Here is a 56,511-nt window from a genome sequence, read left to right as displayed (position 1 = left end):
CCACCACGAGCAGTTGGAGGGGCGGCATGGCGAATGCGAAGGCGCTGTCGCTCGCTCCGTCCGAGGCCTTGACCAGGACCCAGCCCAGGAAGGCGCCCAGGGCCAGGCCGCCTGTCGTGCCGAAGGCGGCTACCAGGACCGACTCCCAGCGGACCATGGCGCGGAGTTGGGAGCGGGTCTGGCCTACGGCACTTGCGCCTCATGGTCTACACGGCCGAGCCGGACACCGAGGACGCCGAACGGCTCGCGCTGCTCGGCGTGGTCGGCACCCGGTCACTGGCGGGTTAGGGCCCCCAGCGGATCGTCGAGCACCGGCTGCCAGGCCAGTTCGGCGGCGCCCACCAGGCTGTTGTGGTCGAGCGTGCACGCCAGGATCGGCACGCCGCCGCTCTGCCCCCACAGGCTGCGGTCGGCGACCACCGCGCGCAGCCGGTCCGGGTCGGCGTCCAGGAGGGTCCGGTGCAGACCGCCGAGGATGATGCGGTCCGGGTTCAGGATGTTCACCAGGCCCGCAAGGCCGAGGCCGAGCCGGTCGATCAGTTCCTCGGTGGCCCTGCGGACCGTCGGGTCGTCGTAGTGGTGCCGGATCAGGTCGTTGGCCTGCTGCAGCAGGGACACCTCGGGTCCCGGGTCGCGGCCCGCGGCGGTGAGCAGGGCCAGCGGATCGGCCTCGACGTCCAGGCAGCCGCGGCTGCCGCAGTGGCAGGGGCGGCCCTCGGGGTTGACGGTGAGGTGGCCGACCTCAAGGGCGAGACCCGAACTGCCGGTGTGCAGCCGCCCGTCGAGCACCAGCGCGCCGCCCACGCCCCGGTGTCCGGTGGCCACGCACAGCAGGTCACGGGCGCCGCGGCCCGCGCCGTGCCGGTGCTCGGCGAGCGCGGCGAGGTTGACGTCGTTGCCCGCGAACGCCGGTCCGGTGAGCCCGGCCGCCCGCACGCACTCGGCGAAGATCCGGCGCACCGGCGCGCCCACGGCCCAGGCGAGGTGCAGGGGGTTCAGCGCAAGGCCGTCGGGTTCGGCGACCGCGGACGGCACGGCGAGTCCGGCGCCCACGCAGCGCCGTCCGGTCGTGCGCAGGAGATCGGCGCCCGCCTCCACCACGGACCCGAGGACCTTCGCCGGGTCGGCGTCCACGGTCTCGCAGCCCGGCGCGGTGGCGACGATCCGCCCGCCGAGGCCGACCAGCGCGGCGCGGAATCCGTCGGCGTGCACCTGGGCGGCGAGGACGACAGGGCCGTCCTCGGCGACCTCAAGACGGTGCGAGGGGCGGCCCTGGGAGCCGGCCGCCGCGCCGGGCCGGGCGTCGACCCGGATCAGTCCGAGGGCCTCCAGTTCGGCGGCGACCGCGCCGGCCGTGGCCCGGGTCACGCCGAGTTCCGCGGTGAGCACGGCCCGGGTGGGGGCGCGTCCGGTGTGCACGAGCTCCAGCGCGGGCCCGAGCGCGCCGCGTCCCCGGTCCAACCGCGTCCTTGAGGTGGTCCCTTCCCCCGCCGGCCGGGGGTCAGCCTTGCCGCTCATGAGGGCGAGTCTCCCATGATCCGCAGGTCCGGTTGGCTACAGGCCGCTCACTCTGAGCGTGATGTTCAACCGCCCGGTCAGCCCCAACTCGGCCGGTGCCGTGCCCGGGTACACCTTGGGCACCCCGTGATACGCGAGCCGGGAGGGTCCCCCGAACACGAACAGGTCCCCGCTGCGCAGCTCCACGTCCGTGTAGGGACGGGCCCGGGTCTCGGTGTTGCCGAAGCGGAAGACGCAGGTGTCACCGAGGCTCAGGGAGACGACGGGAGCGTCCGATTTCTCGTCGCTGTCGCGGTGCAGGCCCATCCGGGCGTCGGCTTCGTAGAAGTTGATCAGAGCGATGTCGTACGGCGCTGCCTGCGCGCCCGGGGCGATGTCGTACGGCACCGCCCCCTCCCCCAGCGCGTCCCGCACCGCCTCCCGGCCCAGCTCGCCCAGCCAGTGCGGGAAGGGCTTCACCGGGGCGCCGTCGCCGTCGACGACGGTGCCGGCGTAGCCGTACGGATACCAGTGCCGGCCGAGACAGACCTGCCGCGCGGTCATCGTGCCGCCGCCCGGGGTGCGGACCGTCCGCAGTCCGGCCGGCGGGCGGGCCCAGTCCCGGCAGGCCGCCAGCAGCTCGAGCTGCCGGTTCGTGTCCAGCCAGTCCGGTAGGTGCACGGCGCCCGGCGCGACCGTGGTGCGGGCCCTGGGGAACAGTTCGTCCATCTGTCCATCGTGCCCTGAGCTGCGGCTCCGAGCGTGCGTGCCAGGCGTCGCACGGCAGGCGGGAATGTGACGACAGGGCCTAGCCTGGTCGCACGATGAACGACCGTATGACGACTCCCTGGGGCGAGCTCGCCCTGGCCCGCTTCCCCGAGGACCCGCGCAACCGGCTGCGTGCCTGGGACGCCTCCGACGAATATCTCCTCCGGCATCTCGCGGACCAGGAGGTCCCGCTGTCCGGCTCGGTCGTGGTGGTCGGGGACCGCTGGGGCGCGCTGGTGACGGCGCTGGCTGCGCACCGGCCGACGCAGATCACCGACTCCCACCTCACGCGGGAGGCGACCCGGGCGAACCTGGCCCAGGCCGGTGTCGAGCCCGGTGCCGTGCGGCTGCTCACCACGCAGGACCCGCCGCCCGAGCGGATCGATGTGCTGCTGGTGCGGATCCCGAAGAGCCTGGCCCTGCTGGAGGACCAGCTGCTGCGGCTGGCGCCCGCCGTGCACGCGGACACGGTCGTCGTGGGTACCGGGATGGTCAAGGAGATCCACACCTCGACGCTGAAGCTGTTCGAGCGGATCCTCGGCCCGACCCGGACCTCCCTCGCCGAGAAGAAGGCGCGGCTGATCTTCTGCACCCCGGATCCGACGCTCAAGCGCGGCGCCAATCCCTGGCCCCACAGCTATGAGCTGCCCGACGGCATCGGCGCGGTCTCCGGCCGTACGGTCGTCAATCACGCGGGCGTCTTCTGCGCGGACCGGCTCGACATCGGCACCCGGTTCTTCCTGGCCCATCTGCCGAGCAGCAGCGGCGGCCGGCGGGTGGTGGACCTCGGCTGCGGCAACGGCGTGGTCGGTACGGCAGTGGCGCTGGCCGATCCCGAGGCCGAGGTGCTGTTCGTCGACGAGTCCTTCCAGGCGGTGGCGTCGGCGGAGGCGACGTACAAGGCGAACGGGGTGCCGGGGCACGCCGAGTTCCGGGTGGGCGACGGTCTTGCCGGGGTGCCGGCCGACAGTGTCGACCTGGTGCTGAACAACCCGCCGTTCCACTCCCACCAGGCGACCACCGACGCCACGGCGTGGCGGATGTTCACGGGGGCGAAGCGCGCGCTGCGGCCGGGTGGCGAGCTGTGGGTGATCGGCAACCGTCATCTCGGGTACCACGTGAAGCTGAAGCGGCTGTTCGGGAACTGCCAACTGGTGTCCGGGGACCCGAAGTTCGTGGTGCTGAGGGCGGTCAAGCGCTAGTCAGGGTGCCGATGATTCCGGCGACCGCCCGTCCCATCGCCTCTCTTCCGACGCTGAGGTACTTGCGCGAGTCGACCGCCTCGGGGTGCGCCGCGAGGTAGGTGCGGATGGCTCCGGTCATCGCGATGTTGAGGGCCGTGCCGATGTTGACCTTGGCGATGCCTCCGGAGACGGCCGCGGTGAGTTCGGCGTCCGGGAGGCCGGAGGAGCCGTGCAGGACGAGGGGGACGTCCAGGGTGGCGGCGAGTCGTTCGAGGCGGTCGTGGTCGAGGGCGGCGGTGCGCGTGGTCATCGCGTGCGCGCTGCCGATGGCGACGGCCAGGGCGTCCACTCCGCAGTCGGCGACGAAGGCGCGGGCCTGGACGGGGTCGGTGCGGGCACCGGGGGCGTGGGCGTCGAGGGCAGGCTGTCCGTCCTTGCCGCCGATCTGACCCAACTCGGCCTCGATCCACAGCCCTTGGGCATGCGCCCAGTCGGCTGCGGCCCGGGTGGCGGCGAGGTTCTGGACGTAGGGCAGCCGGGCCGCGTCGTACATCACGGAGCTGAATCCGGCGCCGGGTGCCTGGCGCAGCAGCTCGTCGCTCTGGACGTGGTCGAGGTGCAACGCGACGGGTACGGCGGCGCGTTCGGCGGCGGCGACGGCGGCCCGGGCGAGCGGGAGCAGTCGGCCGTAGCGGAACGTGACGGCGTTCTCGCTGACTTGGAGGACGACGGGGGCCTCGGCGGATTCGGCGCCGGCGATGACGGCCTCGATGTGTTCGAGCGTGATGACGTTGAAGGCGGCGACGGCGGAGTGCTGCGCGGCGGCTCGGGTGACGAGTTCGCCGGTGGTGACGAGGGGCACGGCTGGTCCTTCCGTGGACGTCGGGGATTTCGGCGGCGTCAGGGAGCGAGGATCACCGAGCGGGTGAGGTGGCGGGGACGGTCCGGGTCGAGGCCCCGGGCCTGGGCGACGGCGACCGCGAGGCGCTGGGCGCGAATGAGGTCGGCGAGCGGGTCGAGGGTGCCGGTCACCCAGGTGCCTCCGGTGGCGCGGACCTGTTCCGCCAGGCCCTCGGGCGGCTCGCCGAGCATCCAGGTCGCGGTGGATTCGGTGGTGATGCTGATGGGGCCGTGCCGGTACTCCATCGCCGGGTAGGACTCGGTCCACGCCTGCGCCGCCTCGCGCATCTTGAGCGCGGCCTCATGGGCGAGCCCGACGGTCCAGCCGCGTCCGAGGAAAGTGAACTGGGTGCTGTCGACGAGGCCTTCGGGCAGCGGGGCGTCGAGCGCGGCGCGGGCGTCGGCGACGACCGCGCCGGTGTGCAGGCCCAGGTGGGCGCGGAGCACGGTGAGCGCGGTGGTCGCGAACCGGGTCTGCACGACGGAGCGTTCGTCGGCGTAGTCGAGGACGACGACGTCGTCGGCGGCCGCCATGACGGGGGTCTCCGGGTCGGCCGTGATCACGGTGGTGCGGGTACGGCCCCTCAACTCTCCGAGCAGTTCCAGCACTTCGGTGGTCGTGCCGGAGCGGGTGAGGGCGACGACCCGGTCGTAGGCGCGCCCGTGCGGGAACTCCGAGGCGGCGAAGGCGTCCGTCTCGCCCTGGCCCGCGCCCTCGCGCAGTGCGGCGGCCGACTGCGCCATGAAGTACGAGGTACCGCAGCCGACGATCGCGACCCGCTCCCCCACCACCGGCAGGGCCCCGCCGTGTGCGGCGGCCTGTGTCGCTGCCCGGGCCCAGCACTCGGGCTGGCCGGCCAGCTCCTCTTCGACGTGGGTCATGCCCACCCCTCCCCTGGCTTGATTTTTCTTGCAAGATATAGCGAACTTTCGAGCAGAATCAAGCATTCGAGGGAAGTGGGGGTGCGCTAGGGTCGCCGGGAGATCGAGGAACGGAGGTGCGGATGTCGCGCGACGCCCGCTGGAAGTCACTGCTGGAACTGCTCGTCGAGCGCGGCCGTCTCGACGTGGAGGAAGCGGCCGCCGAACTGGCGGTCTCCGCCGCCACCATCCGGCGCGACTTCGACCAGCTGGCCGAGCAGCAGATGCTGGTCCGCACCCGGGGCGGCGCGGTCGTCCACGGCGTCTCCTACGAGCTGCCCCTGCGCTACAAGACCGCCCGGCACGCCTCGGAGAAGGAGCGCATCGCCAAGGCGGTGGCCGCGCTGGTCGCCCCCGGCGAGGCGGTGGGCCTGACCGGCGGCACGACGACGACCGAGGTGGCCCGCGCCCTGGCCGTGCGCGGTGATCTGGCCTCCGGTTCGCCCGCGCTGACCGTCGTCACCAATGCGCTCAACATCGCCAACGAGCTTGCCGTACGCCCCCAGTTCAAGATTGTGGTGACCGGTGGGGTCGCGCGTCCGCAGTCGTACGAACTCATCGGGCCGCTCGCGGACGGGGTGCTCGGGCAGATCACCCTCGATGTGGCGGTGCTCGGTGTCGTCGCCTTCGATGTGGCGCACGGGGCGGCGGCCAATGACGAGGCTGAGGCCGCGATCAACCGGCTGCTGTGCGAGCGCGCGGGGCGGGTGATCGTCGCCGCCGACTCCAGCAAGCTGGGGCGCCGGGCGTTCGCCCGGATCTGCGCGGCCGACGCGGTGGACACGCTGGTCACCGACACGGCGGCCGGGACCGACACGGTCCGGCGGTTCACCGAGGCGGGCATCGAGGTCGTCACGGTCTGACGCCGTTGCGCGCCCATGAAGCCCTCCTCTCCGCCTAGGCTGGTGCCGTGGCGGTGTCGGGGGCCAGGGAGGCTGCGATGAGCGGAACAGCACCGAGCGACCAGGACGCCCCCGGGGCTTCGCGTTATCTGCCGATCGCCGAGCACGGTCTGATCGGCGATCTGCGCAGCGTGGCCCTGGTGGGGACCGACGGCACGATCGACTGGTACTGCTGCCCGGCGTTCGACGCGCCGAGCGTGTTCGCCGCGATCCTCGACTCCGAGCGCGGCGGGTCCTTCGAACTGGCGGCGGCCGTACCGGCCCGGACCAAGCAGTTCTACTTCCCGGACACCAATGTCCTGATCACCCGCTTCTTCACCGAGGACGGCGTCGGTGAGGTGCAGGACTTCATGCCCGTCGACGGCGACTCGGTGGAGACCGAGCGGCATCGGCTGATCCGGCGCGTGCTGTGCGTGCGCGGCTCCATCCCGTTCCGCACACGCGTGGCGCCGCGGTTCGACTACGGCACCCAGCCGCACTCCGTCCGGATGGCCGGCGATGTGGCGGTCTTCGAGTCGGCCAAGCTGTCGCTCGGGCTGACCGCGACGGTGCCTCTGGAGCCCGACGGCCTTGATGTGCGGGCCGACTTCAAGCTCGCCGAGGGCGAGTCGGCGGTGTTCGCGCTGGACCAGGTCGGCGGTGAGGTGACACCGCGCCGGTGTGCCAGGACCGAGGCGGAGGAGCAGTTCAGCACCACGGTCGCGTACTGGCGGCACTGGCTGTCCGCGTCCAAGTACCGGGGCCGCTGGCGGGAGATGGTGCACCGCTCGGCGCTCACGCTGAAGCTGCTGACGTACGCGCCCACCGGAGCGATCGTCGCCGCGCCGACGACGAGCCTGCCGGAGCAGATCGGCGGCGAACGCAACTGGGACTACCGCTACGTGTGGGTGCGCGACGCGGCCTTCTGCGTGTACGCGCTGCTGCGGCTCGGCTTCACCGGCGAGGCCGAGGCGTTCATGAACTTCGTGACCCGGCATGTGAGTCCGGGCGACGGCAAGCCCTCGGGACCGCTGCAGATCATGTACGGCATCGACGGCCGTACCGATCTCGCGGAGCGTGAGTTCGACCATCTGGAGGGCCACCAGGGCTCCGCGCCGGTCCGCATCGGCAACGCCGCCGCCGAGCAGCTCCAACTCGACATCTACGGCGCCCTGATCGACTCGATCTACCTCTACGACAAGTGGGCCAAGCCCATCTCCAGCGACCAATGGGACGACGTGTGCGCGCTGGTGGACTGGGTGTGCGACCACTGGGACCAGCCGGACGAGGGGATCTGGGAGACCCGGGGCGGCCGTAAGAACTTCCTGTACTCGCGCCTGATGTGCTGGGTGGCGATCGAGCGGGCCATCCGCATGGCCCACCGGCGTGGCCTGCCCGCCGACATCGTCCGCTGGCGCGACTGCCGGGACACCATCTACCGGCGCATCATGAGCAAGGGCTGGTCGGAGTCGCGTCAGGCCTTCGTCCAGCACGAGGACGACGACGTGCTGGACGCGGCCGTACTGATGATGCCGCTGACGAAGTTCATCGCGCCGACGGACCCGAAGTGGCTGTCGACGCTGGACGCGCTGACCCAGGATCTGGTGTCCGACTCGCTGGTCTACCGCTACGACCCGATGGCCAGCCCCGACGGACTGCGCGGCGACGAGGGCACGTTCTCGATCTGCTCCTTCTGGTACGTCGAGGCCATGGTGCACGCCGGCCGCGTCGACGAGGCCCGACTGGCCTTCGAGAAGATGCTCACCTACGCCAACCATCTGGGCCTGTACGCCGAGGAGATCAGCCACACCGGGGAGCAACAGGGCAACTTCCCCCAGGCGTTCACCCACCTCGCGCTGATCAGCGCGGCCTTCAATCTCGACCGGGCGCTGGGCTGACCTCACTGGCCGTGCGCGGGTGCCTCCTCGTGCGAGGTGGTCTCCTCGGGCGCCGCTGCCCCGGCCCGGACCGTGAACGCCGCGGTGCGGACCTCCCCGTCGTGCTTGAAGTCGAGGAACAGGCGGTACGTGCCGCTGCTCGGCGCGGTGGCGGTGAAGGAGACGCCGGGGCCGGGCTCGGTCCTGCCGTCGCCGGGTTCGCCGTTCGGGTGGACGTGCAGGTAGGCGAGGTCGCCGGAGCGCAGGGCGACCAGGTGGCCGTAGGCGCCGAGGTAGGGCTGGAGGTCGGTGACGGGCTTGCCGTCGCGTGAGACGTTCAGCTTCAGCTCGCTCGCCGCGCCGGGGCGCAGGGTGCCGTCCAGTCGGACCTCGTAGCCGTCGACCTCGGCGGTGGTGTCCGCAGCCGGGAGGTTCTGGGGCTCGTAGGAACCGGAGGCGGCGAGGTCGGCGCCGAGCGTCAGGTTCTCGGCGCCCTTCTGCGCCGGGGTGAAGTCGGCGAAGACCCGGTAGCCGCCCGCGCGGGGCAGGTCTACGGGCGTGCTCCAGGTGCCGTCGGCGGCCCGGGCCGGGTGCAGATGGCGGTAGGTGACGAGGTCGCGCGATGCCACGATGAGGTGGAGCTCCTTGTCGTGTTCGCGCTGGTAGCCGGTCACCGCGCGGCCGCCGTCGTCCCGTATGACGAACCGCAGGTCGGTGTTCTCGCGGGCCGCGACGGTCGGGGTCTTCAGGTCGAGGGTGTAGCCGCCCTCGGAGATCTGCAGCCCGCCGGCCATCGCCTCGTGCCCGCCGCCTCCCTCCGGGCTCGGTGAGGCCTCACTGTGGCTCTCGTGGCGTGCGGGGGCGGCATCCTCCCCGATCGGTCCGACGCCCTTGCCCACGCCATAGGCGGTGCCGAAGGTGGCGGCCAGGCCGGCGGCGAACGCGGTGATCTTGAGTCCGGCATGCATGACGATCTCCTCGGTCTCAGGGTCTCTGTGCCGCTCACCATACCCCTGGGGGGTATGAAGTCAACCCCGGACCCCGCTTGCTTCGATACCCCCCATGGGTATAGATGGAGTCACCCGGGTCGGATACCCCCGCCGGGTATAGATGGACCCTATTCAGGAGGCACCCCATGTCCACGCAGACGATCACCACGTACGCCGTCTCCGGCATGTCCTGCGGCCACTGCAAGGCCACGCTCACCAAGGTCATCGGCGAGCTGGACGGCGTGACCGGGGTCGAGGTCGACCTCGACAAGGGGCAGGTCACCGTCAGCAGCAGCGCCGAACCGAACGACACGCTCGTCGCCGAGGTCGTCGACGAGGCGGGTTACGAGCTCACCGGCCGCGCCTGACCCAGCCCGCCCACCCGAGGAGCAGAGATGACCACCACGAACGACACCGAACTCACCATCGGCGGCATGACCTGCGCCTCGTGTGCGGCGCGCATCGAGAAGAAGCTCAACCGCATGGACTGCGTCACCGCCACCGTCCACTACACCACCGAGAAGACGAAGGTCAGTTACGGCGGTGGCGTCTCCGTCGACGATCTGATCGCGACCGTCGAGGCGACCGGGTACACGGCCCGACCACCCGTGCCCGAACCGGAGACGGCTCCTGAGTCCGATGAACTCCGGCCGCTGCGGGAGCACAGCCCGCCGCGCCCGGCCGCTCGCCCAGAGCGGCCGGGCGCACGGCCGTTTCAGGCGGTCCGACGCCACAGCACCACGCCATCGGCGGCCAGACGCTCGGGCAGGTCGGCCGGGGCGGGCAGGTGCTCGATGTGATGAACTCCGGCCGGCAGGCCCCCGTTCGGCAGCTCGCGGGTGACCTCGCCGCCACCAGACCGGTCACCCGGCTCTGCTCCCGCCCGGTGAGCGCGTACGCGGCATGCCGCTCGTCACGGCGGGCGCCGGCCCGGATCGCGACCCCGTCCCCGCCGAGGTTGACACGGCTGAAGGCAGCGGTGCGCCTGCCCAGGGACCACGACCCGCGCTGACCCGTGGCCCCACCGCCGTCAGCAGCACCAGGGCGCGGCCGCCCGGGGCCCGTACGGCCTCCCGGGCGGCCGCGCCGACCGCGCATGAACTGCACGACGGCACGCCGAGGCCGCCTCCCGTCCCTACGGCTTGGCACGGGTCACTCCCCGCGGTACGGCAGCGTCGTCCCCGGCAGCGCGTACTCGTCCCGTCTGCCGCACATCCCGAACCCGCCGAGCCGGGTCGGCGCCGCCTCGTGCGCGGTCGCCTCACCGAGATACGCGGGTTCCCCTTCGGCCAGCGCGTCGAGCTGGGCACCGGTGCGCTCGGCGGTGGCCAGGGCCCCCGCCCGCCACAGCTCGCGCCAGGTCGGCACCTTGTCGCGGACCAGTCGGGCGGCGGCGCGCTGGAACTCCAGGTACGGGCCGTTGTCGCCGGCGACGAGGGCCTCGCGCAGGACGAGGTAGCCCTCGACGGCGAGGTCCCTGCGGCGCCGGGCGGCCTCGGCCGTGTCAACTCCGGTACCGGGCGGGAGGGTTGCGGCTGCCGCGTACCGCTCGGGGTCGGCGAGCACCTCGGGCGGGAAGGTGAACACCGCGTCCCCGGTCTCGGGCAGGCCGCTGTTCTGCATCAGCACGGTGATGCGCAGGTTCCCGTCCTGGACCATACGGTGCACAGTGCCCGGCGTGAACCAGGCGACCGAGCCGGGCTCCAGTGGGATGTCCCGGTCGCCGTCGGGGCTCAGGGTCTGTACGGCGCCCCGGCCGCCGATGACGACGTACGCCTCGGTGCACACCAGGTGCAGATGCGGGCTGCCGCCGCAGACGCCGTCGGCCGACTCCCAGTCGTAGGCGCTGAGGTGGGACAGGCCGACGGCACCGGGCAGCGGGTGCGGCAGTTCCGGCTTCACCACGGCAGGCCCTCCAGATGCGCGGCCACCCGCTCGGTGTCCCAGGCCCCGTCGGCGATCACCACCCGGTAGCGGTAGCCGAAGGACTCGCCCGGCGGCAGCTCGAACTCCTCGAAGAACGCCCAGGAGAAGGCGACGGTCGGGAAGGGCTCGGAGCGCACGAACCAGTGGGACTCGTGGATGGCGTCCAGGTTCTCCGGCGCGTGCGCGAAGACGATCGTCGAGTGCGCGTCGACGTCGTCGTGCTCCGTGCTGAAGGCGAGCCAGGGGCCCTGGGAGCCCATCAGCTTTTCGGAGTCGGTGCCGGGTGCGAAGAGCGTGCCGCCGGTGAAGTCACGCGGACCGCGCCACTGGAGTCCGGTGTAGCCGGCCATCTCGCGGCCCGCCGTGGTCGGGGAGCCGAAGGCAAGGGGCTCGGCGCGGGTGTTGGTGAGCTCGATCGACCAGTCGAGGGCCCAGGCGCCCGCCTCCTCGTCGACGGAGTGGACGGTGAGCCCGCGGGTCTCGCGCGCCCACTCCTCGCCGCCGTTCCCCACCCAGGTCAGCTCCTCGGTGAAGGCGAGCCGGTCGTCGGTGACCGTGAACTCGGGGAAGCCGTCGTGGCGCATCGAGCCGACCCGCTCGGGCAGGCGCAGATAGCCCTCCCCATGGACGTAGCTGTTGCCGCCCCAGAAGTTCTGCCCGGACAGATGGCTCGCGGTCATCTGCAGGCCCTTGTGCCAGCGGTGGTCGCTGGGCCGGTATCCGGTCACCGTCCGGCCGGCGAGGGTGCGCAGCGGGTGCGCGTACGGCTTGCGGGACTCGAAGGCGTCGGGGTCGGGGCGGTAGACGTAGCGGAGGATCTCCGTGCCGTTCGCCGCCGCGACCGCGATGTGCTCGCCGTACGCGTGGCTGACTCGGATGCTCATGCGCGCTCCTTGGGGGCCCAGTCGGGGTGATCTCCGTGCATCGCCGCGTAGAAAGGATCACCCGGCGCGATCTCGCCGGAGCGGACCGGCAGGCCGGTGAACGCCGACTTGTACAGGGCGGCGGCGAATTCGAGTGTGGCCCGGGCGTCGGGGCCGCTGCCCGGGGGCCGTACGCCCGCGTCGTACGCGTCGAGCAGGCCGCCGAGCTGGGCGGTGTGGGAGCTGGGAACGTCGGGGGCGGGGTTGCGCCAGGCGTCGGCGCGGTCGGCGGTGACATGCGGGGCCGGGGTGTAGACCCAGTCCTCGTTGCGGTGCCCGTACAGATGGGTGAGCTCGACCGTCGCGTCCGCGCAGTCGACGCGGATGCGGCTCACCTCGTGCGGGGACAGCACGCTGTTGACGACGGTGGCGAGGGTGCCGTTCGCGAAGCGGACCAGGGCGGTGGAGACGTCCTCGCTCTCGGTGTCGTGGACCAGCCGCGCCGCCATGGCCCGCACTTCGTCCCACTCGCCGAGCAGATGCAGCAGCAGGTCGTACTGGTGGATGCCGTGACCCATGGTCGGGCCGCCGCCCTCGCCGGCCCAGCGGCCGCGCCAGGGCACCGCGTAGTACGCCGTGTCCCGGTGCCAGGTGGTCTGGCAGTGCGCGACCAGCGGAGTCCCCAGCTCACCCTTGGCGATCAGTTCGCGGGCGTGCACGGCCCCGGATCCGTAGCGGTGCTGGAAGATCACGGACGCGTACGTCCCGGACGCCTCCTCGGCCGCCGCGATCTCGTCGTACTCGGCGAGGGACAGCGTGAGCGGTTTCTCGCACAGGACCCAGGCGCCCGCCTTGAGCGCGGCCACCGTCTGCTCCCGGTGCAGGGAGGGCGGGGTGCCGATGAGCACCAGCTCGGGGCGTTCGGCGTCCAGCATCGCGTCGACCGACGTATAGCCGGTGACCGCGCCGCCCGCGAGCTCCCGGAAGGCGTCGAGTCTGCCCGGGTCCACGTCGACGGCGGCGACCAGTTCCGTGCGGTCGGCGTGGGCGGTGAGCGCGGGCAGATGGCTGCCGCTGACGATGGCACCGGTGCCGACGACGGCGACGCGGCGGCGGACGGGGTCCCCGGAATACACGGACATGCGGCGCTCCTCGAACGGCCGACGGACATGCCAACAGAAAGCGCTTGCTCTCGAAGCCAGACCCTAGGCGCCCGGGCATTGTCCGGACAACCCCTCGCAGGGACATCGGCGAGGCTTTTTCCCAGGCCGCCGTGCCCGTCGATCCCCCGTCCACCGGCACGTGGTGCACCCCTGTCCCGCGGTCACCCCGACCCCCAGAACCACGGCCGTGACCAGGCAGATGTCACAACTCCCGGAAGAATCAGCACTGTTGTGGTGCGTGCGAGGCACGGGGTGTACCCGGGCAAGCCATCCGGAAGGGGAAAGTACGGAATGGATCCTGTGATCGTCGGAGCGGTGGTGACCGTGGCCGTCAGCGTCGTCAACGGCCTGGTGAAGGTCGCCCAGCGGCGTCTGCACGCCGAGGTGGGGATAGCGCGCATCACCGAGACCGGACAGACCGACCGGATCCGCTGCACCGCGCGACCAGCACCGGCCCACCGGGACGGGGGTGGGCGCCATGGAGGACGCGCTCAGTACTGAGGTCGGCCTCGCCCACGACGTCGAGACCACCTCGGCGCCCTTACCGGGCATCGAACTCGCCGAGGCGCTCCACCACGAGCAGTACCCGGCGCTGGTTCGCTTCCTGCTGCTGCACGGCGCGTCCTGGGCGGAGGCGCAGGACGCCGCTCAGGACGCGTTCACCCAGATGTGCGCGCCCGCTCTGTCCTTGACCCACCCGCGCGCGTGGCTGCGCACCGTCGCCTGGCGGTCCTGGGTGAGCCAGCAGGTCAAACCCGAGGACGCGTATGCGGAGATGCCCGAGCCCCGGGCCTCGCTGCGCTGGCAGACGCCCGCCCACGCGGCCGAGCTCGGGGAGGAGGAGCGCCGGGTGATCTCCCTGCTGCTGCAGCTTCCCGCCAAGCAGCGCGCGGCCATGGCCTGGCACCTCGACTCGACTACCTCACGGCGGTCGAGTCGGCCCTCGCCGAGCCCGCCGAGCGGCTGCTGCACGATCTGCGCCGCATCCGGCAACTGCTCGACGAGGAGCTGGAACCGGCGATCGCCGGCCTCGAAACCTCCTCTCCCGCCGGTCTGTTCGGCGTCGACACCGTCGCGCAGGACCTCGTCGACGATCTGACCCAGGGCTGCGACCAGGCCGACGCCCTGGCCAGGGCGGTCGCCGAAGTCGAGCGGGCGAGCAGCGACTTCGTGGGAGCGGACCTCAGCGGCGCCAAGCTCGAGGGCGCGCTCCTGGAGGGGATCCTGTGGGACGACACCACCGTCTGGCCGGGGAACTGGGAGACCCTCGTCCGTCGTGCCTCGCTGCCCTCCGGTGCGGAACAGGGCGTGTTCATCGTCGCCGCCGAACCGTCGGACACCGCCGTCCACGCCGAAGCATGACCTCTACTGTCCCAAGGGCGCGGGCGGTGTGGCGTCCTTGACGGCGGCCGGGAGCGAGGGGTGCGCGGTCGCCGCCCGTTCGCGGGTGAGGGCGCCGGTCGTCCGGTGGGCCAGAAGGGGGTCGGCCGGGAGGACGTGGGAGGCGAACCAGCGGGCCGCGGACGGGTCGGGGGACGGTTCGACGAACTCGGCGCCCGCGTAGTCGTCGAGCGGTGGGTCGTAGACGTATCCGCAGACCATGCCGTGGTCCACCAGGCGGTCCAGGAGGGTGTCGCGGTCCTGGACCAGGAGCGGGACCCGGAACAGCGGGAGGGGTCCGTCGTGGACGGCCCGTTCGCGCAGGGCGGCGGACGCCCAGGCGGTGCCCGTCAGCAGCGCGACTCCGGCCCGGCGGCGGGTGAGGTCGTCGTCGAGGCGGGACATGCGCAGGTTCAGCTGTCCGCGGACCAGGGCGCCGTGGCGGGCCCGGAAGCCGTGCAGGTCGACGCGGATCCAGGGCTCGTAGGCGGTGAGGCTCGGCGCCGAGCGGGCGGAGGCCGTCAGGCGCGGGGCGTGCAGGGCCATCCGGAACTCGTCGCGCTCCAGGAGTCCGAGGCGTTGCATCGTGCGCCACACGGGCCGTACCAGGCGCAGGGTGCGGACGCTGGAGCGGGCCAGGGGGCGCAGGGTCACATTCAGGTCGTCGCGCAGGCGGCGCGGGGTGAGGAGATCGTCGCGCAGCAGTTCCAGCTCGCGCCGGGTGCGTGCGTCCTCGACGGCGAGGAACCCCCCTGCCGTCGCGGCCACGTGTTTGGAGAGGCTGAACGCGGCCGCGGTCCCGAAGGTGCCGACCGGCTGCCCGTCCACATGGGTGCCGATGGCGTGGGCCGCGTCCTCGATGAGCGGGATGCCCAACTGCTCGCAGCGGCGGCGCAGTTCCAGGACGCGGTCGGGGATGCCGTAGAGGTTGGTGGTCAGCACGGCGTCGATGGTGCGCCAGGTGGACTCCGGTACGGCGGCCGGGTCGATGTTGCCGTCCCACACGGAGACGGGGGCCTGCACCGGGCGGCAGCCGGCGGCCAGGACCACGAAGAGGATCACGTCGTCGTTCACCGGCGACATCAGCACCCGGGCGCCGGGCCGGCACCAGCGCCGCAGCGCCAGATAAAGGGCCAGCCGCGCCGAGGGCGTGTAGACGCATTCGCGTCCGAGTCGCCGCGTCATCGTCGCGGCGAGCCGCGATCCGTACGGCATCGTCACTTCTTCCGTCGAGGGGTGGACGGACGCGGCAGGTGTCCGCGCGCCGGTCGGCGCCGTGAGCCGTGTGGCTCGGTGGGCCGTCGCCGTAAAGGGGGCCGGCTCAGTGGCTGCGCGCGGAGCGCAGCGCGCCGACCGTCTTCAGCAGCCGGTCGGCGGGTTCCCGCAGGCCGGGGTGGGCGAGGACGGTGTTCCGCAGTCCGCGCACGGGTCTGCGCCACATCCGGTGCGCCGCCGCCACCGGGTGGGGCCGGGTCGCGAACCCCTCACCCACCCGCAGCTCGCGCGTCTTGAGCCAGTCCTTGTACTCCTTGTCGCCCCGCCCCAGGTCGATCAGCCGCACCCCGTGCCGGGCCGCCGCGTCCGCGGTGCGCAGATGCATCATCAGCCCGGGTGAGTAGTAGTGGAACTCCGGGTCATAGGCGGTGAACCAGGCCGCGAGGACCGTCCGTGACCTCGGCCCGAAGTGCGCGGCCACGGGACGGTCACCGGCGTAGAGAGCGGACAGCACGCCGGTGAAGTGCTCCTCGCGCAGCCGGAACAGATGGTCCACGAGGTCCACGATCCACGGCCGGGCGAACCGGTCCATGCGGCCGGTCCTGCGGTACTGGGCGGACTTCCACTCCATGAGCCGGCGTAACACCTTCGGGTCCCGCTCGTCGAAGACGAACCGCACCTCTCCGATGTCGCGCCCCAGTCGGCGTTCCTTCTTCAGCGTCGTCTTGGCCTGACCCGGGTAGGTGGACCGCAGCCACTGCGCGTAGTCGCCGTCGCCGGGTTCCAGGTCGATCACCGGGGAGGCGAACATGCCGGTGACGTACCGGCTGAACGGCTTCTGTTCCTCGACGAGATGGTCGAACTCGAAGCTGGCGAGACCGCAGCCGCGCAGCAGTTCCTCGGTGTCCCAGATGACCCCGGGCCGGTGCACCAGGGCCTGGCGGTCGGAGAGGCCGAGTCCGATGGCCCGGCCGACGCCCAGGATGTTGCGTTCGTAGGGCAGGAAGCCGACGGGCTCGCCGTGTTCGTGCAGGACGCCGATCTCCACCCCGCCCCGGTGCGCACCGACCCCGACGGCGAACTCCGGTGCCAGGAACGGGTTGGCGTACTCGGGCGCCTCGTCCATCGCCCGGTGCCAGGCCGCACGCAGCGGGTCGCTCAGTTCGTCGGGTCTGTGGACGGTTATCTGCGTGTCTGTGGTGCTCGTGGATCGCATGGGCGACCGCTCCCCCCAAGTTCCCCCCTGCGACGCGCGGTGCGCGTCACGCCCTTCAGTGCCGCCCCGCGCGACCGAGATCGGAACGGTTCGGCAAGGATCAAACGTGGCGAAACCGCACGCAGACTGTCAAGACCGTCGCTCGTAAAGGAACGACATGTTTCGGATGTTCCGCTTCCGGACGGCGCCTTACCGATCAACTCACCTCTCCCGTACCGTCGTTGCCGATTGACGCGGCCATGGCTACGAAGGGGTCTTCATGGGCAGAGGTCTGCTGTCGCTCGTGCTCGCCACCGTCACCGGAGCCGCCCTGCTCGCGGCACCGGCGTCCGCGGCGCCACCGCCTCCGCCTCCGCCACCGCCACCGCCACCGCCACCGCCACCGCCGACCGATGTGTACCGGCCGGTGAGGGGCCCGGCCGCACCAGCGGAGTACCGCTACCTCCAGAAGACCCTGCCGGGCGAGTCGATACCCCGGCGCGCCCACGATCTCGCCCCGGCCGAGGCCCGCCCACTGCCCACCGTGGGCGGCCGCTGGAAGAGCGTCGGACCGGCCAACATCGGCGGCCGGATCGTCTCCCTCGCCCTCGACCCCGAGCGCGCGGACACCCTGTAACGGTGATCGGACGACGTACGGCCGCGATGGCGGCGCTGGTGTCCATGGCCGCTCTGTCCGGCTGCGCCGACGGCCCGGACGCGGCGGCCCCGAAGGTCACCGAGCCTTCCCCTTCACCCTCGACCGACAAGCCCACAGCGGCCCCGTCCAAGCAGGCCTCCAAGCCCCGGACCCCCGTCCCCACCATCGGCCGCTCCGACCCGAACCTCGTCGTCATGACCGTCACCGGGGGCTTCGCCGGCGTCCACCAGACGGTGATCCTCCGCACCGACGGCACCGTCTGCACCAGCGAGAAGGGCGAGCCGAACGTCCGCCGCACCACGAAGGCCCAGTTCACCGAATTGCGCACCCTGCTCGGCGACCCCGCCCTGGCCGAAGTCCCGAACTTCACCAGAGACATGGACGCGAAGGACAAGTTCCAGTACACCCTGCGCATCGACGGCCGTACGGTCGTCACCGACCGCTCCACCGAGGAGCCCGCCCTCGACCGTCTCATCGACGCCCTCGACGACTGGCTGCCCCGCTGAGCCGTAAAGGTGCAACCAGGCACTCCCTCCCGTCGTCTCACACGCCGAGACAAGCACGAGGAGGAACGCATGGCCATGGCCGGCCTGTTCTGGATCACCGAGGACTCGGTGTACATAGGCGCCGAGCCGGTGGGGACAGCGGCCGGAGTACGGCTGTCCAAGGACGGTGTCGAGGCATCGGGGACCGAGCACGGGCGGTCCTGGAGCTGGGACGAGGTGCGGCGGATCGAGGTCGCCGACGTGCCCGTACGGCCCGCCTCCCGCCGCCTGGTCTCCCAGGCCTTGGACGCGGTGGTCGTCGCGCTGACCGGCGAAGGGGAGCTGCCGCCGGCGTTCACGGTACGGATCGGGACCGCCGAGGAGACCGTCGAGGTGAGCGTCCTGACGCCCATCGCCGGAGGGATCTACGGCCCGGTGGAGTACGAGCTCTCCCGCACTCTGCTGAACCGGCTCGTCGACGGCCGCACCCCCCTCGACGACCTCCTCCTGTGGCGCCGCGACCGCGTCGGCGAGGCCAACCCCGGCCGCGAGGAGCGCGAGGCGCTGATGCTCACGTGGGTCGACGATCCGTCATGACGCGTCGACGAGCCCCGCGATGTGCGCGATGACCGTGTCGAGCACCCCGGCCCAGGCCTCCTCGTCGCCCAACACCAGGTAGTTCAGGGTGAGTCCGTCGGTCATCGCGGCCAGATAGCGCGCCAACACCGGTACGGGCACCCGCAGTCGGAGATCCATCGTCCGGCCCAGCTGCTCGATGAGCTCGGCGAGCGTGTCGCGGTACAGCTCGTGCTGACGCCGGGCCAGATGCTCGAACCCCGGTTGGCGCAAGGCGTATTGGGTCAGTTCGTAGGTGAGCATGTGCTCGTCGGGGTGGGCGCGGACATGGTCCCAGTACGCCTGGAGCCCCGCCCGGACGGTCTCCTGGAGCGTGGCCCTGGGGACCAGGGCCTGCTTCACCAGGGTCACGTAGTGGTCGGTGATCGTCGTGATGACGGACTCGACCAGGGCCTGCTTGGAGTCGAAGCAGTAGTGGAAGACGCTGAGGGACACGCCGGCCTCGGCGGCGATGGACCGGGTCGTCGTCCTGGCGACGCCGTCCCGGGCCATCGCCCTGATCGCCGCTTCCGTCAGCTGCAGGCGCCGTTCTGCCGACGGCATGCGTGCCATGTGCGTGTCCCTCGTGCTCGTACCGGGCTTCAGTTGCTGTGGACGCTCACCTCGCGCAGGGAGTACCCCCAATCGGTACCGCCTTCCAGGCCCAGGACGCGGACGTAGCGGGCGGGTGTCCCGGTGAACCGGGCGGTGTCCAGGCCGCCGTCGCCGGAGGTGGTGGACCAGGCGGTCCTCCAGCTCTGACCGTCGGTGGAGAGTTCGACGCGGTACGCCTTGCCGTAGGCGCGCTCCCAGTCGAGGGTGACCCTGCCCACCCGGTGAGTGGCGCCCAGGTCGATCCGCAGCCACTGGTCGTCGCTCCAGTCGCTGGCCCAGCGAGTGCCCCGGTCACCGTCGACGGCCCGGCCGGGCGCATAGCTGGTGAACGGGTTCCACTCCGCCGAACTGGCCGTCGCGGGCGCGTCATTGGCGAGGTTCACGGCGGACTGGTGCCGCTCGGAGGCTCCCCAGGTGTCCAGATAGGACTCGGCGCCCCGGAAGAGGTCGTCCACCACTTCCTGGCCGCCGACGCGGCGGATGTCCTCGATCCAGTCGGGGACGAGACCGTAGTGGGCGGCGCCGTCGGTGTTGAGGTCCCACGTGCGCTGTCCGGTGGTCTGCTTGTCGATGAGGGAGCCGCCGTCGACGCTCTTGAAGGGGTACGTCACCTTGTTCGGGGCGTCCGCTCCGCGCGGTCCCGGCCAGCCGCCGACGCCGTTCATGTCGGTGCCGTAGCCGTAGCCCACGCCGTACTTGTCGCGCAGGGCCTCGGTGCGCCCGGCCTCCTCGATGAAGCCCTCCGAGCCGCGCATGTACTGGCCGATGAAGCCGCCGAGGCCGTAGACCCGCTCGGTCCAGTCCCTGTCCATCCAGCTGTGCGAGGAGAGCACGCCGGGGTAGGACTCGGCCTCGAAGATGTCGAGCACCCGGCTGGCGGCCTTGACGCTCATATGGTCGATCTCCAGCATCATCCCGCGATTCATCATGCCCCGTGCCGCGTACTCACCGAGTTCGGTCAGTCCGCGCACATTGCACTGCGCGCCACTGGCGTACGAGGGCACGGCCACGCCGGCCGGGAGCTTCGCCTCCGCCGCGGCCGCCGCGGCGTTGCCGATGGGGTTGTCGCGCTGCGGGCCGGTGCACTGCTCCGTCTTCCAGAAGGTGCCCGTCGACAGGAACTGGCCGACGTTGATGGCGGTGCCGAGCGAGCCCGAGTCGAAACGGACACCGCAGAGCGCGTTGTCGAACTTGTGGCACAGGAACATGCTGCGCACGCCCAGGTTGTACAGCTCGTCCAGGCCCTTGTCGATGTCCTCCTTGCTGCACTGCGCGATGTCGAGGATCTGCTTGCAGCCGAACGGTTCGGAGGTCTCGACGCCGAGGATGACCGCCAGCTTGCCCTGCTCGATGACCTTGCGGGCCTGGGTGCTGTCGGTGACGATCCGGAACCAGCCCTTTCCGGTGCCGCCGTACATCTTGTCGATGTGGGCCTGGAGGTCGTAACTCAGCTTGGCCTGAAGGCGGATCGACGTCATCTCGTCGCAGGAGCGGTCCTTGAAGAAGTAGACCGAGCAGATCACGCCGTTGGTGACGAGGTCGTTGACCAGGACCCGCTGGCCGCCGCGCCAGGCGCGCTCCACCCAGGCGTAGTAGTTCTGCTGGTGGGTCAGTGAGTCATTGGCGGGCCAGTCCTTGAAGGTGGGCCAGCCGACCGGGTCGTGCTTGCCGTCGCCGCCGTTGGTGATGAGGTCGAAGACGGCGAGGGAACCGTCGGGGTAGTGCTCGGGGCAGTCCTTGAGGGCGTCGGCGATACCGTCCTCGGAGAATGTCTTGCCGCAGATGAGCCGGCCGCCGAACGCCTCGTTGGAGAACAGGTGGTTGTGAGTGTCGGCGAAGCCGCGCACCTCGCCCTGGGCGTTGGTGCCGGTGAACGGCTCGCCGGTGACGTTGATCTGGGAGTCCGGTGCCGGCCGGGCCGTCGGCAGCCACCACTCGGTCCCGGCCGCCGAGCTCGGCACTGGACCGAGCAGCAGGGCCAGGACCAGGAGGAGCAGCGACGCGACGGTGACGTCCTTGCGCCTGCGGTACGGGAGTCGAGCCATGGACCCACCCTCCTGGAACGGCATGACGGCATTGTCATGGCCAGCCCAATGTGTGGGTCGAGGATGGCGACTGGCTCATTCCGAGTCAAGAGTCCGGGACAAGTGACCTGATGTGGCGTCGCAGCACCCGTCGCGCCGCAACTGACGGCTGACCCCATGCCAGTCGAAATACTGCCGGTACGCACGGTTCCAGCCCGCGTAGTCGGCGGTCTCGGCGCCGGGCGGCTTCATCAGGCAGCACTTCATCGTGATGACGTCGGCCGGGGTGAGGCCCGCGGCCTCCAGATTGGTCCTGATGTTGCGCAGCACCACGAGCGCCTGTGCCTCGGTGACCGTGACACCCTGGGCGCCCTCGGTGAGCGACGGGTCGGTCCAGCGCTCCGGACTCCCGTCCGGCGCCGCGGGGTTGAGCGCGGACGGACCAAGACCGCTGCTCTGGTAGAGGGCCACTTCCCCGCCCGTCGCCACGCCGCTGGCGATGGCCGGGTTGGACTGCCCGTCGGGCAGCATCACGCGCACGTCCTTCGGCCCCGGCCACCAGCCGCGGGCATCGGCGAGCGCGGTACCGCCGGTGAGGAGCGAGGCGGTCAGCGCCGTACCGATGACGGCCTTCGTACGACGGTTCATGCGGTCATCACCCTCTCGTGGATGTCGGTCATGCGGTCGACGACCTCAGCGGCCCGCTCCGGGTGGTCCGCGAACCAGGTGCCGAGGCGCTCCCGGACGGCCTCCCCGACACACTCCCGTACGTAGGGGTTGCCCAGCAGCCCGCGCGTGGCGCCGAGGAATTCGGGGTGGTCGAGCTTCACCGACACAACGGCCGTAAGACCCTCGCCGAGCCGATCGGCGCAGGAATCGGGGTCCGCCACCGGCAACCCCTTCTCCCGCGCGTACCCGGTGACCGCGGCCGCAACTCCGTCTCGGAAGCCGTCGACGTGCGTGCCGCCCTGGGGAGTGGCCCGGCTGTTGACGAAGCCGCGTATGCGCTCCTCGCGGGAGCCGCTCCACAGCAGGGCCACCTCCATCGTCCCCGCCATCTTCGGGTCCTCCCGCACGAAGCCGATGACGTCCGGATCGATGGCCGACCCCGTCTCCGCGTCGAGGGTGGCCACGAAGTCCCGCACTCCCTCCGGGAACCGGAACAGCACCATTCGGGCCTCGTCCGCCGGGCGTTCGTCGGTCAGCGAGATCCGCAGGCCCCGGTTGAGGAACGGGCAGCGGCGTACCCGCGCCTTCTCCACTCACGAAGACCCCTATGGTGTCCGGCAGACCTCCCCAGCCTAGGCGGAATCCAGGAAAACACCAGGTCAGAGCCGCTTCGACGAGGGCATGGGCGGGCGGGTGAGGACATGCCGGACGCGGGTGGTCCGGAGGCCGCGCACCACTCCCGGAACGTGTCCAGGGGCCCGCCGAAGCAGCGGACGACCCCTCTGCCGACGCCCCTGAGGCCATGAGTTCACTCGCCGCACTAAGTTGAGCCGATGAACGACCACGGCACGCTGCCCATGTGACGCGCATCACCGCAGCGCACCCCCCGCCCAGGACAGGGAACAGTGTGGAACTCTCACTGCGCGCCCGCATACGGGCCGGGAATCCGGACGCGTTCGGGCAACTCTTCGACGAGCACGCGTCGGCGGTGCACCGGCATGCCGTACGGGTGACGGGCAACTGGGCGACGGCCGACGACATCGTGTCACTGACCTTCCTGGAGGCCTGGCGGCTGCGCGAACGCGTGCTCCCGGACGGCGACAGCCTGCGCCCCTGGCTGCTCGGCATCGCCACGAACGTCCTGCGCAACACCTCGCGAGCCGCCCGACGCCATCAGACCGCACTCGCCCGACTGCCACCCGCCACCCCCGTACCGGACTTCGCGGACGAGGTGACCCAGCGCCTGGCCGACGCCGAGGAACTGGCCGCCGCGCACAAGGCGTTGAGCCGACTGCGCCGGGGCGAGCGGGAGGTGTTCACGCTCTGCGTCTGGGAGGGCCTGGACGCCGCCTCGGCGGCGGAGGCGCTGGGCGTGGCCGTCGGCACCGTACGCGCCAGACTCTCGCGCGCCCGAAAACGGCTGCGCAGTCTCACCGAGCTCGAACTCGACCAGGCGGCACGGCCGAGCGGGACGCAACGCCCCCCGGCGAACGGACAGATACCGGGCAGCCGCCATCAGGCGGCTCGGTCCCCGCAGGAGAAGAAGCGATGAACACCCACCCGCGACGCCGCGAACAGCCCGCCGGACATGACGACTTGGCCGAGCTGCTGCCCGCTCCGGGCAACCCGGTGCTCCCGCAGGACCGCCACGCCGTCCTCAAGGAGCACCTGATGCGCCAGCTCACCGAAGAACAGTCCCCGACGCCGAAACCGACCGCCCGTGAACTCCTGGAGCGCCCCCACTCCCCCCGTCGGCGGATCGCCCTGCTCGCGGCGCCCCTGGCGCTGGCCGCGGTGGTGACCTGGGGAGTGGTGGCCATGGACGACGAGACCCGGCCCGCCCCCGTCACCGCGGCCCAACGCCGGGAAGCCGTACAGCTGTTGGACCGGATCGCCACGGTGGCCGCCGAACGCCCGGCGATCAAGGTACGGGACGACCAGTACATCTACACCAAGTCCCGAGGCGCCGGCTCCGTCCTCGGCATCAGCAGGCATGTGATGCGCGACGCCGTGCAGCGCGAGGACTGGCAGGCGGTCGACGGCAAGCGCGACGGCTGGATCCGCGTGGACCCGCTGCCGTCCGACGCCGATTCGACCACGGCCCCCGACACCTCCCAACGGGTCGAAGGGCCGGTTTACGGCGCGCCGTACCTCGCCTTCCGCGAACTGAAGTCCCTGCCCACCGATCCCGAAGCCCTGCGGAAGAAGCTGTACAGCGATACGAACGACGTGGAGTCCAGCCAGGAGGAGGCCGTCTTCGAGTACATCGAGACCGTCCTTGAAGAGGCCACCCTCCTCCCCGACCTCAGCGCGGCCCTCTACCGAACGGCGGCGCAGATCCCCGGCATCCGAGTCGACCCCGAAACCCAGGACGCCGCCGGCCGCAAGGGCATCGGCCTGACCTACACGGACGCCTCGACAGGCGACCACACCTGGGTCTTCGACCGCTCGACCCTGGAGTACCTCGGGACGACGAAGACGGCGTTCCTGGAGATAGGGGTGTCGGACCGGTCCCGGGAGGCGCCGACCTCGTAGGAGACCCGCGGCTGGATCCGACGCGGCCCCCGCCCCGAAGTCACCCCCGCCCCGACGTCACTCATCCGTGGGGCGAAGTCCCTGTTCCAGCGCGTCCGGTGGGTCCGCGCCCCGAGAATCCCGCCATGGGGACTGGTGGGCGGACTCATCGGGTCGGTGTGCTCCATCTCGGGACGGGTCTCGCCGGCGGCTGCGCCGTCGGCGTCACCCACTGGGCGGTCCTCAGGCTCCAGTCGCTCCTCACCCCGGCGTCCTCCCATCCGGTCAGCACCATGCTCGCCTTCTCGTGCGCGTCCGGCCTCGCGGCCGGAGTCGCCCACGGCCTCACCGGAAAGCCGGCCGACCTCACCGCCCCGACGGACCCGGTCACACTCCTCCAGCAGGACCGCAGAATCCTCGGCCGGCTGTGGATCGCCGTGGGAACAGCAATCGCCGCCGCCTTCACCCTCTGCTACGGCATCGACTACGTGGCCCAGGACGGGCTCTCCTACGGCCTGGGCCGCGGCACCACCGACGGACGCCCCATCGCGATGACGCCGGCGCACATCCTCGACCGCGGTATCGCCTACGGCCTCACCATCGGTCTGGCCGCGGCCCTCAGCCGCAACGCCTGGTGGTACTACACCCTCCACCCGCCACCACCTGGCCGCCCGCCGGCATCTCCCCCGCGACCTGACGGCCTTCCTCACCGACGCCCACGCACACCGCGGTGTGCTCCGGCAGGCCGGAGCGGTGCACCAGTTCCGGCACATCGACCTGCAACACCATCTCGCGGCAGCCCCGGAGCGGTCCCGGGAGTCCAACCCCCCGCGACCTGGCCCGCCCTGGCCCTGGATCCCCCGCCGACGACACCCGGACGCCGAGCCGATGACAAGGGCGTGACCACGGGTCGCCCACTGAGGCCGCCGGGGTCAGTCCACGGGCCAGGTGTGTGCGGGGGCGTTCAGATGCATGTAGTCCATGTATGCCGCGGTCATCCGCCGCAGCGCCTCACCCCGGTCGGGGGTACCGGCCTTCTGCAGATGGTGGACCGTCTCCGCCTGCCACAGGGCGCCGTTGCGGGCGGTGACGCAGCGCTGCTCGATGATGCCGAGCAGCGGCTCGCGCCACTCCGCGTCCATGCCGGCCAGCTCAAGGCCCCGGTGGGCCAGCGGCAGCAGCCGCCGCAACACCAGTTCTGTGACCGGTACTTCGCCCGTGCCGGGCCAGTACAGGCGGGCGTCGATGCCGTCGCGGGCCGCGGTGTGGAGGTTCTCCTCGGCGACCGAGAAGGACATCCGCGTCCAGATCGGCCGGTCCTCGTCGACGAGGGCGCGGGTCAGCCCGTAGTAGAAGGCGCCGTTGGCGATGATGTCGGCGACGGTGGGTCCTGCGGGCAGGACACGGTTCTCGATACGCAGGTGCGGGCCGCTGTCGGTGACGGCGTAGACGGGGCGGTTCCACCGGTAGATCGTGCCGTTGTGCAGCGTCAGTTCGCCCAGCTGGGGAACGCCGCTACTGTGGAGCACCTCCTGTGGGTCCTCGTCGTCGCACAGCGGCAGCAGCGCCGGGTAGTAGCGCACGTTCTCCTCGAACAGGTCGAAGACGCTGGTGATCCAGCGCTCCCCGAACCACACCCGGGGCCGTACTCCCTGCGCCTTGATCTCCTGGGGGCGGGTGTCGGTGGCCTGCTCGAACAGGGGGATACGGGTCTCGCGCCACAACTCCCTGCCGAAGAGGAACGGCGAGTTCGCGGCCAGGGCGACCTGCACCCCCGTGACGGCCTGGGCCGCGTTCCAGTAGTCGGCGAAGTCCTTCGGTGAGACCTGGAGGTGGAACTGGGTGCTGGTGCAGGCGGCCTCGGGGGTGATGGTGTCGGCGTACGTCGACAGTTGCTCCACGCCGTCCACGGTGATCCGCAGGTCCTCGCCCCGCGCCGCGAAGATCTGCTCGTTGAGCAGCCGGTAGCGGGGATCACCGGACAGGGCGGACTCGTCCACGTCCGACTCCCCCAGGGTCGGCAGAATGCCGATCATGATCAGATGCGCGCCCACGGCCGAGGCGCGTTCCTCGGCGTGGTTGAGCGCTTCGCGGATGGCCTGCTCCCAGGAGCCGGGGCCACCGGCCGTCAGCCGCCGGGGCGGGATGTTGATCTCCAGGTTGAACCGGCCCAGCTCGCTCGACCAGGCAGGGTCGGCGATGGCCTGGAGCACCTCGGTGTTCCGCATCGCCGGCAGGCCGTCGTCGTCCACCAGATTGAGCTCGATCTCCAGGCCGACCTGGGGACGCTCGCTCTCGAAACTCGACTCGCGCAGCATCTGGGCCAGCACATCGAGGCAGGTGTGCATCTTCTCCCGGTACCGACGGCGGTCCTCCCGCGTGAACACCAGGGCCGGCACATCACGTCCCATCGCACCCTCCCGAGTCCCCTCGGCGGATACCTGCCCCTCCAGCGTCGCACCTCGGGCGGGGGCCGCACAGTCAGCAGGCAGACCCGTCCGGCTCCAGTGGCGTCACAAGCCCTCACTCAACGTAATGGGCGTCCACGTCGTGCCCGGAGCCCGCCTCCTCGGCGGGGCGACCGCGCCGGACGCCGCGGCCTTGAGCAGGCGGCGGAAGGTGGGGTATTCGAGGTGTCTCGGGGGCGGGGCAGGCGGCGGCGTGCCGGAGGGAGTCGCGCCGGACGCCCAGTTCGCGGATTCGCCGCTCCAACTCGTCCGCCTTGGAGGCGAGCATCCGGCGGTCGATGCGCGGCTGTCCGTCCGGCGCGAACATGTGCGCGATCTCGTCGAGGGAGAAGCCGGCGGTACGCCCCACCGCGAGCAGCGCGAGGCGTTCCAGTACGGCGGGATCGTACGGCGGCGCAGACCCCGCCTGCCGGTCGAAGCGTCAGCCCTTTGTCCTCGTAGAACCGCAGGGTCGAGGCGTCAGCCCTTTGTCCTCGTAGAACCGCAGGGTCGAAGCGTCAGCCCTTTGTCCTCGTAGAACCGCAGGGTCGAGGCGGGAACGCCCGCGCGTCAGGCCACCTCTGCGATGTCCGGGTCCGTCATCCTCTTGACCTCAAGTCGACTTGAAGCAGCACGCTGTCATGCCCGCTGCCGACGGCAAGCACAGGAGACGATCATGGACATCAAGCACCTGACCGACGAGGACCAGGCGGCTCGCTGGAAGCGTGCCGGCCACGCCTGGGCCGAGGCACAGGAGTTGCTGGACGGAATGCTCAGGCCGCTGGAGGAACTGCTCGTCGAGGGGGTGTCCGCCGAGCGCGCGGACCATGTGCTCGACGTCGGCTGCGGCACCGGCGGCACCACGCTGGCCGTCGCACGGCGGCTCGGTCCGACCGGTCGTGCCGTCGGCATCGACATCTCCGAGCCGATGATCACCGCCGCCCGGGAACGTGCGGCGCGGGAGGGCTCGTCGGCGTCCTTCATCCTGGCCGACGCGGAGCAGCACGCGTTCGAGCCCGCCGCATTCGACGCCGTCATCTCGCGTCTGGGCGTCATGTTCTTCAGCGACCCCGTCCGCGCCTTCGCCAATCTTCGGCGGGCCGCCAAGGACGAGGCCCCGCTGCGGTTCGTCGCCTGGCGCGGCGCCGCGGAGAATCCGTTCATGACGACGGCCGAACGCGCCGCGGCACCCCTTGTGCCGGACCTCCCGGCCCGACGGCCGGACGGGCCGGGCCAGTTCGCCTTCGCGGACCCGGACAGGATCCGCGGCGTCCTGACCGAGAGCGGCTGGGCAGAGATCGGCATCCGGCCGGTCGAACTGTCCTGCGCCCTGCCCGCGAGTGAGCTGGTGGGCTACTTCACCCGGTTCGGTCCACTCGGCCTGGTCCTCCCCGAGGTGGACGAACAGATCCGGCCTCGCGTCATCGAGACGGTCCGCACCGCCTTCGACCCGTATATGCAGGGCACCGAAGTCCGCTTCACCGCGGCCTGTTGGACGGTCGACGCCCGGGCGTCGACGGCGCCGTAGCCACGGACGACACGGCGAGCCCGGCCACGCTGTGAGCCGGGCCGGCCGCGCGCCGGGACCGGCACGGCATGCCGGGCGCCGTCGGGCGGCCCTTGCTCCCACCCCGCATCCGACCTAGCCTGATTTTGTGCCGCCAATAAACAAAACCCGACCGCACCACGTCGTGCCGGGCAACGCCCTCACCCGACTCCGGATCATCCTCACCCTCTTCTTCGCCCTCGACGGCTTCATCTTCGCCGGCTGGGTCGTCCGCATCCCCGCCATCAAGGAGCAGGTCAACGCCTCCGCCGGCGCCCTCGGACTCGCCCTCCTCGGCGTCTCCGCGGGGGCGGTCGTCACCATGACGCTCACCGGCCGTCTCTGCCGCCGCTACGGCAACCACCAGGTGACCGTCGTCTGCGCGGTCCTGCTCTCCCTCAGCGTCGCCCTGCCGCCGCTCACCCACTCCGTCCCCGCCCTCACCGCCGTGCTCCTGCTGTTCGGCGCCGCGTACGGCGGCATCAACGTGGCCTTCAACAGCGCCGCCGTCGACCTCGTCACCGCGCTCCGGCGGCCGATCATGCCCAGCTTCCACGCGGCGTTCAGCCTGGGCGGAATGGCGGGCGCGGGCCTCGGTGGACTGGTCGCCGGAAGCCTCTCCCCCACGCGGCATCTGTTCGGCCTCACCGTCGTCGGACTCCTGGTGACCTTCTTCGCGGGGCGGGCGCTCCTGCGGACCGAACTGCCGCAGGTGGCGCGACCCCGTGAAGCGAGCCCACGGCGCCTGGACCGCCGTACCCGTGGACTCGTCACCGTCTTCGGACTGATCGCCCTGTGCACGGCGTACGGCGAGGGCGCCATGGCCGACTGGGGCGCCCTGCACCTCGAACAGGACCTGGACGCCTCACCTGGCCTCGCGGCGGCGGGCTACTCCTGCTTCGCGCTCGCCATGACAGTCGGCCGGCTGACGGGCTCGACACTGCTCCAGCGGCTCGGTCGCACCCGTACCGTCGTGGTCGGTGGCGCCACCGCAGCCGCCGGCATGCTCCTCGGCTCCCTCTCCCCCTCCGTGTGGGCGACGCTCGTTGGCTTCGCCATCACCGGACTCGGCCTCGCCAACCTGTTCCCGGTCGCCATCGAGCGCGCCGGAGCGCTCGCCGGACCGAGCGGCGTCGCGACCGCCTCCACCCTCGGCTACGGCGGCATGCTCCTCGGGCCCCCGGCGATCGGCTTCATGGCGGAGTGGTCCTCCCTGCCCACGGCCCTGACCAGCGTCGCCGTCCTGGCAGCCGTCGCGGCAGCCATCGGGTTCACGACCCGGAACGCGGCGACCGGCTGACGCCCTGCACGTACGGCGGCACTCAGGCCGTCCCCTCCGGCGGCCGCCCGCTCGTTCGGTTCCAGCACCGCCGCACGAGGAACGGCATCCGGGTCGCCCAGGGCGTCCTGCCGGACCGTGGTGAGGCCGACCGGCATCGGGTGGGAGAGGTGGCTGTCGTCGTAGCCGACGACGGACAGGTCGCGGGGTGGCTCCACGCCTTCCCTGGTCAGTGCCATCAACAGGCCCCTCGCGCAACGGTCGTCGCCCGCCAGGACCGCCGTCGGCAGAGGACGGCCGCGCTCCCGTGCCGTGAGGAACAGGAGGACGGTCGCGATGCCGGACTGCTCGGTGTGGTCGCCGGGGAGGACCCGCAGTTCGTCCTCCAGGCCGTGGCGGCGCATCGCGGGCCGGTAGGCGCGGCGCCGCTCCGCCGAGCCGGGCCCGCCACCGCCGTCGATGCGCACGATGCGGCGGTGCCCCAACTCGACGAGGTCCATGGCTTGGCGGCTGCCCTTGCTCTCGGCGGTGCGGACGCTGTCGACGCGGGCGCCGGGCGCCCGCCGCCCGACCGCCACGACGGCGGTACGTCCGCCGAGGGCGTCGAGGTCCGCCGCCTCCGCGCCCGGACCGAGCAGGATCACTGCCGGCGCCCCGCACTCCTTCCACCTGTCGGGCCCGGATCCGACGGCGGACATCGCGGCGATGCCGCGCTACGCGGGCGACAAGCTCCGGCATGTGCACATCGCGGACACCTCCAACCACCGTGGCTCGTCCGGTGGCCACGGCCTGTGTTCGCGTGGGAGGAACGGGCCCCGGAGTCCTCCGCGTTCATGCTGGACCACATCCGAAAGGAGCTCGCCGCCTGAGGCTCAGGCCTGCGCCAGCTCCGCGGCTCCGAAGGAGACATCGAACCGGTCGCACCAGATGCTGACGCTGCTGTACTGCGTCAGGTCGAGGTCGGCCGGGACGACGTAGTTCTGGCTGCCCTTGTTGCCCTTGAGCTTGCCGAGGCTGACGTACCGCCCGTCGTCGAAGACGCGCCAGCCGGCGGTGTCCTTCTTCACGGGGGCGTCGGTCAGCCAGACGCGCAGGTCGGGGCCGTTGCTGGTGTCGAGGTTCTCCAGCCGGACGACATGGGATCCGTCGGCCAGCCGGACGAGCTTCACAGTGCCGGAGGTGTCGTGTTCCTGGCTGATCAGCTCGCCGCGGGCCAGGATCCGCGGACCGGCCGGCGCGGACGGATCCGCGGTCGCGGATGGCGCGGACGGATCCGCGGTCGCGGATGGCGCGGAGGTCCCCACCGCGACGGGCAGAGCCTCGTCCACCGTCTCGTCCTGCCACAGCTTCCACGGCTGGAACCAGTACAGCCCGAACCCGCCCCCGACCACGGCCACCACCAGCACCCCGACGATCAGCGACTTCCGTACCCGCCCCATGAGCTTCCCCCGATTCCTGAGAGTTCCTGTCGGCTCCCATTCCAACCGATCACCGAGGCGTACGGCATCCCTGAACCGATGACGAAACCCTTACGGCCACTACCCTTCGACCGCACTCCATCGGGCACACTCGGCCGCTTGGAGACTTCCGAGTTCATCCACGTCCTGGACCAGGAGGGCGAGCTGCTGGCCGAGGCGGCCGAGCGGGCCGGGACCGACGCCAAGGTGCCGACCTGCCCGGAGTGGCAGGTGCGCGATCTGCTGCGGCACACGGGGATGGTGCACCGCTGGGCGGCCGCGTTCGTCGCCGAGGGCCACACCGCCTTCCAGCCCCCCGCGAAGGCACCCGACCTCGACGGCACCGAGCTGACGGCCTGGTTCCGCGCCGGCCACCGCCACCTCGTCGACACCCTCACCGCCGCCCAACTCGACGTCCAGTGCTGGCACTTCCTGCCCGCGCCGTCCCCGCTCGCCTTCTGGGCCCGCAGGCAGGCGCACGAGACGACGATCCACCGCTTCGACGCGGAGGCGGCACGCGGTGGTACGCCGACCGTCACGGGCCCCGGTTTCGCGGCCGACGGCATCGACGAGCTGCTGCTGGGCTTCCACGCCCGTGCCAAGAGCCGGGTCCGCAGCGCCGAGCCGCGGGTCCTGCGGGTGCGGGCGGCCGACACGGACGACGCGGTGTGGACCGTACGACTGTCACAGGGCCCGCCGGCCGCCGTGCGGGGTGACACCGACCCGGCGGACTGCGAAGTGACCGGTCCCGTCGCTCAGTTGTACCTGTCGCTGTGGAACCGGGTGCCGTTCCCGGACGTGACCGGTGACACCTCGGTGGCCGCGCTGTGGCGGGAGACGTCCGCCGTGACCTAGAACCCACGCCGGACAGGGGTCAGTCGGCGAGCATCCTCGTCAGCACCGCGCGCTGCACCGGCAGCACCTCGCCGTGCAGCGCGCGCCCCTTCTCCGTGAGCGCGACCTTCACACCGCGCCGGTCCTCGGGGCACATATGGCGACCGACGAGGCCGTCCTTCTCCAGGCGCGCGACCAGCCGGGACAACGCGCTCTGGCTCAGATGGACATGCTCGGCGATCTCCTGCACGCGCTGCGCGCACTCGCCGACCGCGAGCACGTCCAGTACCTCGAAGTCACTGCCGCACAAGCCGTGTTGATGCAGCGCGCGGTCCAGTTCGCACTGTGTGCGGGCGTGCAGCGCCAGGATGTCCCGCCACTGGTCCACGAGCGCCTGCTCGGCCTTCTTCGCCGCCATGGCCGCACCGTAGCAGAGAAACGACTTTGTTGCATCGGAATTAAATGCATTTGCATTCGATGTATGCGCATGTAGTGTCTGCGTGCATGACCTCTCCGCTCTCCACCCCCACGTCCGACGGACGTTGGACCCCACGGCTGTGGGGCACCCTCCTGGTGCTCTGCGCCGCGATGTTCCTCGACGCCCTGGACGTCTCGATGGTCGGCGTCGCCCTGCCGTCCATCGGCGCCGACCTGGGCCTTTCCACCTCGACGCTGCAATGGATCGTCAGCGGCTACATCCTCGGCTACGGCGGCCTGCTGCTCCTCGGCGGACGCACCGCCGACCTGCTGGGCCGGCGTCAGGTCTTCCTGGTGGCCCTCGGGGTCTTCGCACTCGCCTCCCTGCTCGGCGGGCTCGTCGACTCCGGCCCGCTGCTGATCGCCAGCCGCTTCATCAAGGGCCTGAGCGCGGCCTTCACCGCGCCGGCCGGCCTGTCGATCATCACCACGACCTTCCCCGAGGGCCCGCTGCGCAACAGGGCCCTGGCCATCTACACCACCTGCGCGGCCACCGGCTTCTCCATGGGTCTGGTCCTGTCCGGACTGCTCACCGAGGCCAGTTGGCGGCTGACCATGCTGCTGCCCGCGCCGATCGCCCTGATCGCCCTGGTCGTGGGCCTGAAGATGCTCCCGCGCACCCCGCGCGAGAAGGACCACAACGGCTACGACATCCCCGGCGCCGTGCTCGGCACCGCCTCGATGCTGCTGCTGGTGTTCACGGTCGTCCAGGCACCCGAAGTCGGCTGGGCCTCCGCGCGGACGCTGTTGTCCTTCCTCGCCGTGGCCGTCCTGCTGACCGCCTTCGTCATCGTCGAGCGGCGTTCGCCCGGACCGCTGATCCGGCTCGGCGTCCTGCGCTCGGGCAACCAGATCCGTGCCCAGCTCGGCGCCGTCGCCTTCTTCGGCTCGTACGTCGGCTTCCAGTTCCTGACCACGCTCTACATGCAGTCGCTGCTCGGCTGGTCCGCGCTGCACACGGCGCTCGCCTTCCTGCCCGCGGGCGCGCTGGTGGCGCTCTCCTCGACGAAGGTCGGCTCGATCGTCGACCGTTTCGGCACCCAGCGGCTGATCGCGGTGGGCTTCGCGCTCATGGTCGTCGGCTACGCCCTGTTCCTCCAGGTCGACCTCGACCCCGTGTACGCGGCGACCATCCTGCCGTCGATGCTGCTGATCGGCGCGGCCTGCGCACTGGTCTTCCCCTCGCTCAACATCCAGGCCACCAACGGCGTCGACGACCACGAGCAGGGCATGGTCTCCGGTCTGCTGAACACCTCGGTGCAGGTGGGCGGCGCGATCTTCCTCGCCGTGGTGACCGCGGTGGTGACCGCCGGCGCGCCCGACAGCCCCACCCCGCAGGGCGTCCTCGACAGCTACCGTCCCGGCTTCGTGGTGGTGGCCCTCGTCGCCCTCGCGGGCCTGCTGATCACCCTCACGGGCCTGCGCGGAACCCGCCCGGCCCGGCAGTCCGTCGTGGTCGCCAAGTCCACCGTGCGGGAGGCGGAGGCGGACCGGGTTCCGGTCCGCGACTAGGGGGATCGCCTCCACCTCGTGTGCCCGGCCGGGATCGCTTGCCCGGCCGGGCACACGCCTGTTTCACTCCGTACATGAGTCTTCACGGGGGTCGGCGCACCAAGGCCGAGCAGGACGCGTTCGTCGTCGAGGTGGGGTACGCGCTGTTCAGCGCACTGTTGGCGGCGGGGGTGGTCTTCGGGGCCGTCGTCGGTCCGGCGCTGCTGTTCGATCTGCCGGGGGCCGTGGATTCGCTGCTGTGGCAGGCGGGGAAGTGGCTCGCCGTGGTGCTGTTCGCCGTCCGTGTGATCAGTGTGCTGGTGCGTTTCCGACGGGCGGCTCAGCCCAGCCAGCCCGGCCGCACCAACCCCGACTCGTAGGCGAGGACGACCAGTTGGGCCCGGTCGCGGGCGCCCAGCTTCACCATGGTGCGGCTGACGTGGGTCTTGGCGGTGAGGGGGCTGACCACCAGCCGGCGGGCGATCTCCTCGTTGGACAGGCCGATCCCGACCAGGGCCATCACCTGCCGTTCCCGCTCGGTGAGTCCGGCGAGGGCGTCGGCCGCCGCGGGCTCCTTGGAACGGGCGGCGAACTCGGCGATCAGCCGTCGGGTCACCCCCGGTGAGAGCAGCGCGTCCCCGCCGACCACCGCCCGTACGGCGCGCAGGAGTTCATCCGGTTCGGTGTCCTTGACCAGAAAGCCGGAGGCCCCGGAGCGGATCGCCTCGAAGACGTACTCGTCGAGCTCGAAGGTGGTGAGCATGACCACCTTCACCTCCTTCAGCCGGTCGTCCTCGGTGATCCGCCGGGTCTCGGCCAGCCCGTCCAGCACCGGCATCCGGATGTCCATCAGCACGACATCGGGGGCGAGTTCACGCACCGCGCGCAGCGCCTCCTCGCCGTCGGCGGCCTCACCGGCCACCTCGATGTCCGGCTGCGCGTCGAGCGGCGCCCGGAAACCGGCCCGCACCAGTGACTGATCGTCGGCGAGCAGTACGCGGATCACCGGTCGTCCTCCTTCACGCCGAGCGGCAGTACAGCAAGCACCCGGAAGCCGCCGTCGGCGCGCGGGCCCGCCTCGATCGTGCCACCCATCGCGGCGGCCCGCTCCCGCATTCCGGCGAGTCCGTTGCCGCTGCCGCCCGCGTCGGCGCCGGTCGCGCGCCCGTCGTCGTCGACGCGGATCCGCAGCGCCCCGCCGTCGTGGGGGTTCCAGTAGTTCTCGCCGAAAAAACAACGCTAAGCGGATGGGGAGCCTCTGAGCTGGGGTGACGTTGATCGAGAGCCGTGCCGTGATCGTGGGGGATCTCGGGAAGGGTGCCCGGTGGGAGGGCGTGGGCCGGTAGCGTCGCGGCCATGCTGAGTGCCGATGAGCCGCCGCTGAACGACCTGAACGACGAGCAGATCCAAAAGCTCCTGGGCGAGATCGCCCGAAGGTGAAGGAGCTGATGGAGGGGGTCACCCTCGCGATCGACTACTACAAGGAGGGCGGCTACGACCGGGAGACGTGGAACCGGATCTGCGACGGGCTCGCGCACGAGGCGATGAACCTGATGATGGCCCTGTCCGCGCCGGCCCACCCGTACCTGGCCAGGGACTGTGAGCGGGCGGTACGGGAGGCCGCGGGCATCACGCCGTGGGAGGGCGGAATGCGCGAGGCGATCCAGCAGCAGGTCGCCAAGGGGCTGCTGATGTCCGTGCTCACCGTCGGCCGGCAGACCATGGTCGAGCCCGAGGAGTGGCCCGACGAGCTTCCGGCAGCGGTGCTCGGTGCGGTACGCGGCTCGAAGCGGATCAAGGCCGACCCGACCCTGGCGAACCTGCGCGACTAGAGATCACGCGGCGGGCGCCGCAGGGTAACGCAACCCCCGTACGGCCATGGGCGGTTCGGGGGGTTTCCTCTGCCTCGACCGTGCGGGCGGGTACCGGTGGTGCCCGTCTGTGCAGATCGGATGGGGCGGGAGGGGCCGATGGCCACGCGGGTGTTCTCGGATGAGGAGCTGGAGGGCTTACGGTCCTTCCCGGCGATCGGCAAGGACGAGCTGATTCGCTACTTCACCCTCACCCCGGCCGACACCGCGTTCCTCGGCAAGTTCCGCCGGGCCCAGAACGTGCTCGGCGCCGCGGTCCAGCTGTGCAGCCTGCCCTGGCTCGGCTTTGTGCCCGACGATGTCGCCGCCGCGCCGTCGGCGGCGGTGGGGCGTCTGGCCCGGCAGCTCGGGCTGGCTGTGGGTGACCTGGCGGGCTACGGGGAACGCGAGCAGACCCGTACGGATCATCTTCGGGAGATCGCCGAGTACCTGTCGTGGAAGCCGGCGAAGACGATCGAGTACAAGGAGCTGGACGAGTTCCTGCTCGCGCGGGCGATGGAGCATGATTCGCCGAGTCTGCTGTTCCGGCTGGGGTGCGAGTACCTGCGTTCGCAGAAGGTGATCCGGCCGGGTGTGGTGACGCTGCTGGAGAAGGTGGCCAGCGCCCGCCAGGCGGCCGAGCGGGAGACCCACGCCCGCGTGGCCCACCTGCTGAACGGCGAGCGGGCCCAGGGCCTGGACGGGCTGCTGGTGGTCGACCCGGTGTTGCGGTCCTCGCGGCTGCACTGGCTGGTGACCGGGCCGGTGCAGGCGTCGCCGACCAGCGTGGGCGGTGAGGTCGAGAAGCTGCGGTTCCTGCGGGGGCTGGGCGCGGACACGCTGGACTTGTCCGCGCTGCCCGCCGAGCGGCGCCGTTATCTGGCGCAGATCGGGCGCCGTCTGACGCCGCAGGCCCTGGAGCGGCGGGAGTCGAACCGGCGTCACCCCATCCTTTTGACGCTGCTGGCGCAGTCTGCGGTCGATGTCCTCGACTCGGTGGTGCAGCTGTTCGACCAGACGCTGTCGGGCTCGGAGTCACGTGCCCGGATCAAGCTGCGGGAGGCGCTCGCCGAGCGGGCCAAGCTGTCGGAGGACCGGCTCGCGCTGCTGGAGGAGATCCTGCCCGTGCTGGCCGACGCCGGTATCCCGGACGAGGCGGTCGGCACACTGCTGCGCGGGAAGATCGGCATGTCCCGACTGGTCGCCGCCAATGCCGGGGCGACCGTGCGGCTGCCGCGCGACCACGGGCACTTGCGGCTGCTGGAGGGCTCGTACACCTACATACGGCAGTTCGCGCCGAAGGTCCTCCAGACGGTGCGGTTCGCCGGCGGCACCGAGGCACAGGCGCTGCTGGAGGCGCTTGCGATCCTGCGGGAGCTGAACGCTACCGGCGCCCGCAATGTGCCCGAGGGGGCGCCGACGCTGTTCGTGCCTACCCGCTGGCAGGGCTACCTCGACGAGGCCGCGGCCAAGGGCGACGCGACCGCCTACCGGCACTACTGGGAGCTGTGCACGCTGCTGGCGCTGCGCGACGGGCTGCGCTCGGGGGACGTGTACGTGCCGGGCTCGCGCCGCTACGACAACCCGGCCGCCTACCTGTTCAAGCCCGCCCAGTGGGAGGACCACCGCGCGGAGTTCTGCCGCCTGGTCGGCAAGAGTCCGGACTTCTCCGAGGCCGTGGCGCTGGTGATGGACGAGCTGGATGACGCGCTCGGCGACCTGGAGGACACCCTCAAGACCGGCGACGGGCCGGTCCGGCTGAACGACGGCGGCGAGCTGGTGATCTCCCCGCTGACGGCGGAGGACATCCCGTCCGAGGCCGAGGAGCTGCACACGGAGCTGGAGCGGATGCTGCCGAACGTGCCGATCGCCTCGCTGCTGGTGGAGATGGACCGGCACACCGGGTTCCTGGACTGCTTCACCCATGCCGGCGGCAAGCAGGCACGCTCCCCGCAGTTGAAGAGGAACTTGATCGCCTGTCTGATCGGGCTCTCCACGAACCTCGGGCTGCACGGGATGGCCGCCTCGTGCGGCATCCCGTACGACGTGCTGGCGTGGACGGCGGAGTGGTACATCCGTGAGGAGACGCTGCGCGAGGCGAACATCTGCCTGGTCAACTACCATCACCAGCTGCCCATGACGGCGATGTTCGGCTCCGGCACGCTGTCCTCGTCGGACGGGCAGCGGTTCCCCACCCGCGGCAAGTCGATCACCGCGAGGCACCTGAACAAGTACTTCGTCTCCGAGGGCATCTCCACCTACACCCATGTGAGTGACCAGCACTCCACCTTCGGCACCAAGGTGATTGTCGCGACGCACCGCGAGGCCCACTACGTGCTGGACGAGATCCTGGGCAACGCCACCGACCTGCCGATCACGGAGCACGCCGCGGACACGCACGGCGTCACCCTGGTCAACTTCGGCCTCTTCGACCTGGTCGGCAAGCAGCTCTCGCCGCGCATCCGCGACCTGGGCAAGATCACCCTGTACCGGATGGGCGCGAAGGCCGACTACGAGGAACGCTTCCCGAAGGCGGGGCCGCTGCTGACGAAGAAGGCCAACCTCGACCTCGTTGCCGCCCACTGGGACGACCTGCTGCGGCTGGCGGGGTCGCTGAAGTACGGGCACGCTACCGCCTCCCTGATCGTCGGGAAGCCGTCGACCTCCTCCCGGCAGAACACGCTGGCCGCCGCGCTCAAGGAGTACGGGGCGATTCGGAGGACGATCTACGCGGCGAAGTACCTGTCAGATCCCTCCTACCGGCGCAAGATCGCCCGGCAGCTGAACAAGGGCGAGTCCATCCATTCCCTGCGCCGTCAGCTCCATTACGCCCGTGAGGGCAAGATCACCCGCCGCCAGCCCGAGCAGCAGAACGAGCAGGCGTGGTGCCTGACCGTCACGACCAACGCCGTCATCTGCTGGCACACGGAGTACATGGGCCTGGCCGTGGACGAACTGCGCGGCGCCGGCCGCGAGGTGGAGGCCGAGGTCCTCGCCCACATCTCCCCGGCCCGCAGCTCGGCGGTCAACTACTACGGTTCCATCACGGTCGACTACGAACACGAACTCGCCCAGCTCGACGAGAAGGGCCGCCGCCCGCTGCGGACCGTGGCCGCCGACGATGTGGCGGTCGGGCTGTAGGCGACGGTCGGCCGATGCCGCCCCACGGGGAAAAGGGCGGAGGCCGGGGCCGACGGTGGGCCCATACGGTCCGCGATGCGGGATTCCCGGGGGCGTCCCCCGACTGTGGCGTGACATGCAAGGCGGGGGTACGTAGCCAGTGAGTGAACTATTTGGTAACCGTCAACGCTCAGCCGTACAGAGTACGCAAGGTGACCCGCCGGGGCTTTTGTTGAATTCTTACCAATTGATCCACTTCTTCTTTCATTCCTTGGAAAAATCTTTAAGCGGGTCAGGGAACGCATCTGCCGCTTCCGGCGTTAGGCGACGCCGGATTTGAAGTGCACAAAACGTGCAATAGGGATGCCGTAAGAGGCCGGCCAGCGTAGCGACTTTTATGTACCTTGGCGATTCCTCGGGTTTAGCGTGACCCTCCCGTATAGCTGTCATGGGTGAGCTGCGCACCTCCCGTGAAGATCAGTCCGTTTCTGTTGGCTCCGCATCGCGGAGTGTCAGGGAGGGAGCTGATCATGCGTCACAGACCTGCGACTCGTGGCAGACCGAAGAAGAGACAGGCCCGGCGGCTGCGGCAGATAGCCATGAGTGTGGTGTTGGCGATGGCGGTGGAGACCGCGTTGGTTGCTGAAGACACCGGGATGGCGTTCGCCGCGGATACGGCCACCACGGCATCCGCGTCCACGCCGTCCGATTCATCCAAGGTGGCGGGTCCTGCGGAGGCGCAGGATGAGGCGTCGGCGGTGCTGATGGCCCGTCTGCAGAACCGCAAGATCGAGGTGCTGTCCGCCCGGACAACGGACTCCACCACGTACGCCCTCCCAAGCGGGGAACTGCAGACCGAGGCATACGCCGGGCCGATCCGGGTGAAGCGGGACGGGGCCTGGAAGGACATCGACACCTCGTTGTCCGACACCGGCGCCGACCTCACACCGGCAGCGGCGGCCGCGGACATCGCGGTCTCCGACGGCGGCGACACCGAGCTGGCGTCGGTGGCCAAGGGCCGGGAGTCCTTCGGGCTGGGCTGGCAGGACAAACTGCCCGCCCCGGCCGTGAAGGGCAGCACCGCCTCCTATGACCTGGGCGGCGGGCAGACGCTGTCGGTGACCGCGCTGGCGCAGGGCTTTTCGGAGAACATCGAGCTGACCCAGCGGCCCGACGGGGATGCGGTGACGTACCGGATTCCGCTGAACCTGGACGGGTTGAAATTGTCCCAGGCGGCTTCCGGGCACCTGCTGCTGAAGAACGCGGACGGGGATCTGGTGGCCGAGGCGCCGGCGCCGATGATGTGGGACGCCTCCAAGGACCCGGCCTCCGGTGAGTCGGCGAACCAGCAGCCGGTCACGACGAAGATCGAGACCGGGTCGGACGGCTCGCAGACGCTGGTGCTCACTCCGGATTCCGGCTTCCTGGCCACCGCCACGTATCCGGTGACGGTGGACCCGACCACCACCCTCGCGGTGACCACCGACACCTGGGTGCAGAGCCCTGACTATCCCGACTCGCAGATCTCCTCGCAGGAGCTGAAGTCGGGCACGTACGACGGCGGCACGGACACGGCGCGGTCGTATCTGAAGTTCGACGTGTCGAAGTTCAGCGGCAAGCACATCACGGCGGCGACCATGTCGCTGTACAACTACTACTCGGCGACCTGCTCCACCTCCGGGGCGGCCACCCAGGCCCGCCGCATCACCTCCTCCTGGTCCTCGTCGTCGATCACGTGGGGTGCGCAGCCGTCGACCACGACGACCGGGATGGCGAGCAACACCGGGCACTGGGGCTACTCCTCGTCCTGTCCGGCCGCCTGGTCGAACTGGAACCTGCAGTCGATCGTGCAGGCGTGGGCGGACGGCTCCACGAACTACGGTCTGCAGATCCGCAGCGCGGACGAGACCGACTCCACCACCTGGCGGCGCTTCCGCTCGGCGAACTACACCACCTCCGGGTACGCGCCGAAGCTGGTGGTGACCTACAACTCCTACGCCACCACCGCCTCGGCGGCGATCTCGCCGAAGTTCGCCAATCCCTACAACGGCAAGCTGTATGTGACGTCGCTGACGCCGACGCTGTCGGCGAAGGTGACGGACGCGGACGGCGGCAACGCCCAGGCCCAGTTCGAGATCACCGCCGACCCGGCGTACGCGGACACTACCTACTCGTACACCGCGTACGGTAAGACGGTGGCGTCCGGCTCCACCTCGACCCTGGCCGTCCCGTCCGCTTCCGCGTTCCCGGCGGGCAAGCACCTGCGCTTCCGGGTGCGGGGCTACGACGGCACCGACTACGGCGCCTGGTCGGGCTACACGGCGTTCGTGATGAACACCGGCCTGCCCGCCGCACCGAGCATCTCCTGTGACCCGTACAGCGAGAACACCTGGACGGCGAAGGCCGACGCGGGTGCGACCTGCACCCTGGACACGTCTTCCTCGGACGGTATGGGCTTTTACTGGGGTCTGGACGACTCCTCGGTGCCGGGCCGGGTGTACGACACCACCGACGGCACGGGCGGCGACCCGCTGACGATCACGATCAAGCCGGGTGAGGACTGGCACAAGCTGTACGCCAAGACCATCGACTCCGGCGGAAACCTTTCCTCGGCTGCCACCGCCTACGTCTTCGGTGTCGGTGACGGCGCGGGACTGCTCACCCCGGCCCAGGGCGACTCGGCGGCCCGCCGGGTCAGCCTGACCGCCACCGGCAAGACCACCTACACCGGCGTCACCTACCAGTACCGGCGCGGCGAGACCGACACCTGGAACAACGTGCCGGTCGCGGACGTCACCAAGTCCTCCGACGGCTCGACCGTCGCCTCCTGGCCGCTCACCGTGTCGAACGGCTCCCCGGCGGCGCTGACCTGGAACGTCACCTCTTCGCTTGCGGAGGACGGTCCGGTGGACATCCGGGCCGCCTTCACCGACGGCTCCACCACCGCCTACTCCCAGCCGCACACCATCACCGTCGACCGCAACGCCGGCACCGCCCCCAGCCAGGAGGTCGGCCCGGGTTCGGTGAACGCGCTGACGGGTGACTTCACCCTGTCGGCCACGGACGCCTCCGGTTTCGACCTGTCGGTGTCGCGCACCGCCTCCTCCCGCCGCCCGAGCGCGGGGGCGGACGCCGAGGGCCAGGCGGCGATCTTCGGCCCGCAGTGGACCTCCGGCACCACCGCGGAGATCACCGACTCCGACTGGGCGTATGTCCGCAAGACCTCCGCGACCTCTGTCGCCCTGGTGGACGCGGACGGTATGGAGACCGGGTTCACCGCCACCTCCTCGGGCGGCTGGAAGCCCGAGCCCGGCTCGGAGGACCTGACCCTGACCGGGTCGCTGACCGGCTCGTTCACGCTGAAGGACGACCAGGGCATCACCACCACGTTCGCGAAGGTGGACCCGGCGGCCACCACCTGGCAGCTGTCCAGTACGTATCTGCCCACCGACAACTCCACCGCCAAGGTGGTCTCGGAGAAGGTCACCTCCGGCAGCAGCACCCTGGCCCGCCCGAAGTACGTCATCGCCCCCACGTCGGCGGCGAGCAACTCGACGTGCGAGACGACGCCGTCCACGGCGGGCTGCCGGATGCTGGAGTTCGTCTACGCCACCTCCACCACCGCCACCAGCACGGCCTTCGGCGACTACAACGGCCAGGTCAAACAGATCAAACTGTGGGCCACCGACCCGGGCGCCGCAGCAGCCACCGCCCCAGTGGTCGCCCAGTACGCCTACGACACCGACGGCCGCCTGCGCGAGCAGTGGGACCCCCGGATCAGCCCCGCGCTGAAGACGACGTACGCCTACGACTCGGCCGGCCGGATCACCGCCCTGGCCCCGCCGGGCGAACTGCCGTGGACGTTCACCTACGGCAGGGCCGGCAGCGCGGCGACCGCGGGTGACGGCATGCTGCTCAAGGCGTCCCGGCCGAACCTGAAGGCCGGCAGCAAGGGTGAGACCGACGGTACGACGGCGACCACCAGCGTGGTCTACGACGTGCCGGTCACGGGCGGCAAGGCCCCCTACGCCATGGGCGCCTCGGACGTCGCGGCGTGGGGCCAGAGCGACGTGCCCTCCGACGCGACCGCCGTGTTCCCGGCCGACTCGGTGCCGCTGTCCAACACCGGCTCGGATCTGGCCGCGAGCGACTACACGCGGGCGGCGATCACCTACACCGACGCCTCCGGCCGCGAGGTCAACACCGCCAGCCCGGGCGGGTACATCACCACCACCGAGTACGACCGCTTCGGCAACACGGTGCGGGAACTGACCGCCACCAACCGGGAGCTGGCGCTTGCGACCTCCGGGGACGGGCTGGCCGAGCAGGTGGCGCTCAGCATCGACCAGATGACGGCCGCGGACCGGGCGGAGCTGCTGTCGACCCGCTCGGTGTACTCCTCCGACGGGCTGCGCCAGACCGACGAGTACGGGCCGCTGCACCAGGTGACCCTGACCTCCACGCTGCAGGCCGGCACCGGCGGCACCGACCTGCCCGCCGGAACCCAGGTCGCCGCCCGCCAGCACACGGTGAACACCTACGACGAGGGCCGCCCCACCGACGGCACCGCCACCGTCGCCAACCAGGTCACCACCACCAAGGTGGGCGCCTACGTGGATGGCTACCCGACCGACGCGGATGTGCGCACCGGCAAGACCGAGTACGACTGGGTCAAGGGCCTGCCCACCGCCACCGTTACCGACCCCGGCGGGCTGGCGCTGAGGACCACGACGTCGTACGACGCCCAGGGCAGGGTGATCAAGACCACGCTGCCGAAGTCGTCCGGCTCGGACGCCGGGGCGACGGTGACCACGTACTACTCGGCCACCGGCAGCGGCGCCTGTAACGGCCGTCCGGAGTGGGCCGACATGGTGTGTTCCACCGGCCCGGCCGGTGCGATCACCGGCGGCGGTACCAACCCCGCCGAACTGCCCACCAAGACGGTTGAGTACGACCGGTGGGGCAACACCGCCAAGGTCACCGAGACGGCGAACTCCCTCACCCGCACCGTCACCAGCACCTACGACGCCGCGGGCCGGATCAAGACGACCTCCCTCAGCGGCGGGGTGGGCACCGCGGTGCCGGACACCAGCACCACCTACGACCCGGACAGCGGTGACGTGGCCACGCTCACCGCGGGCGGGCAGACCATCACCCGCACCTCCGACATGCTGGGGAGGGAGATCTCCTACAACGACGGCGCCGGCAACACCGCCACCACCAGCTATGACGCGCTCGGCCGGCCGGTAAAGACCACCGACTCCGCCCCGTCCACCACCACCTACACCTACGACACCACCAAGGACCCCCGCGGGGTGGAGACCTCCCGCACCGACTCCGTCGCCGGCACCTTCACCGCCACCTACGACGCCGACGGCGACCTGGCCACCCAGTCCCTGCCCGGCGGCTACACCCTCACCGTCACCCAGGACGAGACCGGCGCGGAAACCTCACGGGTCTACACCCGTGACAGCGACAACACCGTCGTCGCCTCCGACACGGTCGACGAGAGCGTCCAGGGCCAGGTCGTGGCCGACGCCAACACCGCCGGCCAGACCCGCGCCCGCACCTACACCTACGACGCGACCGGACGCCTCACCCGGGCCGACGACACGAACCCGGACGGCGCCTGCACCCGCCGCGACTACACCTTCGACAACAACACCAACCGCACCGCCTACGCCGTCGCCACCGGCGACGTCGGCGCGGCCTGCACCTCCACCGGCGCCACCACCGCGTCGTACTCCTACGACAGCGCCGACCGGCTGGTCACCTCCGGCACCGTCTTCGACGCCTTCGGCCGCACCACCGCCCAGGCGTCCGGCGCCACCATCGGTTACTACGCCAACGACCTGGTCCGCCAGCAGACCTCCGGCAGCAGCCGGCAGACCTGGAACCTGGACGCGGCGGGCCGCCTCGCCACCTGGACCACCGAGTCCAACAGCGGCGGTACCTGGGCCCAGACCGCATCCAAGACCGGCCACTACGGCTCCGACACCGACAGCCCCGACTGGATCCAGGAGACCAGCACCACCATCACCCGCAATGTCCAGGGCCCCGGCGGCGGCCTCGACGCCGTCACCAGCGCCACCGGCGACACCGTCCTGCAGCTGACCGACATCCACGGCGACGTCACCGTCCAACTCCCCCTGGACACCACCCAGGCACCGGTCGCCCTCGCCTACGACGAGTACGGCAACCCCGAAGGCGACGCCACCGCCACCCGCTACGGCTGGCTCGGCGGCAAACAACGCTCCAGCGAAACCGTCACCGGCGCCACCCTCATGGGCGTACGCCTCTACGACCCCACCACCGGACGCTTCCTGTCCGTCGACCCCGTCCCCGGCGGCAACGCCAACGCCTACGACTACGTCAACGGCGACCCCCTCAACCGCTACGACCTCGACGGCCGATGGGGCTGGTTCAAGCGCCGCCTCAGCCCAGGAGCAAGACTCGGCTGGCATTACCTCAATCGCGGCTACAACAGCTACAACCGCTGGAAGCATCGCCAACAGGCACGGATCGTCGGAGTAGGCACGGCCTATTTCGGGACCCGCTATCTCGGCTACCGATGCCGATACACGCACAGAATGCGTGTCTGCTCCGGGGGTATCGGTCTGCATTCCCGGAGCGGTACAACACTGGGCACCACCTTCTTCACCTCGATCAGGAATCCCAGTAGCAAACTCATGAGCCACGAGAAACGCCATAGAAGCCAGTGGAAGCGGTACGGCTTCCGGTTCGGGTACATGTACCTGAGGGCCGGAATCAACCCGTGCCGCAACAAGTGGGAGCGGCGCGCCAACTGGGGCGACGGGGGCTACCGGTGCTGACCGGCGCGCCCCGCAGTCCAGGGCCGCCCCGCAGTGCCGGGCTGTTCGTCGCCGGCGGCGTCGTGCTGGCTGCAGGCTTCGTCATGATCGGTGTGTGGGTGTACGGCGTCTACAGCATGTCCGCCCCGGACAAGCCCGTCGTGCTCGGCATGCGGATCGACGGCGGTCGGGTGTCGGTGAAGGGCCCCCTGTGTCCGAATGAGCAGGCAGACCGGGTCGAGGTCATCGACGCAACGACGGAAAAGCTGCTCTGGAAGGCAACTGGCCCCCGGACACCCACGGGAGTCCGGGGTGCGCTGACGCTGTGGAATGCGGCCGACTACCGGAGTGCAAGCGAGAGCCGGCAACCGGCCAAGCTCCCGGCGCTGCTGGACGTCTCTGTATCGGATGCCTCGGGCTCAGGTCCCGGAACGGTCTTTGATACGGCGGCGGTGGCTAAGGCCCAGTTGCCAGAGGGCATGTATTGGACCGCCTACGGCCCCAAGACCGCGGCGCAGATCGACGCCCAACTCCTTTGCAACGGGGAAACGCCCAGACCCAAGAGTTAGGTGACGCCTTTGGAAAGGGGATCCCTGACCGGCTGAACACGGAGGGTGCCGCACTCAGGTGCGGCACCCTCTCCCGTTCCCAACACCGCTTCCGTAAGCGGTCCGGTCGCGCGGCGTGCGCCGGGCGAAACCACAGGTCGTGGGTGCCCGCGGTCTCGGCGCGTGGCCTTACGGAAGCGGTGTTGCTCCCGTTCCCGCATGGACCGCACCCATGAGGGTCGGGGTGGTCAACGGGTGATGTCCGGAGCGGTGATCACCTATAACAACAGCGTGTTCACGTCCCAGAGCCGCATACGCCACGAACGTAAACACAAACGGCAGTGGATGCGCTACGGGTTCCGCTTCGGCTACATGTACCTCAGAGCAGGAATCAACCCATGCCGCAACAAGTGGGAGCGCCGCGCCAACTGGACCGATGGGGGGTACCTGAATTGCTGAACCAGTCCCGGCGACGACCAGCGTGGCCCTTCGTGCTGCTGGGGCCGGTACTTGGCCTGACCGTCCTCGCCGCTGCCGGTATGTGGATACGTCGAGATGGTGTCCCGCTGGTTGGTGCAGCCGATCTTGGTGAGGGCGTACGCCCGGGGGCGCATGCGCGCGTAGGCTCCGCTCCCTGCTCGTGAGGCGGGCCACCGTGCAATTCTCCCTGGTAAACGGCGTGTTCAGCCCGGGAGGTGCACGATGGCCCTGACCCAGCATGACTTACTCCGCCTGCTTGAGTCACTACGTTCAGCGGACGGCCTCGAACTGGTCCGCTCGGTGGCCGAGCGGATGCTGCAGGAGCTGATCGAGGCCGAGGCGAGTGCGAAGATCGGCGCGGAGTGGAACGAGCACGCCGACACCCGCACCGCCTACCGCAGTGGCCACCGGGAGCGGACGCTGACCAGCCAGGCCGGCGACCTGGACCTGGCCATCCCCAAGCTGCGCTCGGGCAGCTTCTTCCCGAGCCTGCTGGAGCGGCGGCGCCGATCCCTCCGAGTGACGATCACGGCACCTAAACAGCCGCTGACCTGGACCGCAGCCGCTTAGCGTTGTTTTTTCGGCGAGAACTACTGGAACCCCTCGACCCCCGCGAGTTCGCGAAAACTGAAGGTACTTCAGCAGGAACCCGAGGGTCCGATGGCCCGATGTTAGGGGGTGGACCCGTGGGTTCGTGGTGAAGTCGCGGGGTCGGTCTCCAACGGCCGCTCCAGGAGAGCGCGGGCGGAGTTCGCGTAGCGGATCGCGGTCTTCTCGTCCAGGTCGAAGACCTCGGCGAGGTGGAGCGGATCGGGGCCGTGGACAAGGGCTTCTTCGAGCTGCCGGTCGACGCGGAGCTGTTCCAGGGTTGCTGCCTGGCCCCGAAGCGGTGCGGTAAGGGAGACCTGGCTGATGGGGCCGGTTCCCAGGGCGGTGATTTTGTTGATCAGGAGGTGTGGGTTGGCGGTGTCGGGCCAGCGGCGGCGCCGGAACTCCAGCCACTCCAGGGCGACGTGCAGTGTGAGGTCGTCCAGTGGCCGGACGCGGCCGCCGATAGCGAGCTTTCGGTTGCCGATGTCGAGGTCGTCGAGCTGGAGGCGGCGGATCGCGCCTGACCGTGCAGCGTGCACCGCGGCGAGGGCGAGGACCAGGCGGTCCGCCGGCTTGGTGACCGCGGCGATCGAGGTGTTGATGCGCTCGGGCTCCAAGGGCTGGAGGATGCCGTACTCGCGCTGGCCGACGCGGATGCGGCTGGTCGGGTTCTTGAAGATGGTGCCGTTCTTCTTCGCCTGGCGGAACAGCGACCGCAGCACGATGAGGGTGTGCTGGCGCTGACCGCCGTGGAAGGTGTCGAGCTGGGCGAGGACGTCGTCGCGGGTCACCTCGCGCAGATGGTCGTAGCGGGTGGACCACTCCAGCAGGACGGGGCGGACCCGGTTGAGGTAGTTCCAGGCCGTGTTCTCGTCGCGGGGCTGGGACCGGGGACCGCCGTCGTGCAGGAGCCGGACCCAGTGCTCGACATCGCGGCGGATCCCGGGGGCGATGCCGTCGAGCTTGCGTTCCAGCCACTGCTCGAACGGCGGTGTCCGGTCGTCGAGGAAGACGCCGATGTGGTCGAGGACCTCGATGGTCAGCTCCATGTTCAGCCGACGGGGTTGCAGGGCCGGGTGGAGCTCGGAATAGCGCACGACGTCGCCACCGACATGCCGGGACATCAGGATGATCAGAGCTCGGTCGACGGCGAGGCGGATCTTGCGGGGCCAGCCGCGGGCCTCGCCGAGGCGGTGGGCGGTATGCCGGGCCCAGGCCAGCCAGGGGTTGTCCGGGCCCGTGTGCTGTTCGGGGTCGATGCGGGTGAAGTCGCGGCAGACCTCGAACAGGGCAGGCTGGAGCCAGCCGCCGGGCGGCGACGCCGGAGGGGGATCGGGTTTGCGGGGGCGCCCTCGCCACTCGTACTTCGGCAGCCGCGGCCGCGCGACGCGTTCCCACAGCGGAGCCATGTGCGCGAAGAACAGCTGGTGATGCCGCAGCGTCGGCAGCAGCGACTCCGCCCTCGCGCCGGTTGTCGCTGCCTGCGTACGGGCCTGGCACCAGCACAGACGGCAGTACCCCTTCCGAAGCGGGCCATTCCGGCGGCAGCCCGAGCATGGACTGTGCGGACCGGGACGGGCGAAAGAATTGCAGCCCCCGCACCACCGCATGAACAGCAGACCCCAGGCCAGGCAGTTCGAGCAGCTGTCAGGCTCCAGCACCAGCGAGTCGTCCTCTCGTCCTGGCCGGTCACATCGGCGGCAGCGACCGGCCGTCCCGCCGGCGTGGCACCACCGTCGGAGCCGGGCCGGATGAGACGGCAGCCTGCTGGCCGGTCTCCTCGCCGGGCCGGCGGACCCTGTCCGGCTCGGGGATCAGCAGGTCGCCGATCTCGCAGCCGAGCACGACGCAGATGACGTCCAGGTCGTCGAGCTTGAGGGAGACGGGCTGGCCGGACCACAGCCCGGACATCTTCCCCGATGAGATCACCAACCCGTGTTCGGCCAGGCTCCGTTGGAGTTCGGACGCCTTCCAGATATTCTTGTTCGCGGCCGTCAGCCGCAGGTTCCACCTCATCGGATCAGCCCTTCCAGCCGCTTCGCGGCCCGCTCGGTCCCGGCGACCCAGGCGTCCTCGACCCGGGTGCGGTGGACATGGACGTATCGCATCGTCGTGGCGATCCAGGAATGTCCCAAAACCTCCTGGATTGAGATGAGGTCGAGGCCGTTCTCATAGAGCTGGGACGCGCAGAAATGCCGCAGGACATGCGGTGTCAGCAGGTCCTGCCAGCCCGGCAGATGCCCCTCGACCGCGGCCGAGAGCCCGTCTCGCAGGGCGTCGTCGCCCACCCGGCGGGCGGTGCCGTCGGCGTTCTTGCGCTCGGAAGGGAACAGCGGGGCACCGGGGCGGGTGTGGTCGTCGCCGAACTGGCCCCACACGTCCTCGATGAACCACCGCAGGGTGCGGTCCGCGCCGTTGATCAGCGGGACCATGCGCTCGCGCGGCCCGGAGCCGCGGGCGCCCTTGCCGTGGCGGACATGGAGCTTGCCGAACCGGCCCAGGTTCCACTTGATGTCCGCCAGGTCGAGCTTGCGGGCCTCGCTCACCCGCAGCCCGACCTCGGACATCAGCTTGGAGGCCGTGTAGTTCCGCGCGGTCGGAGCGAACTTCCGGCAGGTGGCCAGCTCGCCCGCCCAGCCGGTGAACAGCTGCCGCGCCTCCGGCTCGGTCGGCGGGATCCGCAGCTGGGCGTCCTTGGAGCCGCGCGGCCGGTTCACCTCGTCGATCGGGCACTCGACCACGCGCCCGGTCATGCGGTGGATCTCGACCTTGTGCCGCAGCTCCAAGAAGAGGAAGTACGTGCTCAACGCCTGTGAGCGGGCCAGCCGGGTGCCGCTGGGCGAGCCCCGCAGCACCTTCCCGAAGTACGCGTCGGCGTCGGACGGCTCCATCTCCCACAGCGGTCGGCCGAACCAGGCCCGGATCTGCTCCAGATGCCCGACGTCCCCGCGGATCGTGCCGTCAGCCAGCCCAGCCGAAGCCCGGGCAAGGACGAACCCGGCCAGCACGTCGGTCTCGAACTGCTCCAGCTCCTCCGCTCGGACCTCGCGCAGGTCCCGTACGACCGCCAGAGACAACCCGAGGCTCCTCACCTTCATGCCGATCGTGGATCGGTCGGACACGGTGAGAACGCTTCAAGAATCCCGAAGTTACGTCACAAGGCCACACAGCACACCTTCGAGGAAGAACTCCCTGGCCACGGGGCACGGGGCCGGGTACTCAGCGGGGCTCAGGGGAACTCGCGGGATGTCGCACACGAGGACGGGCCACTGCCTCACCGGCGCCCCGCGCGGGCGCCGGTGATCGGGCACAGGCTGAAGCTGTATCCCGTTCGCGGCAGGTGGCAGAGTTCTTTCCGGCACTCTGCCACCACGAACAGCCGACGCTCCCTCCCCGACCTCGATCGACAGGATGGTGCCTTGCCCGATACGGCGAATCCAGTCCAGAGACCGGCGCTTCGCACACCAGGTCAACGGGCCACCTTTCCACTGTCGGGACAGTCAGGTGGCCCTGATCCGCTGAATGCCAGGGTCAGACAGGGTGTGCGCGGATCAGGCCGGGTGCTGGATGCGGGCCAAGCGGTCCGCGCGACGGCGTCGCGACGGGGACAGAACGTCCACTCCCGCTCCGGCGCCCTCGCCAGGCGTGGCGTCCCATCCCCGCAGCTTGTCCGCGACCCTGCGCACCCGCTCGTCCTGCGGGCCGGCGTCGATGTAGAACAGCGACTCGTCCACCTGGCTGTCGTCGCCACCCCACCGCACGACGCCCTCGCAGTCGGCGAGGATGTCCCTCAGGACCAGCTCCTGCAGGGGGAAGAACCCGCCTGCCGCACTCGCGCCCGGCCGGATCTGCACCGCGGTGCCCGATGCCAGGTTCGACTCCGGGAGTCCTCGGCGCAGGCCCTTGACGGGACGCCAGCCGGCCAGGTCCACTCTGCTGATCTCCTCCACCTCGTAGTGGAAGCGACGCACCACGTGCAGCAGTATCGCCTCGACGTCACCGATCCACACCGGGACGCTCAGTCCCGTGCCGGCAACCGGCCGGGTCCACACCTGAGAGTCGCGGTCCGCGTTCGCCTGGACCGTCCAGCCGTTCGCCGAGGTCGCCGGGCGCTTCGGTGTGCGGCCCTCGACTGCTGATGCGTGAGCGGCCGGCAGAACCGAGCCGATGCCGGCGCCTGCGCCGATGACGGCAGCGGTCCTGATGACCGTTCGCCGCGTTATCTCGTGGTTCACGTTTCAGTGTCCTTTCGAAGTCGTCAGAACGGGATGAAGAGCACGAAGAACGGCACGAGGGGCGCGGCGGCGCATACCGGCCAGTACCAGGATGCCGGGAGGGCCGTCCTGCGGCGCAGCCACGCGTTGGTGAATCCCCAGATCAGGCCGAACAGGCAGACCGCCGGCACGACGAAGACCAGCCAGAGAAGCATCCCGTCGTTCTCGTTCGGGTCCTGCTGCGTCCATCCGATGGCTGCCAGTGGCCCGTTCACCATGAAGTACCAGACGAGGAACAGGGGAACGATGGCCGGGATGCCCAGCAGCAGGTTCACGGTCGCGGGCACGGCGAGCTTCCGCAGGTGCTTGTTCTTCATGGTCGGTGTCCCGTCCTACTGGGCGCGGCTGAGCTTGTTGTAGTTCTCCAGCACGTTGTACAGGCCGATCAGCTCGCGTCCGTACTGCTCCGCCTTGTCACCTGTGCCGTTGTACCGGGCCAGCAGAGCCTGGGTGTCGGCCTGGCTGGTGGTGAGGCTCGGCCTGGCGATCCCGAGCTGATAGGCGTTGTAGATCGTCAGGTAGGCCACGGAGGGGATGTTGTACTCGGGCTCCTGGAGGTTGTCCCACACCGCACGCTTGTCGGCGCCGGTCAGCAGGTTGCCGTTGATGATGCCCTGCTGGATGCAGTAGTTGCGGGCCTCGATGGTCACCCATGCGAAGATCTGCCCCCAGCCGGTGCTGGAGTCGTCCTTCAAGCCGCTCTTCACCGCCTCGTCGGCGAGTGCGTCGAGCGGATTCAGCTTGCGCAGCTCCCACAGCACCGGCGCCTGGATGAGTGCCTTGCGCAGCTTCAGGGTCCGGGCCAGGTTCGTGAACAGCCAGTCCGCATCCATGACCATGTTGAACGCCTCCGTTGTGGAGACGACCCCGTAGGTGACCCAGTCGCCGTCCGCGGTCCATCCCTCGCCGCCGGTCTCCGGTACGCCGATCGAGGTCAGGTACGTCTGGACGTCGGTGAGCATCGCCGCCTGGTACTTGGACTTGTCGAGGTCGACATCCAGGTCGCTGGTGAGCGGTGTTCCGGGGTTGAAGTCGCCCTGGCCGGTGTCGCGGCCGGAGGCGATGTTCTTGTCGATCTCGATCGCGCCGTCGCCGGAGCCGACCGTGATCGTGACGATCTGGTCGAACGCCCAGTTCGTGGGCAGCGGGTAGCCGAGGTTGCCGGAGAATCCGGACGACATGTCGGACACGAAGCTGGTGGCGGCGTACCCGGCGTCGGCGACGCGCTGGCAGACGTTGCGCGGGCCGTAGATGCCGACGCCGTAGCTGGAGTTCTCGCCGACGGTGCGGTAGATGCCCTTGAAGTGCGGGAGGATGAAGTCGGTGACCTCGCTGTCCATGGCGTCGTAGTCGACCGCGAAGTAGATGATCGTCCCCGGCTTGAAGCCGTGGATCTGAGCCCATTCGATGGCGTTGGTCGCGTCGATGCAGCCCTGGGAGTACCTGAAGTAGTCCGCGGAGCGGGACCATGTCTGGTAGATCGGGAAGCAGCGCAGCCCGTACTGCTTGATCGTCGCGAGCTCGCCGGGCTGGATCTGCTTCTCCGGCAGGCTCGTGCCGGGGTTGTACAGATACCGGCCGATGTACTGGTAGCCGGCGTCCTTCAGCGCCTGCGCACGCGGCGGCGTGATCTTCGTGACACCGTCGCACGCCGTGCCCTTGCGGGACTGGTCGCCGTAGGAGACCAGCAGCGACGCCCACGTCGGGAAGTCGCCGACACCGGTGACCGGGAGCTTCGCGAACGACTGGAAGTCCTCCACGCCGGCCTTCACCTCAGCGGTGAAGTTCCCGAAGAGAACGTTTCGCTTGTTGAGGATCATCGCCGCGGTGAACAGCAGCGCCCACGTGCCGGTAGTGCCGACCGCGACCGGACGGGATTTCAGCCCTGCCTGCGTGCCTGGCCCGAACACGCCGTTCGCGGTGCCATCGGCCATGCCCAGCTCGTACTGGATCGCGAACAGCATCGACTTCGCGACGTCACGGGAGTGGTAGCCGTCACAGGGGATGATGAAAAAGTCCCGGCGGTTGACGTACCGTCCGTTCAGCCATTGCTGAATGGAACGGATCGCATCCGACCCGTTGCCGACGGTGACGTAGGCGTCCATGTTGAGCAGGCCCTTGACGACCTTCGGCTCAAGGGAACTGCCCGGGTACACGGTGTCGACGCCCATGTTCTGCTTCAGCTTGGTGACGGCGTCCTTGACACGGGAGTTGTAGGTGCCGTCGATCTCACCGCCGTCGTAACCCTTGCAGTACAGGGCGGACTGGAGGATCCGGCAGAAGTTCGCCGACGGCATGGTCGAGTCGTCCAGCTTGGGGTACTTCGACTGAAGCGTCGACAGAGTGGTCGGGCCGAAGGAGTTCGACAGGGACGTGATGCCCATCTCGTACTGGAGCGCCCGGGTCAGGGCGTACATCGTGGGCCAGCCGGTGTGGCCATTCTCCTCCAGCTTGGATATGCCGAGTGTTGCACCGTTGTTGTACGTGCTGTTGATGAACCGCTGAGCTCTGAGCACCAGCTCGTCAACAGATGGCATGCGGAACCTTCCTGAGAGAGGTACGCGACAACACCGAACCGGGACGACTTCGAATTGCGAGAGTCGCGTGTGCTTGGCGCCGTCGCGTGATCACATCTGCACGAACTATCCATGAACCACGGCGATCTGACCACAGGCGGCCTGCTGGATCTCCCGGGTTGCGGCCTCCCGTCGGAGGCGGCACACGAAGGCCCCGGGGACGGCGAGCATGCGTCGGGATTGGCAGGTGCCAGCCGGGTGGTGATGGCCACACAGGCGCTTGACGCGACAACCCGCACGAGCGCCGGGCGGCATCGCCACTGGCAGAGACTTCACCGCCGTCATCATGCCCCTGCCGCGGGGTGGTCGGTCGCCGCGGCATGCGCGGCGGCGCTTCAGTCGGAGCAGACGATCGACGAGCTCACGGACTTCCGCACTCAGACCCTCGCCAGACTCGCCGCACAGCACGACGGGGCCTCCGGCCGGCTCGCCCTTGCCGGCGTGCCGGGTGAGCCGGGTGAGCCGGGTGAGCCGGTAGCGGGCCTTCTCGTGCGACAGGCCCACCTGCCCGCCGATCTGCCGCAGCCCCCAGCCCTCCGCCTTCGCCGCGGCCATCCCCTCGTCCAGGGCCGTATCCGTCACCTCGGCCAGCGCAGCCCGCAGCCGGATCGCCGGATCGCCGGATCGCCGGAGCCAGATCAACCAGACCGGTACAGAACGGTGCCACGTCCGCCTTCAGGAATCCGATCGTCGGGTCGTCGCTCACCCGACCCGACCCGCCCTGGCAGCCCCAGCGAACCGCCGAGGTCCTGGAGGCGACGCCGGCGCCGACGACCATGGCGGGCGGCGGCCCTACGTGGTAAGCGCCTGCGACCTGGCCAGGCGGGTGCCGCTGGGCGAGTTCTGCAGCACCTTCCCGAAGTACGCGTCGACGTCAGCGGGCTCCATGTCCCACAGCAGTCGGCCGAACCAGGTCCTGATCTGCTCCAGGTGCCCGACGTCGCCGCGATTGGTGCCGTCCGCCAGGCCCGCCGAGGCCCGCGCGAGGACGAACCCGGACAGCACGTCGGTCTCGAACCGCTCCAGCTCCTCCGCCGACGCGGGCGCCCAGTGCTCGCGCAGATCCCGTACGACCGCCAGCGCCAACCCAAGCCTCCTCGCCTTCAGCCCAACTGTGGATCGGTCGGACGAGATGAGAACGCTTCAAGAATCCCGAAGTTACGTCACAGAGCGGTAGAACAATCGAAGGAGGAAGAACCCCCTGGTCACGGGCTCGGGGGTTCAGCGGGGCTCAGGGGAACTCACGGGATGTCGCACAGTGGTCGAGGTGCACGCGCGCCTGCCGCGAACCCGAGTGCCGTACGACATTGGTGAGGGCTTCCTGGACGATCCGGAAGGCCGCGAGGTCGGTGTGGGGTGACAGCGGGGGCGGGGCGCCGTGCACCTCGACGGTCAGGCCCGCCCCGGCGGCCTGGCCCACGAGTTCGGGGAGCCGGTCGAGCCCTGGCGCGGGCGCGCACGGCGCGTCACCGGGGGCGCGCAGCGTGTCGAGCACCTGCCGCACCTCGCCGAGCGCCTCCTTGCTCTGGGCCTTGATGGTGGTCAGCGCCGTCCGGGCCTGTTCGGGATCGGAGTCGAGGAGCGCGAGTCCGACGCCCGCCTGGACGTTGATGACGGAGATGCTGTGCGCGAGGACGTCATGCAGTTCCCGGGCGATCCGCAGCCGCTCCTCGTCGGCCCGCCGCCGGGCCGCCTGCGCCCGCTCGGCGCGCTCCCGGGCCCACTGCTCACGCCGGGTCCGTACCAGCTCCGACAGCGCCACGATGGCCAGGACCCAGGCGGCGACCACGCCTTCCTGCCCCCAGGGGGCCGCGGAGTCCCCGGACGGCGGGAGCCACTGGTAGAGCCAGTGGGCGACCAGCACATGCCCGACCCACAAGGTGCCCATGGCCGCCCAGGCCGCCCGGCGATGCCCGGCCACGATGGCACTGAAGCAGCTGATCGCCACGGTGAGGAACACGGGCCCGTACGGATACCCGGCGCCGAGGTAGAGCATGGCGGCACCGGCCGTACCGAAGGCGACGGCGACCGGGTACCGGTGCCGCCACAGCAGCAGAAGCCCGGCCACGAGCAGCAGCACCCGCGCGAAGGGGGCGAGGTCGGCCCGTTCGCCCTGTTCCTCGGCGGCGAAGTCCGACCCGACGAACACAAAGGCGGTGACGAGCACGGTGGACCGCCACGGCCACCGCCCCTGCTCCTCCTGCGCCCACCACGACGGCCCGCTCCGCCACCAGTGCGGCGGACCGACCATGGGCACGCGCTGTTCCTCCATGCCCGCCACGCTAGACCCATCCTCCGCACGTAGCGGTATCGGTTGAATCCGCTGGTGGGCCGTGACGGCGGGAGGGGTGTCGGTGTTGTCTGAGCATGTTGATGACTCCGCCTCCTGC

At 70.3% G+C, this 56,511-nt stretch carries 51 protein-coding genes and 7 pseudogenes (1 of these 58 only partly in view); 26 read left to right on the top strand and 32 right to left on the bottom strand.

Annotated elements, in window-relative coordinates:
• Positions 1–190, bottom strand: a pseudogene (locus RMT89_RS21050) (FtsX-like permease family protein) (its annotated part extends 95 nt beyond the left edge of the window); the annotation flags it as partial.
• 2 nt (positions 191–192) lie between these two features.
• On the opposite strand from RMT89_RS21050, the pseudogene RMT89_RS21045 reads away from it, so the two are divergent.
• A pseudogene (locus RMT89_RS21045) lies at positions 193–288 on the top strand (transcriptional regulator); the annotation flags it as partial.
• On the opposite strand, the gene RMT89_RS21040 reads toward RMT89_RS21045, so the two are convergent.
• The gene (locus RMT89_RS21040) at positions 274–1,518 is read right to left on the bottom strand and encodes an ROK family protein (protein ID WP_315885294.1); all 1,245 of its coding nucleotides are present in this window, start codon (positions 1,516–1,518) and stop codon (positions 274–276) included. The pseudogene RMT89_RS21045 and the gene RMT89_RS21040 sit on opposite strands and share 15 nt — an antisense overlap.
• A 36-nt stretch (positions 1,519–1,554) precedes the next feature.
• Complete coding sequence (locus RMT89_RS21035) at positions 1,555–2,226, bottom strand: alpha-ketoglutarate-dependent dioxygenase AlkB (protein ID WP_315885293.1); 672 nt, start codon at positions 2,224–2,226, stop codon at positions 1,555–1,557.
• Positions 2,227–2,321: 95 nt separating this feature from the next.
• Between RMT89_RS21035 and RMT89_RS21030 the strand changes: the two genes are divergently transcribed.
• Positions 2,322–3,467 carry a methyltransferase gene (locus tag RMT89_RS21030; protein WP_315885292.1) on the top strand — a complete coding sequence of 382 codons (1,146 nt, stop codon included), beginning with the start codon at positions 2,322–2,324 and terminating at the stop codon, positions 3,465–3,467.
• Here the strand turns inward: RMT89_RS21030 and RMT89_RS21025 are convergent.
• A complete protein-coding gene (locus tag RMT89_RS21025) occupies positions 3,457–4,311 on the bottom strand; it encodes a ketose-bisphosphate aldolase (protein ID WP_315885291.1) in 855 nt (284 codons plus the stop codon). The two genes, RMT89_RS21030 and RMT89_RS21025, sit on opposite strands and share 11 nt — an antisense overlap.
• Positions 4,312–4,349: 38 nt before the next feature.
• Positions 4,350–5,231 (bottom strand): SIS domain-containing protein, encoded by an 882-nt coding sequence (locus RMT89_RS21020; protein ID WP_315885290.1) that lies wholly within the window; start codon positions 5,229–5,231, stop codon positions 4,350–4,352.
• Positions 5,232–5,353: 122 nt separating this feature from the next.
• On the opposite strand from RMT89_RS21020, the gene RMT89_RS21015 reads away from it, so the two are divergent.
• Together RMT89_RS21015 and RMT89_RS21010 are read left to right on the top strand one after the other, a co-directional pair.
• Positions 5,354–6,133 carry a DeoR/GlpR family DNA-binding transcription regulator gene (locus RMT89_RS21015; RefSeq protein WP_315885289.1) on the top strand — a complete coding sequence of 260 codons (780 nt, stop codon included), beginning with the start codon at positions 5,354–5,356 and terminating at the stop codon, positions 6,131–6,133.
• Positions 6,134–6,210: 77 nt separating this feature from the next.
• Positions 6,211–8,049, top strand: coding sequence for a glycoside hydrolase family 15 protein (locus tag RMT89_RS21010; RefSeq protein WP_315885288.1), 1,839 nt, complete (start codon positions 6,211–6,213; stop codon positions 8,047–8,049).
• 2 nt (positions 8,050–8,051) lie between these two features.
• Here the strand turns inward: RMT89_RS21010 and RMT89_RS21005 are convergent, their stop codons facing one another.
• Entirely contained in the window at positions 8,052–8,996 is a 945-nt protein-coding gene (locus RMT89_RS21005) for a hypothetical protein (RefSeq protein ID WP_315885287.1), read from the bottom strand.
• A gap of 167 nt (positions 8,997–9,163) precedes the next feature.
• On the opposite strand from RMT89_RS21005, the gene RMT89_RS21000 reads away from it, so the two are divergent.
• The gene (locus tag RMT89_RS21000; RefSeq protein WP_315885286.1) at positions 9,164–9,385 is read left to right on the top strand and encodes a cation transporter; all 222 of its coding nucleotides are present in this window, start codon (positions 9,164–9,166) and stop codon (positions 9,383–9,385) included.
• A 27-nt stretch (positions 9,386–9,412) separates the two neighbouring features.
• Positions 9,413–9,679: pseudogene (locus tag RMT89_RS20995) on the top strand (cation transporter); the annotation flags it as partial.
• Between the two features lie 490 nt (positions 9,680–10,169).
• Here the strand turns inward: RMT89_RS20995 and RMT89_RS20990 are convergent.
• Genes RMT89_RS20990 through RMT89_RS20980 form a run of 3 tightly spaced genes read right to left on the bottom strand, consistent with a single transcriptional unit; the run spans position 10,170 to position 12,948 of the window.
• A complete protein-coding gene (locus RMT89_RS20990; RefSeq protein WP_315885285.1) occupies positions 10,170–10,922 on the bottom strand; it encodes a cupin domain-containing protein in 753 nt (250 codons plus the stop codon).
• Positions 10,916–11,827 (bottom strand): PmoA family protein, encoded by a 912-nt coding sequence (locus RMT89_RS20985; RefSeq protein WP_315885284.1) that lies wholly within the window; start codon positions 11,825–11,827, stop codon positions 10,916–10,918. The genes RMT89_RS20990 and RMT89_RS20985 overlap by 7 nt, the downstream gene beginning before the upstream one ends.
• Entirely contained in the window at positions 11,824–12,948 is a 1,125-nt protein-coding gene (locus RMT89_RS20980) for a Gfo/Idh/MocA family oxidoreductase (RefSeq protein ID WP_315885283.1), read from the bottom strand. Before RMT89_RS20980 ends, RMT89_RS20985 begins: the two co-directional genes overlap by 4 nt.
• A 312-nt stretch (positions 12,949–13,260) precedes the next feature.
• On the opposite strand from RMT89_RS20980, the gene RMT89_RS20975 reads away from it, so the two are divergent.
• The 3 genes from RMT89_RS20975 to RMT89_RS20965 all read left to right on the top strand — a co-directional run bounded on the left by RMT89_RS20975 (position 13,261) and on the right by RMT89_RS20965 (position 14,331).
• Positions 13,261–13,470, top strand: a complete 210-nt coding sequence (locus RMT89_RS20975; RefSeq protein ID WP_315885282.1) for a hypothetical protein — start codon at positions 13,261–13,263, stop codon at positions 13,468–13,470.
• Positions 13,448–14,068: a sigma-70 family RNA polymerase sigma factor gene (locus RMT89_RS20970; protein ID WP_315885281.1), complete on the top strand. Its 621-nt coding sequence runs from the start codon at positions 13,448–13,450 to the stop codon at positions 14,066–14,068. Before RMT89_RS20975 ends, RMT89_RS20970 begins: the two co-directional genes overlap by 23 nt.
• Positions 14,069–14,139: 71 nt before the next feature.
• Positions 14,140–14,331, top strand: a complete 192-nt coding sequence (locus RMT89_RS20965) for a hypothetical protein (protein ID WP_315885280.1) — start codon at positions 14,140–14,142, stop codon at positions 14,329–14,331.
• A 3-nt stretch (positions 14,332–14,334) separates the two neighbouring features.
• Here RMT89_RS20965 and RMT89_RS20960 read toward each other — a convergent pair whose 3' ends face one another.
• Positions 14,335–15,564 (bottom strand): DegT/DnrJ/EryC1/StrS family aminotransferase, encoded by a 1,230-nt coding sequence (locus RMT89_RS20960; RefSeq protein ID WP_315885279.1) that lies wholly within the window; start codon positions 15,562–15,564, stop codon positions 14,335–14,337.
• A gap of 106 nt (positions 15,565–15,670) precedes the next feature.
• Entirely contained in the window at positions 15,671–16,780 is a 1,110-nt protein-coding gene (locus RMT89_RS20955; protein ID WP_315885278.1) for a GNAT family N-acetyltransferase, read from the bottom strand.
• A gap of 259 nt (positions 16,781–17,039) precedes the next feature.
• Here RMT89_RS20955 and RMT89_RS20950 point away from each other — a divergent pair, with 259 nt between their 5' ends.
• The 3 genes from RMT89_RS20950 to RMT89_RS20940 all read left to right on the top strand — a co-directional run bounded on the left by RMT89_RS20950 (position 17,040) and on the right by RMT89_RS20940 (position 18,499).
• Positions 17,040–17,396 (top strand): hypothetical protein, encoded by a 357-nt coding sequence (locus tag RMT89_RS20950; protein WP_315885277.1) that lies wholly within the window; start codon positions 17,040–17,042, stop codon positions 17,394–17,396.
• A gap of 2 nt (positions 17,397–17,398) precedes the next feature.
• Positions 17,399–17,923 (top strand): hypothetical protein, encoded by a 525-nt coding sequence (locus RMT89_RS20945; protein WP_315885276.1) that lies wholly within the window; start codon positions 17,399–17,401, stop codon positions 17,921–17,923.
• 69 nt (positions 17,924–17,992) lie between these two features.
• Positions 17,993–18,499 carry a hypothetical protein gene (locus tag RMT89_RS20940; protein WP_315885275.1) on the top strand — a complete coding sequence of 169 codons (507 nt, stop codon included), beginning with the start codon at positions 17,993–17,995 and terminating at the stop codon, positions 18,497–18,499.
• On the opposite strand, the gene RMT89_RS20935 is transcribed toward RMT89_RS20940, so the two are convergent.
• The 4 genes from RMT89_RS20935 to RMT89_RS20920 form a co-directional block, all read right to left on the bottom strand.
• Positions 18,494–19,090, bottom strand: a complete 597-nt coding sequence (locus tag RMT89_RS20935) for a TetR/AcrR family transcriptional regulator (RefSeq protein ID WP_315885274.1) — start codon at positions 19,088–19,090, stop codon at positions 18,494–18,496. The two genes, RMT89_RS20940 and RMT89_RS20935, sit on opposite strands and share 6 nt — an antisense overlap.
• A gap of 29 nt (positions 19,091–19,119) precedes the next feature.
• A complete protein-coding gene (locus RMT89_RS20930; protein WP_315885273.1) occupies positions 19,120–21,177 on the bottom strand; it encodes a discoidin domain-containing protein in 2,058 nt (685 codons plus the stop codon).
• Between the two features lie 75 nt (positions 21,178–21,252).
• Positions 21,253–21,804: a hypothetical protein gene (locus RMT89_RS20925; protein ID WP_315885272.1), complete on the bottom strand. Its 552-nt coding sequence runs from the start codon at positions 21,802–21,804 to the stop codon at positions 21,253–21,255.
• A complete protein-coding gene (locus RMT89_RS20920) occupies positions 21,801–22,418 on the bottom strand; it encodes a hypothetical protein (RefSeq protein ID WP_315885271.1) in 618 nt (205 codons plus the stop codon). The genes RMT89_RS20925 and RMT89_RS20920 overlap by 4 nt, the downstream gene beginning before the upstream one ends.
• A gap of 314 nt (positions 22,419–22,732) precedes the next feature.
• On the opposite strand from RMT89_RS20920, the gene RMT89_RS20915 reads away from it, so the two are divergent.
• Positions 22,733–23,377, top strand: coding sequence for an RNA polymerase sigma factor (locus RMT89_RS20915; RefSeq protein WP_315885270.1), 645 nt, complete (start codon positions 22,733–22,735; stop codon positions 23,375–23,377).
• Complete coding sequence (locus RMT89_RS20910) at positions 23,374–24,360, top strand: CU044_5270 family protein (RefSeq protein ID WP_315885269.1); 987 nt, start codon at positions 23,374–23,376, stop codon at positions 24,358–24,360. Before RMT89_RS20915 ends, RMT89_RS20910 begins: the two co-directional genes overlap by 4 nt.
• A 911-nt stretch (positions 24,361–25,271) precedes the next feature.
• On the opposite strand, the gene RMT89_RS20905 is transcribed toward RMT89_RS20910, so the two are convergent.
• The 3 genes and pseudogenes from RMT89_RS20905 to RMT89_RS46005 form a co-directional block, all read right to left on the bottom strand.
• On the bottom strand, positions 25,272–26,750 hold the full coding sequence (locus tag RMT89_RS20905; RefSeq protein ID WP_315885268.1) for a glutamate--cysteine ligase: 1,479 nt from the start codon (positions 26,748–26,750) through the stop codon (positions 25,272–25,274).
• Positions 26,751–26,862: 112 nt separating this feature from the next.
• Positions 26,863–27,156 (bottom strand): MerR family DNA-binding protein, encoded by a 294-nt coding sequence (locus RMT89_RS20900; protein WP_315885267.1) that lies wholly within the window; start codon positions 27,154–27,156, stop codon positions 26,863–26,865.
• A gap of 110 nt (positions 27,157–27,266) precedes the next feature.
• Positions 27,267–27,353 (bottom strand): annotated as a pseudogene (locus RMT89_RS46005) (MerR family transcriptional regulator); the annotation flags it as partial.
• Between the two features lie 109 nt (positions 27,354–27,462).
• Here RMT89_RS46005 and RMT89_RS20895 point away from each other — a divergent pair.
• Positions 27,463–28,314: a methyltransferase domain-containing protein gene (locus RMT89_RS20895; RefSeq protein ID WP_315885266.1), complete on the top strand. Its 852-nt coding sequence runs from the start codon at positions 27,463–27,465 to the stop codon at positions 28,312–28,314.
• Between the two features lie 163 nt (positions 28,315–28,477).
• Positions 28,478–29,632 (top strand): MFS transporter, encoded by a 1,155-nt coding sequence (locus tag RMT89_RS20890; protein ID WP_315885265.1) that lies wholly within the window; start codon positions 28,478–28,480, stop codon positions 29,630–29,632.
• Between the two features lie 56 nt (positions 29,633–29,688).
• On the opposite strand, the pseudogene RMT89_RS20885 reads toward RMT89_RS20890, so the two are convergent.
• Positions 29,689–30,258, bottom strand: a pseudogene (locus RMT89_RS20885) (substrate-binding domain-containing protein); the annotation flags it as partial.
• 4 nt (positions 30,259–30,262) lie between these two features.
• Between RMT89_RS20885 and RMT89_RS20880 the strand changes: the two are divergent.
• Positions 30,263–30,480: pseudogene (locus RMT89_RS20880) on the top strand (sugar phosphate isomerase/epimerase); the annotation flags it as partial.
• A gap of 3 nt (positions 30,481–30,483) precedes the next feature.
• Here the strand turns inward: RMT89_RS20880 and RMT89_RS20875 are convergent.
• Positions 30,484–31,050 carry a DM13 domain-containing protein gene (locus tag RMT89_RS20875; RefSeq protein ID WP_315885264.1) on the bottom strand — a complete coding sequence of 189 codons (567 nt, stop codon included), beginning with the start codon at positions 31,048–31,050 and terminating at the stop codon, positions 30,484–30,486.
• A 138-nt stretch (positions 31,051–31,188) separates the two neighbouring features.
• Here RMT89_RS20875 and RMT89_RS20870 point away from each other — a divergent pair, with 138 nt between their 5' ends.
• Positions 31,189–31,923 (top strand): maleylpyruvate isomerase family mycothiol-dependent enzyme, encoded by a 735-nt coding sequence (locus RMT89_RS20870; RefSeq protein WP_315885263.1) that lies wholly within the window; start codon positions 31,189–31,191, stop codon positions 31,921–31,923.
• 19 nt (positions 31,924–31,942) lie between these two features.
• Here RMT89_RS20870 and RMT89_RS20865 read toward each other — a convergent pair whose 3' ends face one another.
• Positions 31,943–32,320, bottom strand: coding sequence for a MarR family transcriptional regulator (locus tag RMT89_RS20865; RefSeq protein ID WP_315885262.1), 378 nt, complete (start codon positions 32,318–32,320; stop codon positions 31,943–31,945).
• An 86-nt stretch (positions 32,321–32,406) separates the two neighbouring features.
• Here RMT89_RS20865 and RMT89_RS20860 point away from each other — a divergent pair, with 86 nt between their 5' ends.
• Entirely contained in the window at positions 32,407–33,891 is a 1,485-nt protein-coding gene (locus RMT89_RS20860) for an MFS transporter (protein ID WP_315885261.1), read from the top strand.
• Between the two features lie 74 nt (positions 33,892–33,965).
• Positions 33,966–34,250, top strand: coding sequence for a DUF6332 family protein (locus tag RMT89_RS20855; protein WP_315885260.1), 285 nt, complete (start codon positions 33,966–33,968; stop codon positions 34,248–34,250).
• On the opposite strand, the gene RMT89_RS20850 is transcribed toward RMT89_RS20855, so the two are convergent.
• Both RMT89_RS20850 and RMT89_RS20845 read right to left on the bottom strand, forming a co-directional pair.
• Positions 34,211–34,876 (bottom strand): response regulator transcription factor, encoded by a 666-nt coding sequence (locus RMT89_RS20850; RefSeq protein WP_315885259.1) that lies wholly within the window; start codon positions 34,874–34,876, stop codon positions 34,211–34,213. The genes RMT89_RS20855 and RMT89_RS20850 overlap by 40 nt on opposite strands.
• Positions 34,873–35,076, bottom strand: a pseudogene (locus RMT89_RS20845) (sensor histidine kinase); the annotation flags it as partial. The gene RMT89_RS20850 and the pseudogene RMT89_RS20845, both read right to left, overlap by 4 nt.
• Before the next feature lie 242 nt (positions 35,077–35,318).
• Here RMT89_RS20845 and RMT89_RS20840 point away from each other — a divergent pair.
• From RMT89_RS20840 to RMT89_RS20815, 6 genes are all read left to right on the top strand, one after another.
• Positions 35,319–35,702 (top strand): hypothetical protein, encoded by a 384-nt coding sequence (locus RMT89_RS20840; RefSeq protein WP_315885258.1) that lies wholly within the window; start codon positions 35,319–35,321, stop codon positions 35,700–35,702.
• A gap of 138 nt (positions 35,703–35,840) precedes the next feature.
• Positions 35,841–38,861: a Tn3 family transposase gene (locus RMT89_RS20835; RefSeq protein ID WP_315885257.1), complete on the top strand. Its 3,021-nt coding sequence runs from the start codon at positions 35,841–35,843 to the stop codon at positions 38,859–38,861.
• Between the two features lie 509 nt (positions 38,862–39,370).
• Positions 39,371–45,673, top strand: coding sequence for a DNRLRE domain-containing protein (locus RMT89_RS20830; protein ID WP_315885256.1), 6,303 nt, complete (start codon positions 39,371–39,373; stop codon positions 45,671–45,673).
• Complete coding sequence (locus RMT89_RS20825) at positions 45,667–46,221, top strand: hypothetical protein (protein WP_315885255.1); 555 nt, start codon at positions 45,667–45,669, stop codon at positions 46,219–46,221. The genes RMT89_RS20830 and RMT89_RS20825 overlap by 7 nt, the downstream gene beginning before the upstream one ends.
• Positions 46,222–46,419: 198 nt before the next feature.
• Positions 46,420–46,659, top strand: a complete 240-nt coding sequence (locus RMT89_RS20820; RefSeq protein ID WP_315885254.1) for a hypothetical protein — start codon at positions 46,420–46,422, stop codon at positions 46,657–46,659.
• A gap of 243 nt (positions 46,660–46,902) precedes the next feature.
• Entirely contained in the window at positions 46,903–47,250 is a 348-nt protein-coding gene (locus RMT89_RS20815; RefSeq protein ID WP_399498449.1) for a transposase, read from the top strand.
• Between the two features lie 101 nt (positions 47,251–47,351).
• Here RMT89_RS20815 and RMT89_RS20810 read toward each other — a convergent pair whose 3' ends face one another.
• The 9 genes from RMT89_RS20810 to RMT89_RS20770 form a co-directional block, all read right to left on the bottom strand.
• Complete coding sequence (locus RMT89_RS20810) at positions 47,352–48,680, bottom strand: hypothetical protein (RefSeq protein ID WP_315885253.1); 1,329 nt, start codon at positions 48,678–48,680, stop codon at positions 47,352–47,354.
• A gap of 280 nt (positions 48,681–48,960) precedes the next feature.
• The gene (locus RMT89_RS20805; protein WP_315885252.1) at positions 48,961–49,287 is read right to left on the bottom strand and encodes a helix-turn-helix transcriptional regulator; all 327 of its coding nucleotides are present in this window, start codon (positions 49,285–49,287) and stop codon (positions 48,961–48,963) included.
• On the bottom strand, positions 49,284–50,393 hold the full coding sequence (locus RMT89_RS20800) for a tyrosine-type recombinase/integrase (protein WP_315885251.1): 1,110 nt from the start codon (positions 50,391–50,393) through the stop codon (positions 49,284–49,286). The genes RMT89_RS20805 and RMT89_RS20800 overlap by 4 nt, the downstream gene beginning before the upstream one ends.
• A gap of 429 nt (positions 50,394–50,822) precedes the next feature.
• The gene (locus tag RMT89_RS20795) at positions 50,823–51,506 is read right to left on the bottom strand and encodes a twin-arginine translocation signal domain-containing protein (protein WP_315885250.1); all 684 of its coding nucleotides are present in this window, start codon (positions 51,504–51,506) and stop codon (positions 50,823–50,825) included.
• Positions 51,507–51,529: 23 nt separating this feature from the next.
• Positions 51,530–51,862, bottom strand: a complete 333-nt coding sequence (locus tag RMT89_RS20790; protein ID WP_315885249.1) for a hypothetical protein — start codon at positions 51,860–51,862, stop codon at positions 51,530–51,532.
• Between the two features lie 15 nt (positions 51,863–51,877).
• Positions 51,878–54,082, bottom strand: a complete 2,205-nt coding sequence (locus tag RMT89_RS20785; RefSeq protein ID WP_315885248.1) for a glycoside hydrolase domain-containing protein — start codon at positions 54,080–54,082, stop codon at positions 51,878–51,880.
• 105 nt (positions 54,083–54,187) lie between these two features.
• The gene (locus RMT89_RS20780; protein ID WP_315885247.1) at positions 54,188–54,763 is read right to left on the bottom strand and encodes a hypothetical protein; all 576 of its coding nucleotides are present in this window, start codon (positions 54,761–54,763) and stop codon (positions 54,188–54,190) included.
• 150 nt (positions 54,764–54,913) lie between these two features.
• Complete coding sequence (locus RMT89_RS20775; RefSeq protein ID WP_315885246.1) at positions 54,914–55,207, bottom strand: hypothetical protein; 294 nt, start codon at positions 55,205–55,207, stop codon at positions 54,914–54,916.
• Positions 55,208–55,352: 145 nt separating this feature from the next.
• A complete protein-coding gene (locus tag RMT89_RS20770; protein WP_315885245.1) occupies positions 55,353–56,393 on the bottom strand; it encodes a histidine kinase in 1,041 nt (346 codons plus the stop codon).
• Between the last annotated feature and the right edge of the window lie 118 nt (positions 56,394–56,511).

The organism is Streptomyces sp. P17 (assembly GCF_032436805.1).
In the GTDB taxonomy this organism is placed as follows: domain Bacteria; phylum Actinomycetota; class Actinomycetes; order Streptomycetales; family Streptomycetaceae; genus Streptomyces.
The sequence above is the reverse complement of the archived record's forward strand: the minus strand, read 5'-3'. Positions and strand labels throughout refer to the sequence as shown.

Coding starts and splice junctions, on each gene's coding strand:
- RMT89_RS20805 (WP_315885252.1), bottom strand. CDS start 49,287: ATGAGGTGGAACCTGCGGCTGACGGCCGCGAACAAGAATATCTGGAAG.
- RMT89_RS20970 (WP_315885281.1), top strand. CDS start 13,448: ATGGAGGACGCGCTCAGTACTGAGGTCGGCCTCGCCCACGACGTCGAG.
- RMT89_RS20835 (WP_315885257.1), top strand. CDS start 35,841: ATGGCCACGCGGGTGTTCTCGGATGAGGAGCTGGAGGGCTTACGGTCC.
- RMT89_RS20940 (WP_315885275.1), top strand. CDS start 17,993: ATGGCCATGGCCGGCCTGTTCTGGATCACCGAGGACTCGGTGTACATA.
- RMT89_RS21015 (WP_315885289.1), top strand. CDS start 5,354: ATGTCGCGCGACGCCCGCTGGAAGTCACTGCTGGAACTGCTCGTCGAG.
- RMT89_RS20860 (WP_315885261.1), top strand. CDS start 32,407: ATGACCTCTCCGCTCTCCACCCCCACGTCCGACGGACGTTGGACCCCA.
- RMT89_RS21040 (WP_315885294.1), bottom strand. CDS start 1,518: ATGAGCGGCAAGGCTGACCCCCGGCCGGCGGGGGAAGGGACCACCTCA.
- RMT89_RS20895 (WP_315885266.1), top strand. CDS start 27,463: ATGGACATCAAGCACCTGACCGACGAGGACCAGGCGGCTCGCTGGAAG.
- RMT89_RS20830 (WP_315885256.1), top strand. CDS start 39,371: ATGCGTCACAGACCTGCGACTCGTGGCAGACCGAAGAAGAGACAGGCC.
- RMT89_RS20815 (WP_399498449.1), top strand. CDS start 46,903: ATGGCCCTGACCCAGCATGACTTACTCCGCCTGCTTGAGTCACTACGT.
- RMT89_RS20855 (WP_315885260.1), top strand. CDS start 33,966: ATGAGTCTTCACGGGGGTCGGCGCACCAAGGCCGAGCAGGACGCGTTC.
- RMT89_RS20980 (WP_315885283.1), bottom strand. CDS start 12,948: ATGTCCGTGTATTCCGGGGACCCCGTCCGCCGCCGCGTCGCCGTCGTC.
- RMT89_RS21020 (WP_315885290.1), bottom strand. CDS start 5,231: ATGACCCACGTCGAAGAGGAGCTGGCCGGCCAGCCCGAGTGCTGGGCC.
- RMT89_RS20925 (WP_315885272.1), bottom strand. CDS start 21,804: ATGAACCGTCGTACGAAGGCCGTCATCGGTACGGCGCTGACCGCCTCG.
- RMT89_RS21010 (WP_315885288.1), top strand. CDS start 6,211: ATGAGCGGAACAGCACCGAGCGACCAGGACGCCCCCGGGGCTTCGCGT.
- RMT89_RS20810 (WP_315885253.1), bottom strand. CDS start 48,680: ATGGCTCCGCTGTGGGAACGCGTCGCGCGGCCGCGGCTGCCGAAGTAC.
- RMT89_RS21030 (WP_315885292.1), top strand. CDS start 2,322: ATGAACGACCGTATGACGACTCCCTGGGGCGAGCTCGCCCTGGCCCGC.
- RMT89_RS21035 (WP_315885293.1), bottom strand. CDS start 2,226: ATGGACGAACTGTTCCCCAGGGCCCGCACCACGGTCGCGCCGGGCGCC.
- RMT89_RS20935 (WP_315885274.1), bottom strand. CDS start 19,090: ATGGCACGCATGCCGTCGGCAGAACGGCGCCTGCAGCTGACGGAAGCG.
- RMT89_RS20770 (WP_315885245.1), bottom strand. CDS start 56,393: ATGGAGGAACAGCGCGTGCCCATGGTCGGTCCGCCGCACTGGTGGCGG.
- RMT89_RS20820 (WP_315885254.1), top strand. CDS start 46,420: ATGGACCGCACCCATGAGGGTCGGGGTGGTCAACGGGTGATGTCCGGA.
- RMT89_RS20985 (WP_315885284.1), bottom strand. CDS start 11,827: ATGAGCATCCGAGTCAGCCACGCGTACGGCGAGCACATCGCGGTCGCG.
- RMT89_RS20910 (WP_315885269.1), top strand. CDS start 23,374: ATGAACACCCACCCGCGACGCCGCGAACAGCCCGCCGGACATGACGAC.
- RMT89_RS20865 (WP_315885262.1), bottom strand. CDS start 32,320: ATGGCGGCGAAGAAGGCCGAGCAGGCGCTCGTGGACCAGTGGCGGGAC.
- RMT89_RS20840 (WP_315885258.1), top strand. CDS start 35,319: ATGGAGGGGGTCACCCTCGCGATCGACTACTACAAGGAGGGCGGCTAC.
- RMT89_RS20955 (WP_315885278.1), bottom strand. CDS start 16,780: ATGCGATCCACGAGCACCACAGACACGCAGATAACCGTCCACAGACCC.
- RMT89_RS21005 (WP_315885287.1), bottom strand. CDS start 8,996: ATGCATGCCGGACTCAAGATCACCGCGTTCGCCGCCGGCCTGGCCGCC.
- RMT89_RS21000 (WP_315885286.1), top strand. CDS start 9,164: ATGTCCACGCAGACGATCACCACGTACGCCGTCTCCGGCATGTCCTGC.
- RMT89_RS20960 (WP_315885279.1), bottom strand. CDS start 15,564: ATGCCGTACGGATCGCGGCTCGCCGCGACGATGACGCGGCGACTCGGA.
- RMT89_RS20790 (WP_315885249.1), bottom strand. CDS start 51,862: ATGAAGAACAAGCACCTGCGGAAGCTCGCCGTGCCCGCGACCGTGAAC.
- RMT89_RS20975 (WP_315885282.1), top strand. CDS start 13,261: ATGGATCCTGTGATCGTCGGAGCGGTGGTGACCGTGGCCGTCAGCGTC.
- RMT89_RS20875 (WP_315885264.1), bottom strand. CDS start 31,050: ATGGGGCGGGTACGGAAGTCGCTGATCGTCGGGGTGCTGGTGGTGGCC.
- RMT89_RS20930 (WP_315885273.1), bottom strand. CDS start 21,177: ATGGCTCGACTCCCGTACCGCAGGCGCAAGGACGTCACCGTCGCGTCG.
- RMT89_RS20905 (WP_315885268.1), bottom strand. CDS start 26,750: ATGGGACGTGATGTGCCGGCCCTGGTGTTCACGCGGGAGGACCGCCGT.
- RMT89_RS20785 (WP_315885248.1), bottom strand. CDS start 54,082: ATGCCATCTGTTGACGAGCTGGTGCTCAGAGCTCAGCGGTTCATCAAC.
- RMT89_RS20950 (WP_315885277.1), top strand. CDS start 17,040: ATGGGCAGAGGTCTGCTGTCGCTCGTGCTCGCCACCGTCACCGGAGCC.